Source organism: Flavobacterium sp. SORGH_AS_0622, from assembly GCF_030818825.1.
Classification (GTDB): Bacteria; Bacteroidota; Bacteroidia; order Flavobacteriales; family Flavobacteriaceae; genus Flavobacterium.
The window spans coordinates 288,358-346,028 of record NZ_JAUTAX010000001.1 but is presented as its reverse complement, the minus strand read 5'-3'; the positions used below and the strand labels follow the sequence as shown (position 1 = coordinate 346,028).

General features: G+C 32.4%; 46 protein-coding genes and 1 tRNA gene (2 of these 47 only partly in view). 29 read left to right on the top strand and 18 right to left on the bottom strand.

From position 1 onward, the window contains the following. From QE431_RS01535 to rpe, 10 genes are all read left to right on the top strand, one after another. Positions 1-1,002 carry the 3' end of a polyribonucleotide nucleotidyltransferase gene (locus QE431_RS01535; protein ID WP_307291950.1) on the top strand. Its footprint begins 1,143 nt before the window's first position, so only the last 1,002 of its 2,145 coding nucleotides appear in the window; the start codon falls outside the window, past its left edge; it ends in the stop codon at positions 1,000-1,002. A gap of 181 nt (positions 1,003-1,183) precedes the next feature. Continuing rightward, a complete protein-coding gene (locus tag QE431_RS01530) occupies positions 1,184-1,927 on the top strand; it encodes a hypothetical protein (RefSeq protein ID WP_307291948.1) in 744 nt (247 codons plus the stop codon). Next, on the top strand, positions 1,928-4,714 hold the full coding sequence (locus tag QE431_RS01525; protein WP_307291946.1) for a TonB-dependent receptor domain-containing protein: 2,787 nt from the start codon (positions 1,928-1,930) through the stop codon (positions 4,712-4,714). Between the two features lie 4 nt (positions 4,715-4,718). Continuing rightward, on the top strand, positions 4,719-5,948 hold the full coding sequence (locus QE431_RS01520; protein WP_307291943.1) for a DUF4249 domain-containing protein: 1,230 nt from the start codon (positions 4,719-4,721) through the stop codon (positions 5,946-5,948). 15 nt (positions 5,949-5,963) lie between these two features. Beyond that, positions 5,964-7,754 carry a hypothetical protein gene (locus QE431_RS01515; RefSeq protein WP_307291941.1) on the top strand — a complete coding sequence of 597 codons (1,791 nt, stop codon included), beginning with the start codon at positions 5,964-5,966 and terminating at the stop codon, positions 7,752-7,754. Positions 7,755-7,889: 135 nt separating this feature from the next. Further along, a complete protein-coding gene (locus tag QE431_RS01510) occupies positions 7,890-9,209 on the top strand; it encodes a hypothetical protein (protein WP_307291939.1) in 1,320 nt (439 codons plus the stop codon). A 59-nt stretch (positions 9,210-9,268) separates the two neighbouring features. Then, positions 9,269-9,820, top strand: coding sequence for an RNA polymerase sigma factor (locus tag QE431_RS01505; RefSeq protein WP_057117629.1), 552 nt, complete (start codon positions 9,269-9,271; stop codon positions 9,818-9,820). Next, positions 9,810-11,309 carry a hypothetical protein gene (locus tag QE431_RS01500; RefSeq protein WP_307291937.1) on the top strand — a complete coding sequence of 500 codons (1,500 nt, stop codon included), beginning with the start codon at positions 9,810-9,812 and terminating at the stop codon, positions 11,307-11,309. The genes QE431_RS01505 and QE431_RS01500 overlap by 11 nt, the downstream gene beginning before the upstream one ends. Before the next feature lie 82 nt (positions 11,310-11,391). After that, the gene (locus QE431_RS01495) at positions 11,392-12,255 is read left to right on the top strand and encodes an RNA polymerase sigma factor RpoD/SigA (RefSeq protein ID WP_007804760.1); all 864 of its coding nucleotides are present in this window, start codon (positions 11,392-11,394) and stop codon (positions 12,253-12,255) included. 325 nt (positions 12,256-12,580) lie between these two features. Further along, positions 12,581-13,243 (top strand): ribulose-phosphate 3-epimerase, encoded by a 663-nt coding sequence (gene rpe / locus QE431_RS01490; protein WP_307291873.1) that lies wholly within the window; start codon positions 12,581-12,583, stop codon positions 13,241-13,243. On the opposite strand, the gene QE431_RS01485 is transcribed toward rpe, so the two are convergent. Together QE431_RS01485 and QE431_RS01480 are read right to left on the bottom strand one after the other, a co-directional pair. Next, positions 13,220-14,005, bottom strand: a complete 786-nt coding sequence (locus tag QE431_RS01485; RefSeq protein ID WP_307291870.1) for a DNA/RNA non-specific endonuclease — start codon at positions 14,003-14,005, stop codon at positions 13,220-13,222. The genes rpe and QE431_RS01485 overlap by 24 nt on opposite strands. Before the next feature lie 97 nt (positions 14,006-14,102). Beyond that, positions 14,103-16,286 (bottom strand): carboxy terminal-processing peptidase, encoded by a 2,184-nt coding sequence (locus QE431_RS01480; RefSeq protein ID WP_057117632.1) that lies wholly within the window; start codon positions 16,284-16,286, stop codon positions 14,103-14,105. A 213-nt stretch (positions 16,287-16,499) separates the two neighbouring features. Here QE431_RS01480 and surE point away from each other — a divergent pair, with 213 nt between their 5' ends. From surE to QE431_RS01455, 5 genes are all read left to right on the top strand, one after another. After that, a complete protein-coding gene (gene surE / locus QE431_RS01475; RefSeq protein ID WP_057117633.1) occupies positions 16,500-17,279 on the top strand; it encodes a 5'/3'-nucleotidase SurE in 780 nt (259 codons plus the stop codon). Beyond that, complete coding sequence (locus QE431_RS01470; protein WP_307291869.1) at positions 17,272-17,541, top strand: hypothetical protein; 270 nt, start codon at positions 17,272-17,274, stop codon at positions 17,539-17,541. The genes surE and QE431_RS01470 overlap by 8 nt, the downstream gene beginning before the upstream one ends. 66 nt (positions 17,542-17,607) lie before the next feature. Beyond that, positions 17,608-18,726 (top strand): lipid-A-disaccharide synthase, encoded by a 1,119-nt coding sequence (lpxB, locus tag QE431_RS01465; RefSeq protein WP_307291867.1) that lies wholly within the window; start codon positions 17,608-17,610, stop codon positions 18,724-18,726. A gap of 10 nt (positions 18,727-18,736) precedes the next feature. Next, complete coding sequence (locus QE431_RS01460) at positions 18,737-19,222, top strand: C40 family peptidase (protein WP_307291864.1); 486 nt, start codon at positions 18,737-18,739, stop codon at positions 19,220-19,222. Positions 19,223-19,273: 51 nt separating this feature from the next. Then, positions 19,274-21,307: a ComEC/Rec2 family competence protein gene (locus tag QE431_RS01455; protein ID WP_307291863.1), complete on the top strand. Its 2,034-nt coding sequence runs from the start codon at positions 19,274-19,276 to the stop codon at positions 21,305-21,307. 6 nt (positions 21,308-21,313) lie between these two features. Here the strand turns inward: QE431_RS01455 and QE431_RS01450 are convergent, their stop codons facing one another. The 6 genes from QE431_RS01450 to QE431_RS01425 form a co-directional block, all read right to left on the bottom strand. Continuing rightward, positions 21,314-21,763 carry a thioredoxin family protein gene (locus QE431_RS01450; protein ID WP_307291862.1) on the bottom strand — a complete coding sequence of 150 codons (450 nt, stop codon included), beginning with the start codon at positions 21,761-21,763 and terminating at the stop codon, positions 21,314-21,316. A 256-nt stretch (positions 21,764-22,019) separates the two neighbouring features. After that, positions 22,020-22,472: a thioredoxin family protein gene (locus QE431_RS01445; RefSeq protein ID WP_307291861.1), complete on the bottom strand. Its 453-nt coding sequence runs from the start codon at positions 22,470-22,472 to the stop codon at positions 22,020-22,022. Positions 22,473-22,686: 214 nt separating this feature from the next. Beyond that, a complete protein-coding gene (locus QE431_RS01440; protein ID WP_307291859.1) occupies positions 22,687-23,154 on the bottom strand; it encodes a thioredoxin family protein in 468 nt (155 codons plus the stop codon). Between the two features lie 48 nt (positions 23,155-23,202). Then, positions 23,203-24,687, bottom strand: coding sequence for a peptide MFS transporter (locus QE431_RS01435; protein WP_057117690.1), 1,485 nt, complete (start codon positions 24,685-24,687; stop codon positions 23,203-23,205). A 1-nt stretch (position 24,688) separates the two neighbouring features. Further along, a complete protein-coding gene (locus QE431_RS01430; protein WP_307291857.1) occupies positions 24,689-26,365 on the bottom strand; it encodes a peptide MFS transporter in 1,677 nt (558 codons plus the stop codon). 39 nt (positions 26,366-26,404) lie between these two features. After that, entirely contained in the window at positions 26,405-28,573 is a 2,169-nt protein-coding gene (locus tag QE431_RS01425) for a S9 family peptidase (protein WP_307291855.1), read from the bottom strand. A 182-nt stretch (positions 28,574-28,755) separates the two neighbouring features. On the opposite strand from QE431_RS01425, the gene QE431_RS01420 reads away from it, so the two are divergent. Both QE431_RS01420 and QE431_RS01415 read left to right on the top strand, forming a co-directional pair. Beyond that, complete coding sequence (locus QE431_RS01420) at positions 28,756-30,069, top strand: hydroxymethylglutaryl-CoA reductase, degradative (RefSeq protein WP_307291853.1); 1,314 nt, start codon at positions 28,756-28,758, stop codon at positions 30,067-30,069. A gap of 72 nt (positions 30,070-30,141) precedes the next feature. Then, positions 30,142-31,050, top strand: a complete 909-nt coding sequence (locus QE431_RS01415) for a GYDIA family GHMP kinase (protein WP_307291852.1) — start codon at positions 30,142-30,144, stop codon at positions 31,048-31,050. Between the two features lie 20 nt (positions 31,051-31,070). On the opposite strand, the gene QE431_RS01410 is transcribed toward QE431_RS01415, so the two are convergent. From QE431_RS01410 to QE431_RS01385, 6 genes are all read right to left on the bottom strand, one after another. Then, positions 31,071-31,514, bottom strand: coding sequence for a hypothetical protein (locus QE431_RS01410; protein WP_057117644.1), 444 nt, complete (start codon positions 31,512-31,514; stop codon positions 31,071-31,073). A gap of 280 nt (positions 31,515-31,794) precedes the next feature. Further along, a complete protein-coding gene (locus tag QE431_RS01405) occupies positions 31,795-33,894 on the bottom strand; it encodes a peptidylprolyl isomerase (RefSeq protein WP_281867258.1) in 2,100 nt (699 codons plus the stop codon). Between the two features lie 107 nt (positions 33,895-34,001). Continuing rightward, positions 34,002-35,258 (bottom strand): hemolysin family protein, encoded by a 1,257-nt coding sequence (locus tag QE431_RS01400; protein WP_307291851.1) that lies wholly within the window; start codon positions 35,256-35,258, stop codon positions 34,002-34,004. Between the two features lie 206 nt (positions 35,259-35,464). Beyond that, positions 35,465-36,016, bottom strand: a complete 552-nt coding sequence (gene lptC / locus QE431_RS01395) for an LPS export ABC transporter periplasmic protein LptC (protein WP_057117648.1) — start codon at positions 36,014-36,016, stop codon at positions 35,465-35,467. A 51-nt stretch (positions 36,017-36,067) separates the two neighbouring features. Next, positions 36,068-37,294 carry a hypothetical protein gene (locus QE431_RS01390; protein ID WP_307291845.1) on the bottom strand — a complete coding sequence of 409 codons (1,227 nt, stop codon included), beginning with the start codon at positions 37,292-37,294 and terminating at the stop codon, positions 36,068-36,070. Beyond that, positions 37,287-38,021, bottom strand: coding sequence for a type III pantothenate kinase (locus QE431_RS01385; RefSeq protein ID WP_281867256.1), 735 nt, complete (start codon positions 38,019-38,021; stop codon positions 37,287-37,289). Before QE431_RS01385 ends, QE431_RS01390 begins: the two co-directional genes overlap by 8 nt. Positions 38,022-38,124: 103 nt before the next feature. Between QE431_RS01385 and QE431_RS01380 the strand changes: the two genes are divergently transcribed. The 7 genes from QE431_RS01380 (at position 38,125) to QE431_RS01350 (ending at position 41,718) form a co-directional block, all read left to right on the top strand. Further along, positions 38,125-38,197, top strand: a tRNA-Phe gene (locus QE431_RS01380). Positions 38,198-38,247: 50 nt separating this feature from the next. Next, positions 38,248-38,532, top strand: coding sequence for a GIY-YIG nuclease family protein (locus QE431_RS01375; protein ID WP_134139139.1), 285 nt, complete (start codon positions 38,248-38,250; stop codon positions 38,530-38,532). Positions 38,533-38,628: 96 nt separating this feature from the next. Beyond that, entirely contained in the window at positions 38,629-38,913 is a 285-nt protein-coding gene (locus QE431_RS01370; RefSeq protein WP_134139139.1) for a GIY-YIG nuclease family protein, read from the top strand. A 96-nt stretch (positions 38,914-39,009) separates the two neighbouring features. Continuing rightward, on the top strand, positions 39,010-39,294 hold the full coding sequence (locus tag QE431_RS01365; protein WP_134139139.1) for a GIY-YIG nuclease family protein: 285 nt from the start codon (positions 39,010-39,012) through the stop codon (positions 39,292-39,294). A gap of 96 nt (positions 39,295-39,390) precedes the next feature. Next, on the top strand, positions 39,391-39,675 hold the full coding sequence (locus tag QE431_RS01360) for a GIY-YIG nuclease family protein (RefSeq protein WP_134139137.1): 285 nt from the start codon (positions 39,391-39,393) through the stop codon (positions 39,673-39,675). Between the two features lie 312 nt (positions 39,676-39,987). After that, positions 39,988-41,481: an MFS transporter gene (locus QE431_RS01355; protein ID WP_307291840.1), complete on the top strand. Its 1,494-nt coding sequence runs from the start codon at positions 39,988-39,990 to the stop codon at positions 41,479-41,481. A gap of 12 nt (positions 41,482-41,493) precedes the next feature. Further along, positions 41,494-41,718 (top strand): DUF6814 family protein, encoded by a 225-nt coding sequence (locus QE431_RS01350; protein WP_057115955.1) that lies wholly within the window; start codon positions 41,494-41,496, stop codon positions 41,716-41,718. Positions 41,719-41,823: 105 nt separating this feature from the next. Here the strand turns inward: QE431_RS01350 and QE431_RS01345 are convergent, their stop codons facing one another. The 4 genes from QE431_RS01345 to QE431_RS01330 form a co-directional block, all read right to left on the bottom strand. Further along, complete coding sequence (locus QE431_RS01345) at positions 41,824-44,697, bottom strand: alpha-amylase family glycosyl hydrolase (protein WP_307291838.1); 2,874 nt, start codon at positions 44,695-44,697, stop codon at positions 41,824-41,826. 82 nt (positions 44,698-44,779) lie between these two features. Then, a complete protein-coding gene (locus QE431_RS01340) occupies positions 44,780-45,595 on the bottom strand; it encodes a SusE domain-containing protein (protein ID WP_134139132.1) in 816 nt (271 codons plus the stop codon). A gap of 28 nt (positions 45,596-45,623) precedes the next feature. Continuing rightward, positions 45,624-47,231: a RagB/SusD family nutrient uptake outer membrane protein gene (locus tag QE431_RS01335; protein WP_134139131.1), complete on the bottom strand. Its 1,608-nt coding sequence runs from the start codon at positions 47,229-47,231 to the stop codon at positions 45,624-45,626. 31 nt (positions 47,232-47,262) lie between these two features. Further along, positions 47,263-50,238, bottom strand: a complete 2,976-nt coding sequence (locus QE431_RS01330; protein WP_307291836.1) for a TonB-dependent receptor — start codon at positions 50,236-50,238, stop codon at positions 47,263-47,265. A gap of 236 nt (positions 50,239-50,474) precedes the next feature. On the opposite strand from QE431_RS01330, the gene QE431_RS01325 reads away from it, so the two are divergent. The 5 genes from QE431_RS01325 to QE431_RS01305 all read left to right on the top strand — a co-directional run. Beyond that, complete coding sequence (locus QE431_RS01325; RefSeq protein WP_057115950.1) at positions 50,475-51,506, top strand: LacI family DNA-binding transcriptional regulator; 1,032 nt, start codon at positions 50,475-50,477, stop codon at positions 51,504-51,506. A 178-nt stretch (positions 51,507-51,684) separates the two neighbouring features. Further along, positions 51,685-53,202: an MFS transporter gene (locus QE431_RS01320; protein WP_307291833.1), complete on the top strand. Its 1,518-nt coding sequence runs from the start codon at positions 51,685-51,687 to the stop codon at positions 53,200-53,202. Further along, positions 53,195-53,854, top strand: coding sequence for a beta-phosphoglucomutase (gene pgmB, locus QE431_RS01315; RefSeq protein WP_281867251.1), 660 nt, complete (start codon positions 53,195-53,197; stop codon positions 53,852-53,854). Before QE431_RS01320 ends, pgmB begins: the two co-directional genes overlap by 8 nt. 85 nt (positions 53,855-53,939) lie before the next feature. After that, positions 53,940-56,243 (top strand): glycoside hydrolase family 65 protein, encoded by a 2,304-nt coding sequence (locus QE431_RS01310; protein ID WP_307291832.1) that lies wholly within the window; start codon positions 53,940-53,942, stop codon positions 56,241-56,243. 20 nt (positions 56,244-56,263) lie between these two features. Beyond that, positions 56,264-57,671 carry the 5' portion of a glycoside hydrolase family 97 protein gene (locus QE431_RS01305; RefSeq protein WP_307291830.1) on the top strand. 707 nt of this gene lie beyond the right edge of the window, so the window shows 1,408 of its 2,115 coding nt (coding positions 1-1,408); it begins with the start codon at positions 56,264-56,266; its stop codon lies beyond the right edge, outside the window.

The window sequence follows — 57,671 nt, the reverse complement described above, 5'->3', positions numbered from 1 at the left end:
AAATTCTACTTACACTATAACTTCCCTCCTTTCTCTACTGGTGAAGCAAAACCATTAAGAGGAACTTCAAGAAGAGAAGTTGGTCACGGTAATTTAGCTCAAAGAGCATTAAAAAACATGATTCCTGCAGATTGTCCTTATACAATTCGTATTGTTTCTGAAGTTTTAGAATCTAATGGTTCTTCTTCTATGGCAACAGTTTGTGCTGGAACAATGGCTCTTATGGATGCTGGAGTTCAAATGGTAAAACCAGTTTCTGGAATTGCTATGGGATTGATTACTGATGGTGAGAAATTTGCTGTTTTGTCTGATATTTTAGGTGATGAAGATCACTTAGGAGATATGGACTTTAAAGTAACTGGAACTGCTGATGGTATTACAGCTTGTCAAATGGACATCAAAATTGATGGATTACGTTATGACATTATGGAACAAGCTCTTAACCAAGCTCGTGACGGACGTATGCACATTTTAGGTAAATTAACTGAAACTATTGCAGCTCCAAGAGCTGACGTTAAAGCACATGCGCCAAAAATCATCACAAGAACTATTCCTGGAAACTTTATTGGAGCATTAATTGGACCTGGTGGAAAAGTAATTCAAGAATTACAAAAAGCTACTGGAACAACTATCGTTATTAATGAGGTTGATGAGCAAGGTGTTATCGAAATCTTAGGTACAGATCCTGCTGGTATTGAAACCGTATTAGCAAAAATTGCTTCTATTACTTTCAAACCACAATTAGGAGAAGCTTACGAAGTAAAAGTTATCAAAATGCTTGACTTTGGAGCTGTAGTAGAATATACTGCTGCACCAGGAAACGAAGTATTACTTCACGTATCTGAACTTGCTTGGGAACGCACTGAAAACGTTGCTGACGTAGTTAAAATGGGAGATGTTTTCCAAGTAAAATACTTAGGAGTTGATCCAAAAACTAAAAAAGAAAAAGTGTCTAAAAAAGCACTTGTTCCTAGACCTCCACGCGAGGACAAAAAAGAGTAATCAGATCTTAGTTTACTAAAGGTTTATTCATAGAAAACCCCAATTCATTAACTGAATTGGGGTTTTTCGATTTAATAATATAATGTTTTTATTACATTTTAACACTTTTGCGTGATTTTTATAACATTTTTTTTAATACTTTTGAAGCCAATCATCCAAAAAACAATAAACCACATTTCCTTTGAAAAATTATCAAAAAAAAGCTATTTATCTTTTGATATTTGGCACCTTCTTAAACATTTCGTATTTACATTCACAATCTGTTGAAAAATCATCATTATACGATTATTTCGATGAAGCAGTCGGAAAAGACAACTTAAATATTAATAACGGAATTGTTCATAGTGAGCCCTTTCGCCCATTAGCTGGGAAAAACAGATATTATACAGAAGAGTTTAACCTTGGCGATATTAGTTATGAAGGTCAGATTTACTCAAATGTTAACTTAAAATATGATATTCTGCTGGATCAAGTTATTTACAAGCAGAATGGTTCTTCAGAAAATTTACCTATAAATTTGATCACGCAAAAGGTTGATTATTTCTTTATTAAAAATAAAAAATTTGTCAACTTAAAAGAAGAATCAGTTAAATTCCCTTCACTTATAAAAGGCATTTACGAAGAAACATATGTTGGCGATAATGTTTCTCTTTATACCAAACATTTCAAAGAAAAGGTAAAGTCGCTTCAGGCCGATGTTGTTTACTACAATTACATTTATAAAATCAACTATTTTATTAAATACAAAAACTATTTCTATAAGGTAGAATCCGAAAAAGATTTTAAGAAAATCTTCCCAGATTATAAAAAGGAAATAAATGGTATTTATAAAACAGACAAGAAATTAGAAGATTCCAATAAAAATCAATTTATGGAAAATCTAACGAAACAAATCAATGGTCTTTTAAAAAAAAGTTCTAATTAAATGAAAAAAATTACTCTTATATTATTTTTAATAGCCTTTCAACAAATAATTTATTCTCAAGTAATTAGTGACAAAATAACCGTTGAATTTAAGAATGCCAATATAAAAACTGCTATACAAGATATCGAGAAAGTATCATATTACAAATTCTATTTTGATGAAAAATGGTTTGAAAACGATAGTGTTTCAATAACAAAGCAATATAAAGAAGTTCGAGTTGGTGAAGTTCTGGAAGATGTTTTTCAGAATACAAGCTTTAACTTTTATATTGCTGAAAATAAAATTATCGTAACCAATAACAGTATCATTTATAGTCAATTACCTGACGATTATTTTGGAATTCCTCTTGAAAGAGATGAAAATGGCCAGATGACGACCCCAATATTCTATCAGCAATATGATTCTATAAAGAAAACAAATTCAAGAAACCCTAACAAAAACGTTAGAGACCTTATTCTGATTGGTAAAGAGGTAAAAAATCAGAAAAAGAAAGCAACTTACACTATTACTGGATTTGTAAAAGGTGGAAAAAACAATTCTGGTCTTGCAAACGTTATGGTAAAAGTTCCTAATTCGGAATTTTCTGCTACTACCGATAAAAAAGGGTATTACAGCCTTCAAGTTCCAGGAGGTTTAAATGTTCTTGAAACCGATAGTTTTTCATATAACAAAGTCACTAAAAATATAATGGTTTATAATGACGGATCTTTAAACTTTTCGTTGACAGACAATGTAAACCAATTGGATGAAGTCCTTATTAAAACAAATAAAAGTAAGGCCGCAAAATCTGCCATTACTGGTGTAACAACAATTGATTCTGAAGGAATTAAAAATGTACCTTTGGTTCTTGGTGAACGCGATATTTTGAAAGTTGCTTTAACAATGCCTGGAATAAAAACGGCTGGAGAAGGATCTTCTGGTTTTAATGTTAGAGGTGGTAAAGAAGATCAGAATTTATTCTTACTGGATCATGCAACTCTTTATAATCCCTCACATTTCTTTGGCTTTTTTACAGCGCTAAATCCATACACAACCAAAAAAGTAGATATTTATAAAGGAAGCATTCCTGCTGAATTCGGAGGAAGATTATCATCTGTTTTTGACATTACTTCAAAAAGCGGTAATGTAGACAAATTTCAGGGAGAAGGCGGTATTGGTCCTGTAACCAGCAATTTAATGATTTCTACACCTATTGTAAAAGGAAAATCAAGTTTAGTTGCCGGAGGAAGAGCTACCTATTCTGATTGGATTTTAAAAAGCTTAGATGACGAGAAGTTAAAAAACAGCCAGGCATCATTCTATGATTTCATCTTAAAATACAATCATAAAATAAATACTAACAACGATATCGAATCTACACTTTATTACAGCCATGATAAATTTAGCGTATCTTCAGATTCATTATACAAATACAGCAACAGATTAGCTACATTAAAATGGAATCATACTTTTAACGAGAAAAATAAAGGTTCATTAATCGTAACTAATAGTGAATACAAATTCAACATTGATTATCAATCTGAAGGAGTAGATAATTTTGATTTTGGGTATAAAATTGATGAAACTCAGGCAATGCTAAAAATGACTTATTTATTTAATGATAAGCACAAATTTAGTTACGGTCTTTCAACAAAATTATACTCTGTTGACCCAGGATATTTAAATCCAACAAATCCGCAGTCGACTTTAATTCCAATTGATGTTGAAACAGAACGAGGTTTAGAATCTGCAGCATATATTGCTGACAACTTTAAAATAAGTGATAAGTTTTTGCTTGATTTTGGTTTACGTTACTCGACTTTTGCTGCCTTAGGAAAATCTACTCAAAGAATTTACGAACCGAATGCACCTATTAACGATGCTACAGTAATTGAAACCAAAACATACGGCAACAATGAGGTAATTAAAAGATACGGCGGACTTGAGCCTAGAATTGCAGCAAGATATTTCTTGACGGATGACTTTTCTGTGAGAGCAAGTTATGATAAAATATATCAATATATTCATTTACTGTCTAATAACACAACTCAGTCTCCAACCGATATTTGGAAACTATCTGACTTGAATGTTAAGCCCGAAAGTGCACAGCAAGTTTCTTTAGGTTTATATAAAAATTTAAAAGATGGTGATGTTGAACTTAGTTTAGAAGGATATTACAAAAAATCTAAAAACATCTTAGATTATAAAGTTGGTGCCGAATTGTTACTTAATGAAAACATTGAAACTGAACTTTTACAAGGAGAAGGGAAAGCTTATGGCATAGAAGTTTTAGTAAAGAAACAAGTAGGCAAATTAAACGGATGGCTTGGATATACTTATTCGAGATCTTTAATAAAACTAGACAGTCAGTTTCAGTCAGAAAAAGTAAATAACGGAAAATATTTTGCTTCTAATTTTGATAAACCGCATGACTTTAGCGCTGTTTTAAACTACAGAATTACAAAACGTTACAGTTTTTCTAGTAACTTTATCTATCAAACAGGAAGACCAATTACATATCCTATTGGAAGATATGATTATGGTAATGAACAATACACTGTATATAGTGATCGTAATAAATTTAGAATTCCAGATTATTTCAGACTTGACATTGGTTTGAACATCGAAGGAAATCACAAAATCAAAAAGTTAGCACATAGCTTTTGGAATATATCTGTTTATAATGTATTGGGACGCAACAATCCTTATTCAGTATTCTTTGTTACAAAAGAAGGACAAATTAAAGCTTATAAAACATCTATTTTCTCTATTCCAATTCCAAGTATTACATACAATTTCAAGTTCTAAAATCATGAAAAATTTCATATATAAAATCTCTCTTTTCTTAATTCTGGCGGTTGCTGCCAGCAGTTGTACTGAACAATATGTTTTTCAGAATAATGATTTTGAAAGTGCTCTTGTCGTAGAAGGAACAATTACTAATGAACTAAAAAATCAAACTATAAGACTTTCTCAAGTATATGAGCTTGAAGAAACTGGTCCAAAACTAGAAAAAGGTGCCAATGTTTCTGTTTCTGACGATCAAGGAAATGAGTATCAATTTGAAGAAAAAGATACATTATATGCATCTATTACTCCTTTTAAAGCAGAGCCAGGAAGAAAATATCAATTGAAAATTAGAACAAGTGCTGGAAAAAATTATACTTCTGACGAACAAGTTTTAACAACTGAAACCAAAATTGATAATTTAACTGCAACTGTCGAGAATGTTAAAGGAGAAAGAGGTGTACAAATCAATGTAAACAGTTACGACCCAACGAATACTTCAAAATATTATCGCTATGAATATACCGAGACTTATAAAATTATAGCTCCAATGTGGGATTCTAGAGAAGCGGTTATGGTTCCTTTTCCAGCAACTCCGCCTAATCTTGAAGAAGGCACACCAGAAATACCTGCAGGTGAGAACATTGTTGTAAGACCTAGAAATCGTGAAACAAAAACTTGTTTTTCTACCAAAAACTCAAACGATATAATATTAAACAGTACTAATAACCTTAGTGATGACAGAGTACATTTCCCTGTACGCTTTATCAGCGATCAAAACTATATCATTTCACATCGCTATAGCATTTTTGTAAAACAATATGTTCAAAATTTAGCTGCTTATACCTACTATAAAACTTTAAAAGATTTATCGACATCAGGAAGTGTTCTTTCACCCAAACAACCAGGCTTTTTCTATGGAAATATTAAATGTGTAGAAAATCCTACTGAAAAAGTAATTGGTTTCTTTGAAGTATCAGCCGTTTCATCAGATAGAATCTTCTTTAATTATGTTGATTTATTTCCTAACGAACGTCTTCCTCCTTATTATGAAAGTGACTGTGATATAAGAAATTTTGTAGATTGTGAGGGCGATCCTCCTTGTAGCGGTGTAGCACTACGTTCCATAATTAGAACTCGAGAATTAGTTCTTGTTTCAACTGATTATGTATCATCATACGGAATGGTAAAACCACCATGTGGTGACTGTACAACGTTTTCATCTAATATTGTTCCTCCATTTTGGATAGATTAATACTTTTTAAATTTCATGAAACATCTTTCTATACATAATAAAACTAATATTCTTGACAGAATTAAACAATTGACACTTTTGATCTCTTTGTTAATTCAAGGCACATTTGTATTTTCTCAGAATTCGCAAAACAAAAATGCCGTACCTAGTATCTCAGATCAGGAAACTATTTTTCTGCACTCAAACACTACAACATTTTTGACTGGAGAAACACTTTTCTTCAAATTATACTGTCTGAATCCGTTGAATAATAAAACGAGCCAAATAAGTAAAATTGCTTATGTTGAACTTATTGACAGCGAGAAAAAGTCACTTCAAAAAAATAAAATATATCTGGACAACGGAATCGGAAATGGCGAATATTTCATCCCTACAACCTTAAAAACTGGAAATTATAAAGTTATCGCTTACACCAAATGGATGTTGAATAATGTAAATTCTCAGAAACATGAAATAGATATTTTCATCATAAATCCTTTTCAAACTCAAGAACCAAATGATAATATCACATTTGATATTCCTGATCCAACGAAAAAAACTACTGCAATTCAGACCATAAATTCTAATTTAGGAAATGACAAAAGAATTGATTTTGAGTTTGATAAAGAAAGTTATTACACAAGAGATAAAGTCAATTTAAAATTAAAAACTTTAACTGAAGCAACTGAAAAAGGCAACTATTCTGTTTCAATTCGAAAAATAGACCAAATTCCGGCCATAAAACAGCTTACAGCTTCAGAATTTGCTAAAAAATCAGCCGAAAGCTACGTTAATACGCCAAACACTTTTAATTATATTCCAGAAATTAGGTCTGAGCTAATTACTGGAAGCATTACATCAAATACAAATCGCGATGTAAGCAACAAATCGATTGCTTTATCTCTACCTGGAAAAGAATATGTATTAAAAATTGTTAGAACAAATGCTCAAGGAAAATTTGCTTTCTTATTAGATCAATTTCCGAATTTCCCAAATGCAATATTGCAGGTATTGGATGATAAACAAAATGATTTCGTAATCAATTTAGATGCATTTCCAAAGTTTGATACTTCTTCTTTGCAATTCACATCTAAGCTTAATTTGTCTCCAGACCTGAAAAAAGATATCGAAGAAAGATCTACTGCAAGCCAAATTCAAAATGCTTATTATCAAATTAAAAAAGACAGCTTAGTTACAGAAGCCGTTATGAATCCTTTCTTTAGTACAGTTGAAAAAACATATGTATTAGATGATTATACTAGATTTCCAACTTTAAAAGAAAATATAGTTGAAGTTATTATAGAACTTTATTACAGAAGAAATAATGGCAAATATCAGCTTCACGTTAGAAATCTACAAAAAGATTTAGAAATTTATGGCCCGCCATTGGTTCTTGTTGATGGATTATTGATTCAAGATCCGAGTGATCTTTTTGATTACAATATGGCTAATGTAAATAAAGTAAGCTTAATTACAGAACCTTACGTTTATGGTCCGAATTTGTATGGTGGTTTGGTTAGTTTTGAAACCAAAGACAACGAATTCTCCGTTAACTATGCGAAGAAATATTTAAAGACAATGGAAATTCAGCGTCCAAATCCTGAAAAAGTTTACAATAATCCCGATTATTCGGCTGGACATAAATTACAAAGAATTCCAGATTACAGATATCAATTGTTATGGAAACCAAATATTAAATTAGAAACCAAAGAAGACAATTTATCATTTTACACTTCTGATATAAAAGGAGATTTTGAAGTCGTTTTAGAAGGCTTTACCGAAAGCGGACAGCCGATATATGTTTCAAAAAACATTACAGTAAAATAATATTTCTCTTTTTATATAAACCTATAAAAACCTTAATCAAACTAGTTTTGATCAAGGTTTTTTTTTTATTAATTCTCACGCAACCTTTTTTACTTATTGAGACTATAGTATAAAACCAAGCTAAAAGTCACTACAATGAAAAACTTTAAGGAAAAAACAGCGGTAATTATATTTTCTCTTTTTTTTATTTTTGGATGTTCTGAATTTCAAGATAATCCGCACGAAGCCATTAATTTAGATTCTGGAGAATTTGGAAAATTGATAGAAAAAGATTCTGAATTGTATAACACTTTGCAGAAAACAACATCAAAAAAAACGCTTCAAGAAGGAGAAACACCTCCATGTGTAGAATTTATTTACCCGTTAAGTTTAAAAGTTTACGATAGCAATCAAAATCCGATTGGCATAAAATATATTTTAAGCGATATAGAATTTAGTAAAATTTTGGATAATCTTTCTACAGATCAGTCTTTAAGCATTAGTTATCCTATCTCAACTACTTTAGCAGACAACACGGTTTATTCTGTAAACAATAATACAGAATTAAGCATTGCACTTAAAAACTGTACTAGAGAAGATATTATAGCTTATTGTAACGGATTAATTTCTCCTCCACTAGACCGACCATTAGATTATTACTGGAAAGTAACTTATTCTCAAACTATAGAAAACACTTATTTAAGCGGTAGATTTTTGATAAATTCAGATGGTACTTTAGTTTTTTACTTCAATAATCAAGAATACAACGGAAACTGGTTCTTTTTATTTGTAGATGATAAGCTGCATATCAACATAAAATTAGACGGCCAATCAGAAACGGCAAAATATTGGAGTATTGATGGAGCAGTAGAAATGAACGGCACTAATATTACAATTAAAATAGCAGACAAAAACATAAAATTACAACTCATATACGAAACAAAAAACAACTATAAAATAGGAGATACAGGACCTGCAAAAGGAATTATTTTTTACGACAAAGGTAAATACAGTTTTGGATGGCGCTATATTGAAGTTTCAAAAAATGATTTAAAAGATTCAGAATGGGGATGTGCGGGTTCAGCAATATCGACAGCGAGAAATCCTGAAATAGGGAGCGGCTATTTTAATACTGCACAAATTATAAATTATCATGATCTTCTAGCCAATTATTACACAAATCCAGCGGTCTGCAATAGTATTAATAACGGAAGCCTCCTCGCCAAAGATGTGATATTATTTAATCAAGACATTTATGACGATTGGTTCTTACCATCTTATGGCGAACTAGAATTAATCTATAAAAACTTATATTTAAATAATTTAGGCAATTTTACAGATTCAAATTATTGGAGTTCAACAGAAGCCGATCAAAATTCGGCATTTACAATCAGCTTTAAAACAGGAGAAAAAATTACAACTCCTAAAATTCCAGAAAAAAATAGTACCAAAGCCAGAGCTGTAAGATACTTTTAGAATTCTGAATAAGCGGCTCATCAATTTCATATATTAAAACGATATAACAAGTTTCATTTTTGAATTTAGACCAAATCATAAAAGGCTGCATCAAGCAAAACAGGAAATCACAAGAAGAACTTTATAATTTATATTATAAAACTCTTTTTGCGGTAAGCCTAAAGTATTGCCAGAATGATTCTGAAGCAGAGGACACGCTTCATGATGCTTTTATTGAAATATTTACTAACATCAAAAATTTTAAAGCAACTGGAAGTTTTGAAGGCTGGATGAAAAGGATACTTATAAATAAAGCAATAAGCAGATTTAAAAATTCCTTTTTCCTAACTCCCATCAAAGATGATAATCTAGAGGAAGTAATTATTAATGATAAGGAAATTGATTTCCCAATCGACTTCCTTTTATCATTAATACAAGAACTGCCTCATCAATATCGATTAGTCTTCAATTTATATGAACTCGATGAGTATACACACAAAGAAATTGCTGCAATGTTATCGATAAGTGAAAGTACTTCTAAATCAAACTTACATCGGGCAAAATTAATTCTAAAAGAAAAAATCATTTCAAAAACGTCATTCCATAATTATCAAGCAAACCATGGAAAATAAAAGAGAAATAGGTAAATTATTTAAAGATAAATTGGAATATTTGGACAAAAGTCCAAGTGATAATTTATGGGCTTCAATTGAAAGTGATTTAAACAAAAAAAGAAAAAGAAGAATTTTATTCTGGCTGATTCCAAGTTTAATAATGGTTGGAGTTGCAGGCTCTATATTATTTACAAAACTAAATCCAGATCAAACAAAACCAGTAAGTACACAACAAAGCAAGACTGAAATAAAACCTGCTAAATCAGCAAAACAACAGTCTTCAGATTTTAAAAACAAACAATCAAAAAATGTAATTAATAATTCTATTTTGTTGAGTCAGCCAAATCCACAAAAAACAACAGGGAATTCAAGTGAAACTAAAACAACAATCAAGAAAACTCGAAACGAAAAACTTATAAAACAATCCTCAAAACTTGTTGCTACTACAGATGAATATGAAGAATATGAAGTGGTGAAAAAGTATAAAGTCATAATAAGAAAGAATAAAATGGTAACAACAAATTCTAAAAGACCTGGCTCTGTTTTAAAAAAATCAAATAGTACATCTCCAAAAAAGATTTCAAAAAATAAGAGTAAGAAAACCAAAAAAGGAAAGGCAAATAATTCAAAAAAACAAATTCCTTCTAATGTTTATGAATCAAAGAAACTGATAGAAAAAGGAGAATTAGACGAAATCAACAGTAAAAAAAATGTACCTAAAAGCAGTGAAAATTCAAAAAGTATAGATAGTCTCAACACAATTAAAAAAGACAGTATTCCTCAAAACCAAGAGAAAAAAAATACTGCTAAAAGAGAATATATTAGAAAAGAATATCCAGAACAAGTATCGGAAAATGAACCAGAATATTCTGTTTCTATTTACTATGGCCCAGCTATTTTTGGTTCGTTATCAAATAACTCCACAATAAACGAGTCTTTAAATGATGTTTCAAAAAGCCATCCGATAACATCTCATTACGGATTTTACTTTAAATCTATGTATGGAAAATATGGTTTTAAGGCAGGTATTTCTAAAATCAATCTAAAAATAGCAAACCATTTAAATTCCCAGTCTACAGTAAATTATGACAATATGACTTTGAGAAATACTGATATTTATAGTGTAATGGGAAACGATGAAGACATTCGATTGGTACAAAAAATATCATATTATGAAATTCCTTTAGAATTTAATTATGCTATCAAAAAAGATGAAACTCCATACGGTGTCGAGGCTTTTACAGGATTTAGTGTCTTGTTTTCAGATGCTAATCAGTTATTTCTTTCTTCTAACAATTTAAAAAACGAAGAAATTGGTTCTACTAAAAACTTGAATAAGATGAATTTATCTTTTAATTTAGGACTTGGTTTCAATTATAAATTAACCGAAAAATTCCAATTAGATTTTAATCCAATTTTCAAATATTACCTGACGACGTTTAAAAATGACAAAGAACCTAAACCATATAGTTTGTCTATTCAATCTGGCGTAACTTATAAATTTTAAAAAAAAATATAAATTTTGTAACTTTTTTGTATCTCATTACGTATAACCATTTGTACACTTTAAAAAATAGGGAGACAACAACATGAGACAACTTAAAATCACCAAGCAGGTAACTAATCGTGAAACTGCGTCGTTAGATAAATATCTACAAGAAATTGGAAAAGTTGACCTAATTACCGCTGATGAAGAGGTAGAATTAGCACAAAGAATAAAGGCTGGTGATCAAAGAGCTTTAGAAAAACTTACAAAAGCCAACTTACGTTTCGTAGTATCGGTGGCTAAACAATATCAAAATCAAGGATTAACTCTTCCAGATTTAATTAATGAAGGAAACTTAGGTCTAATTAAAGCGGCTCAACGTTTTGATGAAACTCGTGGTTTTAAATTCATTTCTTATGCCGTATGGTGGATTCGTCAATCGATTCTTCAAGCTTTGGCTGAACAATCTCGTATTGTACGTTTGCCATTAAACAAAATTGGTTCTATCAATAAAATCAACAAAATGTACGCTTTATTAGAGCAATCTAACGAGCGTCCGCCTTCTGCTGAGGAAATTGCTAAAGAACTTGACATGACTGTAAATGACGTAAAAGAGTCTATGAAAAACTCTGGACGTCACCTATCAATGGATGCTCCTCTTGTCGAAGGAGAAGATTCTAACCTTTATGACGTATTACGTTCTGGCGAATCTCCAAATCCAGATAGAGAATTAATTCACGAATCTCTTCGTACTGAAATCGAACGTTCATTAGAAACATTAACTCCAAGAGAAGCTGATGTTGTTCGTTTGTATTTTGGACTTGGCGACCAGCACCCAATGACTTTAGAAGAAATTGGAGAAACTTTCGACTTAACTCGTGAGCGTGTTCGTCAAATTAAAGAAAAAGCAATCCGCAGATTGAAACACACTTCAAGAAGTAAAATCCTTAAAACTTATTTAGGATAAAACAATATTAAATTTCAATATTTTTAAATCCCAAATTACAATTGGCTTGGAATTTGGTTATTTTAAATTGGAATTTTACCACAAACAACAGTTTGATTGACTGTTCGTTTTTTGATTGATGATTGAAACTCCGGCTGATTACCGGAGTTTTTTATTCCTTTTTTTAACGCAAAGTCCGCTAAGCTTTGCAAACTTTGAACTGTTAGTAAATTACTTTATAATTCTTCGCGGACTTTGCGTAAATTCTTCGCGCACTCTGCGGTTAAATTACCACGCACAGCATAAAAATTTTATCTTTGTAAAAAAAACAACACACTACAACAAAATGAAAAATACATTTATTGCTCCTTCAGTTCTTGCGGCAGATTTTGCTAATTTACAGCGTGATATTGAAATGATAAACAACAGTCAGGCTGATTGGTTTCATATTGATATTATGGATGGAGTTTTTGTTCCGAATATTTCTTTCGGAATGCCAGTTTTAGAAGCTATTTCAAAACATGCTAAAAAATATATCGATGTGCATTTAATGATTATCGATCCTGATCGATACATTAAAACTTTTGCAGACTTAGGCGCTAACGGATTAACAGTACACTACGAAGCCTGCACACACTTGCACAGAACGCTTCAGGCGATTAAAGCAGAAGGAATTAAAGCTGGAGTAGCGATGAATCCTCATACTAATATTGATCTCTTAGAAGACGTTATTAACGATATTGACGTAGTTTGTATTATGAGTGTGAATCCTGGTTTTGGAGGACAATCATTTATAGAGAACACTTATGACAAAGTCAAAAAGTTAAAAGCATTAATTACGCGTAAAAATGCTTCAACTCTTATTGAAATTGATGGCGGTGTTACCAACAAAAATGCAAAACAATTAGTAGAAGCCGGAGCCGATGTATTGGTCGCTGGAAGTTTTGTTTTTAAAGCTGAAAATCAAATTGAAACAATTGCCGAGTTAAAAGTCCTTACTACTTTTTAAGTTTTTTAAATTCGGAAAAAAATCAATTTCAGTCATTTTTTCTATTGTCTCGATTGGAACCATAAAATCATAGATAGATTTATCACTTTCTTCGTTTGGAACTAGAAAGGCAATTGCTTTATGTTCTTTTCCAGATTTGGCTAAGATAATTTTATAAAAATATTTAGGAACAGCGACTTTTTCTGTTCCTATTTTTTTGTCTGAATCTTTAAGGATTCCGCCCGTTACTACATAAATATCATTGTATTTTCCTGCCCAATAACGTGTCTTCTGCTCCAGCCTATTCCAGATTCCAGCATTAAATTCTTTTTTCTGAGGAGAAATATTCGAAGTGTAAAAAGTATCATTATAAGCATCCTTATTAAACTCCATATCTCCCGCAGGACAAAGATGCCCTTTATCATAACCTGATTTTTTATAATTCCTCCAATCTGCAGAACCAGTAGTTACTTTTGGATCTTCTATAAAATAAGGTCTTTTATAGTCGTGGTTTTTTAAGTATTCTTTCTTTAGTTCGTACGCCACCCATTCAGCCTGTTCAAACTTTTCATTGTACGAAAGCGTATAATATTGATGTTTTACAATTTGTTTTGTTGTTGATGTGGGCAGATAAGCAAACGTGTATAAAGAATCTGTACTATTTGAGTTTCCTGAAAAAGAAACTATTTCATTATCATTCTTGCTTTCATTAATCTCTATATTGTTTTTTTTACAAGATAATAATGCAAAACTCATCAAAACTAAAACTATACAACTTTTCATAAAAACATTTTTTTTTTAAGGGCTAAACTTACAAAAAAAACGCTCCATAAATTCAACATTTATAGAGCGTTTTTAAACAAATTAAATTCTTCCGAATTTAAGACTTCACTAGTTTATCCTTTTTCATTTTCGGAGAAACATTATTTTTTACTAAACCTTTTCCTTGTAAATCATCCAAAACATTTAATGCTTCTTCTACATAAACATCTTTTGCTAAAGCTTGGTGCCATGCATCTCTTTTTTCTTTTAAAGTAGCATCAGCATTCATTTCAACTTCTTCGTAAGGCAGTGATTTAAAAACCAAATCATTTTTGTAATCTAAAATTGGTTTGTATTTCTTACCTTCATTTTCTACCTGTTCTTGAGTTGCTTTAAAGCTGTTAATGTTTAAGCTATAAGTATTCTCTTTATTCTTAACGTCAATCCATTTTGCATTGTCATCAATTAATTTGAATTGAGCATTTTGAGCGATTCTATTTTTACTATTAATAATAGCTTTATTAAAATTCTCATTAGAAGTCCAAGTACTGTAATCAGCTGGATCAATTTTATCCCATGGCATTGCATTGTCAATATCTCTCTCTCCCATTTTTAGGTAAGCATAACGATCTGGCATAACAACATCACTATGAACACCTTCTAGTTGAGTAGATCCACCATTGATTCTATAGAATTTTTGTCCTGTAATTTTCAAAGCTCCAAGATCTCCATAATTTGCATTACGAACAAATTGATTCAAATCTAATACGTTTTGTACCGTTCCTTTACCGTAAGTTTGTTTACTTCCGATAATTACACCACGTTTGTAATCCTGAATCGCTGCTGCTAAAATCTCAGAAGCCGAAGCAGAAAAACTGTTCACCATGATTACTAACGGACCATCCCATTCGATTTTTTTATCTTTATCGTATAAAACTTCTTTCTTTTTACCAGCAGATTTAACTTGAACAATTGGTCCTTCTTCGATAAATAAACCAGCAATATCAACTACTGTCGAAAGAGATCCACCACCGTCATCACGTACGTCTAAAACAATTCCGTTGACGTTTTCTTTTTTCAATCTCTCTACTTCAAGAGCGATATCTTTTCCAGCATCACGTCCGTCTTTGTTTTCAAAATCGATATAAAACTTAGGCAGGTAAATTACTCCATATTTTAAACCATTTTTCTCTACAATACTAGACTTAGCATAAGTTTCTTCAATTTCAACCACATCTCTGATAATCGAAATTACTTTGATACTTCCGTCCACTTTTTTAACTGTAAGCTTAACTTCAGTTCCTTTGTGGCCTTTAATTTTCTTCACAACATCATCCAAACGCATTCCGACAACATCTACAGGCTCCTCATTTCCTTGAGCAACTTTTAAAATCAAATCACCAGCTTCTAGTTGTTTTCCTTTCCAAGCAGGTCCGCCAGAAATTAATTCATCAATTTGAGTGAAATCATTTTTCTTAGTCAAACGCGCTCCAATACCTTCTAATTTACCACTGATGTTTACATCAAAACGGTCTTTTTCTTCAGGTGCAAAATAACTTGTATGTGGATCAAAGCGAGTCATAATAGAATTCAAATAAACTGAAAACCAGTACTCTCTATTCAAATCTTTAATAACACTAAAATTATCATCCAGAGATTTTAAAGAACTTTCTCGTGTTTCTTTTTCTAAAGTTTCAAAAGATTTTTCTTTATAAGCTGGATCTTTTTTCTTCTTTTCTTCTTCAATTTTTTGTTTAGTAACAAGAGAAGAAAGAGTTGATAATTTAATTTGTTTTCTCCATCTTTCGTTAATCTCAGTTAAGTTTTTCGCATACGGAATGTGCTCATAATCGGCATTAAAAGTTTCATCAACATTATAGTTAAATGGCTGAGCTAAAATCGTTTTGTAACGTTTTTTACTTTCTTCCATACGTTTCATCAACCTTGTGTAAGTTAGGTTGAAAAAAGTAATATCCTTATTCAAAAACTGATCGTCAAGCATTAATTCATACTGCTTAAATTCATCAATATCCGACTGCAGGAAAAATCTTTTTGAAGGGTCTAACGCTTCAATATAGTCTTTAAAAATCCCTTTTGAGAATTCATCATTTATTTCTGCTGGACTATAATGTCCTTTCTCAATAACAAATGCTAATAACTCTAAAAGTGTTTTATCTCTATTCGGATCAGGGTCGATTGTTCTATCGGCATTCATCTTAAATGCAAATAATGTAAGCGATAAGCACAATACGGCTATGAGTATCTTATAATTTCTTTTCATAAACTTTATAATAGCATTCATCAATTTTTTTATCTAAGTTACGTTAAAAACTATGCCACGAGAGCTAACGTCACGATAATTTTTTGTTAAAGATATAAAAATGTTTAATTCGCAAAAAAGTTCTTTAACTTAGTTGACAAATTTTACATTATTTGTGACTTATCCCGATAAATCTGTGGTTACATTTGTTTTTAAAATCTTACAATTGTTAAAATTACACATAATATTCATAAAATGAAAGCCGAAAAACCTTTAATATTGGTCACTAATGATGACGGCATCTTAGCTCCTGGAATACGCACTCTTATAAGTGTTATGGAAACAATCGGCGAAGTAATCGTCGTTGCTCCAGACAAACCCCAAAGTGCAATGGGGCACGCTATAACGATTAACAACACTTTGTTTCTCGATAAAATTTCTAAAGATGATGACACAATTGCAGAATACAGCTGCTCTGGAACCCCTGTAGATTGTGTAAAACTGGCAGTTAATGAAATCTTAAAACGCAAACCAGATTTATGCGTTTCGGGAATTAACCATGGTTCAAATTCTTCCATAAATGTAATTTATTCGGGAACTATGAGTGCTGCGGTTGAAGCTGGAATAGAAGGAATTCAAGCCATTGGTTTCTCACTCTTAGACTTTGATTGGAATGCCGATTTTGAACCTATTAAGTCTTTTGTCAAAAAAATTGCCTTAGAAACACTAGCTAATAAGCTGCCACCGGGCGTAGTTTTAAATGTCAATTTTCCGAAATTGAAAGAAACAGAAATTAAAGGAATTAAGGTTTGTCGTCAAGCGAAAGCATACTACGCCCAAAAATTTGATAAAAGACAAACTCCTTTTGGTAAAGATTATTACTGGCTTGCCGGCAAATTTGTAAACGAAGATCAAGGCGAAGATACAGATGAATGGGCGTTGGAAAACGGATATATTTCTGTAGTTCCCGTACAATTTGACTTGACTGCCCACCACTCTATTCAACAACTTAATACATGGAAATTAAATGATTAAAGAAATACTTGTCGGTTTTATAATCGGAATTTTTACCGCTCTTTTAGGAAGTTATTTGTTCATCACATTCTTTACAAATTTTGATATTTCTTCTGGTATTCATATCATTAAACAACAGGGATATCTTGGAAAAATTATCACTTTAGGAACACTTTTAGACCTAGGCGTTTTTGCAATTCTTTTAAAAAGAAACAAAGAATTATTGGCTCGAGGCGTAATTTTAGCCGTGATTGTATTGGCCATTTCTACATTAGTTATTTAAATCTTATCTTTGCTTTGTTACAATAATTGCTGAATTATAATTTGAGCATTTTTCAAAAAAACCATCATGAAGTATTACATAATAGCAGGTGAAGCCTCTGGAGATTTACACGGATCTAATTTAATGAAAGCTTTGTATGCTGAAGATTCTCAAGCAGACATTAGATTTTGGGGAGGTGACTTAATGCAGAAAGCAGGCGGAACTCTTGTAAAACATTACCGCGATCTAGCTTTTATGGGCTTTATAGAAGTGGTTTTCAACTTAAAAACCATTTTAAACAATATAAAAATCTGTAAAAAAGACATTACTGAGTTTAAACCAGATGTCATTATTTTTATAGATTATCCTGGTTTTAATATGCGAATTGCTAAATGGGCAAAAGAGCTAGGTTATAAAACTCACTATTATATTTCGCCTCAAATTTGGGCTTGGAAAGAAAACCGTATTAAAGCAATCAAACAAGATGTCGATAAGATGTTTGTTATTTTGCCTTTTGAAAAAAGTTTTTACGAAGATAAACATCAGTTTCCAGTCGATTTTGTCGGACATCCTTTAATCGATGCTATTCAGAATCAGCCTGCATTTGATGAAGCTCTGTTTAGGAAAGAAAATAATTTGGGTGAAAAACCAATTATTGCTGTTTTACCTGGAAGCCGTAAACAGGAAATTACCAAAATGCTGAGCGTAATGTTAAGTGTTGTTGATGATTTTCAAGATTACGAATTTGTAATTGCGGGCGCTCCGAGTCAGGAATTCGAATTCTATCAGCAGTTTCTAAAGAACAAAAACATTGCGTTTGTTTCAAACAAGACATACGATTTACTGCGTTCTTCAACAGCTGCTTTGGTAACTTCTGGGACAGCAACTCTTGAAACAGCACTTTTTAAAGTTCCCGAAGTTGTTTGTTATAAAGGAAGTGAAGTTTCCTATCAAATCGCGAAACGTATTATTACCTTAAAGTACATTTCGCTGGTTAATTTAATTATGGATCAAGAAGTTGTAACCGAATTGATTCAAGCTGACTGCAACAAAAAGCGAATTAAAGAAGAATTACAAAAATTACTAGAGCCTGAATATCGCTCTAAGCTGCTTCAAAACTATGATATTTTAGAGCAAAAACTTGGAGGAGTTGGCGCGAGTAAAAAAACTGCCAAACTTATAGTTGCCGATTTAAAAAATAATTAATTACCACGTTTTGAAGAGAATTATAATTTTTCTGTTTTTGAGTGTTGCTTTTACTTCTTGTAAATCGACTTCTACTGCCGTGAGCAAAAATGAATCTAAAAGAGAAAATAGAACTCTGGTTAACAATTTAATTGAAAAAGCAACTGATAATATTGGCGTTCGTTACAAAGCTGGAGGAACTACAAAAAGCGGTTTTGACTGCTCTGGATTAGTTTACACGACATTCGAAAGTGAAAATATAAAACTACCAAGAAGCTCGTACGACCAAGCTAAAATTGGAAAAGTAATTCCGCTGAATGACGCCAAAAAAGGTGATTTAATCTTCTTTAAAACTAATAAAAGCAGACAGATTAATCATGTGGGATTAATTACAGAAGCGAATTCAGATGAAGTTAAATTTGTTCATTCTTCTACTTCAAAAGGTGTAATTATTTCTTCTACCAAAGAACCTTATTATAAAAATTCTTTCGAACAGGTTAATAGAGTACTCCCTTAAAAAAAACATTTTTTTATTATTTTTCTTACAAATATTTAATACTTTTAAAGCATGAAAGTATTAGATTTTCCGTTAGTTAAAATAACAATTGCCTTTATTTTGGGAGTTATTGCTTCCTATTATTCTCATTTTTCTGTTTCAAAGCTGATGATTCCACTTTCATTGTCTTTGATACTATTTTGTTTCAGCTATTTCTGGAATCTAAAACACAACAAGAAATATATCATATTTGGTGTTTCTGTGTATATCTTCTCTTTCGTTATTGGGGCTGTAACACTTTTAAGTCATACCGAGAAACTTCAAAAAAATAATTATACACATTGCAAATCAGCATTCGAAAAACCGCAGTCAATAACTATAATTCTTAGAGAAAAACTCAAAAGTAACGATTACAGCGATCGTTATGTTGGTCATATTAAAAGTATTTCAAATAAAATTTATTCTGGAAAAATTATAATTAACATTCAAAAGGACAGTACTGAAAATCGATTGATAATCGGGAATACTATTAAGGTTCAAACGGCTTTACAGGCAAATAAATCAAATAAAAATCCGAATCAATTTGACTACGGCAGATACTTAGCCGACAAACAAATTTATGCACAGATTTATTGTCAAAAAAAAGAAATACTAGTCAGCAAAACTATTACAAAAGACATTTGGTATTATTGTGCCAAACTGCACTCCAGAATAGTTTTAAACCTCGAAAAAGCAAAATTTAATAAAGCCGAAATGAGTGTCGCTCTTGCATTGATTTTAGGGCAGCAGCAAGAAATTTCACAAGACATTATTCAGGATTATCAATATTCTGGAGCAACGCACATTTTATCTGTTTCAGGTCTACACGTAGGTTTTATAATGCTTTTTATAACCTTTATTTTAAAACCAATTCCAAACACAAAAAAGGGTTCTTTTATTAAACTTACTTCTATTTTAGTTTCACTAGCTGGATTTGCAATAATATCAGGTTTATCTCCATCGGTTTTAAGATCTGTTGTAATGTTTTCATTTGTAGCAATTGCCAATCATTTGCGAAGAACAGGTAATATTTACCACACTTTACTAGTGTCAATTTTATTGATATTACTTTTTGAACCGTATTTTTTATTTGATGTCGGTTTTCAGTTAAGTTATTTGGCTTTGTTTTTTATTCTTTGGCTGCAACCACTATTAAAAAACATTTACAAACCAAAGAATAAATTGATGGTTTATATCTGGGAAGCTTTAACCGTTTCCTTTGCTGCACAAATTGGTACTTTACCTTTGTGCTTGTATTATTTTCACCAATTTCCAGGTTTATTTTTTGTCACTAATATTATAATTCTTCCTGTTCTGTCATTTATAATGATTGCAGGAATTGTGGTAATGATAATTGCAATTTTTACGAGTCCGCCTTACTTTGTAACAATCATTTTTGAAAAAAGCATTTATCTCTTAAATCTAATGATTCATGCCGTTGCCTCTATTGACTCGTTTGTTATAAGAGATATTAGTTTTAACTCTTATTATTTATTCACCTTTTACCTTTTCATTATTTATGTAATTCTATGGTTAAAGAAACCAGATTACACTAAACTCGTACTTGTTTTTAGTTCTACAATTTTAATTCAGCTTGCTTTTATTCTCACTAAATTCAGAACCGAAAGCGAAAAGGAATTGATAGTTTATCATGAAAAAAATAATACACTCATATCAGAACGAATTGGAAAAAACACTGTTCTTTTTACCAGAGATACAACTTTCGAAAAAAATAAAAACAGCAGAAGTGTAAATATGTATCTCGTTGGTAATTCGATTGCTTTAACCAAAACAGAAAAGATTAAAAATTTACTCTACTTTAAAGACACTAAAATTCTAATCATTGACAGCACTGGAATTCTTCCTTCTAATGCAGCGCCAGACATTTTGATTCTTACTCAGAGCCCTAAAATAAATCTAGACAGAGTACTGAAAAACATTCGTCCAAAACTGATAATTGCCGATGGCTCGAATTCAAATACTATCCAGAAATCGTGGAAAAACAGCTGTCTGAAAAAAAATATCCCTTTCCATCCAACGAACGAAAAGGGATATTACAAATTATAAATCTTTTTATTCTGGGTTTAAAATCAAATTAGACTCAGAAATCCAAGCCTTAACGCCTGACGACATATATGAAATGAGACCGAGTTTGTTGAAGTTAGTTTTGCCTTTTCTAACGTTAACTTCTGTAAAACAAACTTGCGGAATTTCTTCAATACCAAAAGCATTTTTTAATCTAAGGTTTTGTTCTTTAGCTGCATCAGGAACCGAAGGATCTGAAAGATCTAGTTTTACTAAAATAACGTTTTTACGAGACCAATCTTCAAAATCGCGAGTAGCAAAAATTTCATTTTGAAGTTGAGGATTTACTCCTTGACCTGTAAAGAAAATCAATAAAGGTTTTCTTTTTTCTGCACTTGTGGCAACAGCATCGTTAATGTCTGTTTTCCAAATTATACTTTGCGCATTGGCAAAAAATGAACCCAAAAAGAGTAGTAGAATAAGTAGTTTTTGAAGCATAAAATTTGGTTTTGGTTATGTATTTAAAACTAAAATAATACAAAAACAGAATCAAAAGAATTATTTAATGAATTAAAAACCAAGTTTTAAGCATAAAAATCAAATTGATAATAAACCGATATTTTTTTAATAAATGTTAAAAAAACACTATCAAAAAAAATTAAATCGTTACAACGTTTTTTGAAATTGAAAAAAATCCCTTCCTGTAAAACAAAAAGGGATTAAAAAATTAAAATAAAAGTTAAATGTAATCGTATTATTCAGCTGGATGTAAAATCGAATTCGATTCTGCAATCCAAGCTTTTGCTCCTCCAGGTTTATAGGCAATTTTGCCTAGAGCGCTAAATGTAGTTTTGTTTTTTCTTATTGATGCCATTGCGAAACATACTTCTGGAAGATCTTCAACACCAAATGCATTTTTCAATTTTACATTTTGTTCACGATCACTATCCGAAGCATTCATGTCTGATAAATCTAATTTTACCAGAATCACATTATCACGTGACCAAACGGCAAAATCAGGAGTTTTAAAGATTTCATTTTGAAGATTTTCTGGTACACCTGAGGCAGTGAATAAAATCAGCATTGGTTTTTTCTGGTCATTACTTATTGCAATAGCATCGGTCATGTTAGTTCTCCATGCTAGATTTTGCGCTTGCATCATAAATGAACCTAAAAAAAACAGTAGGATAAGTAGTTTTTTAGTCATATTAATTGGTTTTGGTTAGATTAGCATGACGAAATTAACATAATATTTTAATTTTCCAATTTTTATTAGCACAAAAAATACATTATATGTTTTTTTATCTATAATAAAATAACAAATACTCAAAATAACGAAAGGCGATTGAAAAATTTTTCTTACTAAACAAAAAAAAGCCCCTTACAATGTAAGGGGCTTTATATTTATTTTAGTTTTAAACTTATGATTTCTTTGGATGAACAATTCCTTCTGCAACAGTCAGCCAAGCCGATGGTCCGCCGGCAACATATCCTGTTTTACCAAGACCTTTAAAATTTACTTTTCCATCTTTAGATTCTGCACTGGTGAAGAAAATTGTTGGAAAACCCTGAATCCCGAAGGCTTGCTGCAATTCATTATTTTGATTCTTAAGCTCTGGAGTTTGAGGAACACCTCTTGGATAATCTAATTCTACCAGAACTACATTACTTAATGCCCATTTTTTAAATTCGTCTGTTTTTAAAACTTCATTCTGTAAACGAATGCACCACCCACACCAATCACTGCCTGTAAAAAACATTAATAAAGGCTTTTGTTCTTTATTACTTACAGTAATCGCTTCTCTAACGTCTGTATACCATTTTAATTCCTGTGCTTGAACATTCGCAGCACCAATTAAAAATAAAGCAATAAGTACTATTTTTTTCATAATGAGAAATTTTTCACAAATTTACACAAAAACAGATTGCAATAAAATCTATTTTACTTCCTGCATCAATTTTTTAATCAATGGCGAAATTGCAATTAAAACAACTCCTGCCACAAGAGAATAAATAGCTAATTGATAATAACCTTCTGTATACGATTGTAGTTTAGAAAGTAATGTATCTCCAGTATTAGATCTTGATATTTCTGCTCCTAACTTTCCTGCTGCCAATTGCCCAAATGCACTTGCCAAAAACCATAATCCCATCATCATTCCAAATAATCTTTTTGGAGACAATTTTGTAATAATAGACATTCCGATTGGTCCTAAACATAGCTCCCCTATTGTTGTTACCAAATAAGCAAAAGTAAAAACATTTAAAGATGCAATTCCTTTAGCATTAGCAAAAAATCTAGTCAAATAAAAAATATAAAATGAAGCTGCTAAAAACAAGAATCCAATTCCGAATTTAATCAATGTATTAGGCTCAATTTTTCTTTTACCCATCCAGATCCACAACAAACCAATCAGCGGGCTTAAAACAACCACAAAGAAAGTATTAGAACTGTTGTTTATAATATTCGGATCAATGCTGAAAAACAAAAGTTTGTCATCTAGATTATCTTTAGCAAAAAGCGACAATGATCCTCCGCTCTGTTCGTAAATCGCATTAAATAAAAGATAGAAAAACACAAACAAAAATGCTGCAAACAGCTTTTTCTGCAGTTTAATATCTCCCAATTTCATTAATTCGTAAGCAAAATACAATACGGCAATTATTCCAATTGTATACATGAAATAATCTGTATAATCAGTATTCTTTACCATTATAAAAATAAATGGAATACTTAAAAGCGATAGTACGTAAACTGCAATTTCACGAATTCTCCTTGCAGATGGTTTTAAATTCAATAATGGAGAATCTCCAATTGGACCTAAATATTTTTTAGTGAATAAAAATGTCATCAACCCTAAAAACATTACTAAAGCCGCCGATAAAAAACACAACTGCCAAGAATAATATTTTCCTAAATAAACACAAAGAGCACCTCCAAAAAGACCTCCAACATTTATCCCAGCATAAAACATTCCGTAACCTGCATCTCTTCTGCCGTCATCTTCTTTGTACAATTCACCAACCATTGACGAAACATTTGGCTTAAAAAAACCTGTTCCAATAATTGAGAAAGCAATTCCGTAATAGAATAAATCGTGAGGCGACACCGCAATTAAAAGATTCCCTAGAATCATTACGATTGCACCAAAGAAAAGCGATTTTTTAAATCCTAATATTTTATCGGCAAAAATACCTCCGACAAATGTAAAAGCATAAACAAAAGCCTGAATGGCTCCGTATTGTAAACTGGCATGATCTTCTTTTAAGAAAAGCTGATCAACCATAAAAATTGTAAGTACGCCCCGCATTCCGTAAAAACAGAAACGCTCCCACATTTCAACAAAAAACAAGTACCACAATTGCTTTGGGTACTTGCCTTCAAAATTTTGAATTTCTTCTAGTGTAATGTTTTTTTCCATTTTATCTAACACCGTGCATTAATTTTTTCAATAATGGCGTTAAAGCAAATAATAAAATCGCTGCAATTCCTGTTAGAACCACAAAAACCATAAAGAATTCATATAAGTTATGAATTTCAAATCCTGCAAAAACTGGATTATAAGCACTAATTTGGTGCTGATCTAACAATGCTAACTGATCTGCTGTTGGAATTAATTTTTTATCTAAAACTGCTTGAAGATCGATTCCTAATTCTTTTGCTTTTGCAAATTTATCTCCAGTTGCAGGTAAAATAGAACCTAAAGTTCCTCCTAATGCATAACCTGATGCATTAGACAAGAAAAATACTCCGTAAAGCAAAGAAGCAAAACGTTTTGGAGACAATTTACCTACCAATGATAATCCAATTGGAGATAGACATAACTCTGCACAAGTATTTAAGAAATATAATAAAATCAACCATTTAACCAATAATAATCCAGAAGTTCCGATATAAGAAACTTGAGTTGCAATCATTAAGAAACTGATAGAAATTACCACTAAACCAACAGCTAATTTTACTGGAGAAATTGGTTCTTTGCCTTTAGCTCTTAAAGTATCCCACAAAATACTAAATGGAACTGCTAAAACTACAACGAACAATCCGTTAAAAATCTGAACCATCGAAGGCGGCATTAACCAGCCAAAGAAATGTCTGTCTGTTTGGTTATCAGCGATAAAAGTCAGAGATGAACCTGCCTGCTCAAAAGCTGCCCAGAAGAAAATAATAAAAAATGATACGATATAAATTACAATAATTCTATCTCTCTCTACTTTAGTCAAAGAAGTATCAGATATAATTAATCCCGCCAATGCCAATCCACTTGAATAAATCAAAGTGTAAATTAAATTTTGACCTACAGCATAATGGAAAAAGAATCCTAAAGCAACAAATGCAACTCCAGCCATCAATAAAGCTTTATTCGAAAAATTAGCTTTTTGTGCCTCTCCTTCTTCAAAATCTGAAGCATCATTTTTAGAAGGTAATCCTCCTAATGGTTTTCCTTCTGGAGAAACTACATATTTATTTTTTAAGAAGTAAAAAAGAATTGTTCCTAACAACATCGCAACAGAAGCTGCCATGAATCCCCATCTAAAAGCGTGAATATCTCTAATTCCTCCTGCATCTTTAACATCTCCTAATAAAGGACAAATGGACTGGCCTAAAAAAGCACCAATGTTAATTCCCATATAGAAAATAGTAAAAGCACTATCTAATTTTGTTTTTTCCTGCTTAGGGTATAAACTTCCCACCATACTTGAAATATTTGGTTTGAAGAATCCATTACCAAATACGATAACTCCAAGTGCAGAATACATTACAATTTTTGCTAAGCTCAAATTAGATTCAAAAATACTTCCACTTGTAAATAAAAGCATTTGTCCAATTGCCATCAGCAATCCTCCTAATAGGATACAGTTTCTGTTTCCTAAAAAACGATCGGCTACGAAACCACCAAGCATTGGTGTTAAATAACAAAGTCCAAGAAAACCTCCATAAATTAATGAGGCTTCTTCTTCTTTCATTAATAATGAATTTACAAGAAATAAAGTCAATAAAGCCCGCATTCCATAAAAATTGAACCGCTCCCACATCTCCGTTCCAAACAATACCCAAAGTCCTTTTGGATGCGCAGTTTTTACTTGATTTTCTCCCATATTATATTCGCTTATTTAATTAAGTTTAAAAGATTTAGATTATAAATTTTCTTTGATAAAATTAGTCATTTTATTATAAAGCTGAACTCTAGTTTTTCCGCCGTAAATACCATGATTTTTATCTGGATAGATTTGAGAATCAAATTGTTTGTTAGCTTGAATTAAAGCTTCCATCATTTGCATTGAATTCTGAACATGAACATTATCATCTCCAGAACCGTGAATCAATAAAAATTTACCTTTTAATTTGTCAACGTGATTAATTGGCGAGTTTTGATCGTATCCGCTTGCATTTTCCTGAGGAGTCTGCATATATCTTTCTGTGTAAACACTGTCATAAAATCTCCAGTTTGTTACAGGAGCAACAGCGATTGCCATTTTGAAAACATCATTTCCTTGGAAAATACAGTTAGAAGCCATAAAGCCTCCGTAACTCCATCCGAAAATTCCAATTCTAGCAGGATCAACATAAGGATAAGAACCGATTACTTTAGCTGCATCGATTTGATCTTCTACTTCATATTTTCCTAATTCTTTCTGAGTAACTTTTTTGAAATCAGCTCCTTTAAAACCTGTCCCTCTTCCGTCAACACAAGCTACGATATAACCTTGCTGTGTTAATGATAAAAACCAATAATCATCAGAATTATTCCAGTCATTATTTACTTGTTGTGATCCTGGACCAGAATATTGGTACATAAAAACAGGATATTTTTTTGAAGGATCAAAATCTTTTGGTTTTAAAATCCAAGCGTTCAATTCATTTCCTTTAGCTGTTTTTAAAACGAAGAATTCTTTCGCAGGCAGATTATAAGATTTTAATTTATCTGAAAGAGCTTGGTTGTTTTCGATAACCTGAATTTCTTTTCCAGTTTTTGACTCATTCAAAGTATAAGTCGTAGGTTGTAAATTACTAGAGAAAGTAGTAATAAAATATTGGAAGTTTGGACTGAAAGTTGCTGCGCTTGTTCCAGTTTTTTTAGATAAACGCAATTTATTTTTTCCGTCTAATCCAATTCTGTAAAGATCTCTATTAATTGAGCCATTTTCTGTAGATTGGTAGAAAATAGTTTTTGTTTTTTCATCAAAACCGTAGTAAGAAGTTACTTCCCAGTTTCCTTTTGTAACTTGATTTTTAAGTTTTCCTGTTTTATCATATAAATAAATATGGTTAAAACCGTCTTTTTCGCTTGTCCAGATAAAACTATTATCTTTTAAGAAAGTCAAATTATCTGTTACATCTACATAAGCTTTATCTTTTTCATTCAAGACAACTTTTGCAGCAGCGGTAGTTCCGTCAACAAATAACAAATCAAGATTGTCTTGGTGACGATTTAAAACTTGAGCAGAAAGTACATTTGCATCGTTTGTCCATTGTAATCTTGCAATGTAAAAATCATTGTAATTTCCTAAATCCACCTTTTTAGTTGCTCCAGCAGCTACATCGTATATATGTAATGAAACTTCTGAGTTTTTCTCTCCAGCTTTTGGATATTTAAATGTTTCAATTGTAGGATATAAATCTTTGTGAAACATTGACATTGAAAACTCAGGAACCTGGCTTTCGTCAAAACGAATATAAGCTACTTTTTTACTGTCTTTGCTCCAGTCAAAAGCACGGACAAAAGCAAATTCTTCTTCATAAACCCAATCCGTAATACCATTAATTACAGCATTCTTTTTACCGTCTGTTGTAATTGGAGTCGATTTTTTAGAATTAACATCGTATACATATAAGTTATTTTCTTTTGCATAAGCGATTTTAGTTCCGTCTGGAGAAAAAGTTGGTTCTTGTACTTGATCAAAAAGTTTTGTCAATGTTTTTGAAGCTATATCATATAAGTAGAAATCAGCTGTAAACGAGTGGCGAAAGATTTGATTGGTATTAGACGCAATTAAAATCTTTTTTTCTGAAGCATCAAAAGTATAGCTGTCAATTCCGTTTGCCAATTCTTTATGATCTTTAGTATCAATTAAATTCGATACTTTTTTCAAAGTTCCAAAATCATAAAGACCAATCTGCATACTTCTGCTTCCTTGATCTACATCTAAAACAGTATATTGATCTGTATTTTTTAGCGATTGCAATTCAGCCATTCCTTTTGCTCGAAATGCTCCGCCGTAAATATTTTCGATAGTGATTTTTTGTTGGCCAAAAACAGTCGCAACTAGAAATAAAAGTATTACAGTAATTTTACTTGTACTCATTACAATTAATTTAAATATAAAAAAGAGCCCAATTTTAGTAAAAAAAATAAACATAATACACATTTTAAGTGTTAAATGTTAAAAAAAATAACGATTGCGTACTTTCCATTTTTAAAATACATTTTAAACAAATCTCTTAAAATGGTATATTTGCCGCAACATTATTATTTAATATACTGAGAATGAACAACGCGGTTGCTGGATTTTCTAAATTATCCAAAAAAGAAAAAATTGACTGGATTGCAAATGAATATTTTTCGAACCCTGAAGAGGTGCAAAATATTATAAGAAATTACTGGAATTCAGACGAAAAGCTTCAGCAGCTTCATGATGAATTTATCGAAAACACCATTACAAACCTTTATATCCCACTTGGAGTTGCTCCAAACTTTTTAATCAACGGAAAATACAAAACCATCCCAATGGCTATTGAAGAGAGTTCCGTTGTTGCAGCAGCCTCTAAAGCAGCAAAATATTGGTCTACAAGAGGCGGCTTCAAAGCAACTATAATTAATACAGAAAAAATTGGCCAGGTTCATTTTACTTTTAATGGTGATGCAGAAAAACTAAATAGCTTTTTTGACCAAATAAAACCGAAATTCTTCTCAGAAACCCAAGCCATTACTAAGAATATGCAGCAACGTGGCGGCGGTATTTTAGATATTAAACTAAAAGATAAAAGAAGTCTCCTAGAAAACTACTATCAGCTTCACGCTACTTTTGAAACCAAAGACAGCATGGGCGCGAATTTTATCAATTCTTGTTTAGAACAATTTGCATCAACTTTAAAAGAAGAAGCACAAAATAGCGACTTATGCGAAAATGGCGAAATATTAGAAGTCATTATGAGTATCTTGTCTAATTATGTTCCAAACTGCTTGGTTAGGGCTGAAGTTGCTTGTCCGATTGAAGAATTAGCAGAAAAGCATATTACAAACCCAAAAGAATTTGCTAAGCGTTTTGTGCAAGCTGTTCAAATTGCAGAAGTTGAACCTTTTAGAGCAGTGACTCATAATAAAGGTATAATGAATGGTGTCGATGCGGTAATTCTAGCAACTGGAAATGATTTTAGAGCTGTAGAAGCCGGCGTACACGCTTATGCCTCTAAAAATGGACAATATGCTAGTTTATCTCATGCAAAAATCGAAAACGGAATTTTTACTTTCTGGCTCGAAATTCCACTTGCAGTAGGTACAGTTGGCGGATTAACTTCTTTACATCCTTTAGTAAAGTTATGTTTAGAGATATTAGAAAATCCTTCTGCTCAGGAATTAATGGAAATTGTTGCTGTTGCTGGTTTGGCACAAAATTTCGCAGCTCTTCGGTCTTTAACAACTACTGGAATTCAAGAGGGTCACATGAAAATGCACTTAAATAATATTATAAATCAATTTGAAGCTACCGATGAAGAACGCCGTCTAATTAAGGCGCATTTTAAAAAAACAGCCGTTACTCATAGCGCTGTGGTAGATTTTATTGAAAACTTGAGAAAATAATTCAAAAGCTGTCAATTTCTCTTCGCCTTTGCTCAAAATGCGAAGTGAGATATGACAGCTAAAAAATATAGAATGAAAAAAACATTTTACAGTAACGGAAAACTTTTAATTGCTGGAGAATATCTAGTATTAGACGGAGCGGAAGCTTTTGCGCTGCCTGCAAAATTCGGTCAAAATCTGGTAATTGAAAGCGGCGAAAATAAAGAAATTGAATGGAAAAGTTATGACTATGATGAACATTTATGGTTTGAAGAAACAATTTCATTTGACGAAATCATAAATCGCCCAGAAGCAAAAATCGAAACTGTAAAATCTACTTTGATTGATATTCTTCACGAAGCTTATGCTTTAAATCCAAAATTTATAGATTCAGCGGAAGGTTTCAAAGTGAGTACTCATCTATCGTTTCCCAGAAACTGGGGATTAGGAACTTCTTCAACTCTCATAAATAATATTGCGCAATGGGCAAATATTAATGCATTTACATTATTAAATAATAGTTTTGGCGGAAGTGGCTATGATATTGCCTGCGCTCAGAATAATACACCTGTTATATATCGTGTAAAAGATAACTTTGTTGAACAAGTTGAGTTTAACCCTGACTATAAAGAAAATATCTTTTTTGTTTATTTGAATAAAAAACAAAATAGTAAGTCTGCAATATATGCATACAACAATAATAAGAATCATCATTTAGCGCAAAGTGTTGCCGAAAACAATAAAATCACGCACGCTATTCTGAATGCTAAAACACTAAAAGAATTTGCTTCAGCAGTTCAAAAACATGAGATTCACCTAAGTAATATTTTAGAGATGCAGACTATAAAAGAAGCTCTTTTTCCAGATTTTAAGGGTGTAATAAAGAGTCTTGGAGCTTGGGGTGGTGATTTTGTTATGGTAGTTTCAAAAGAGAACCCTAAAGAATACTTCTCCAATAAAGGATACGAAACTATTTTAACTTACGAAGAAATGATTTTGTAGAATGTTTTTCTACAAAGTCATCAATAGTTAACTTTCTTGTTTTTAACGTCTTTTGTCTCTAAACGACGAACTGACTGGCTTTCTTGTTCGTTTGATTCAATAAGTCTGTTGTGCAAACGCTCAGCCATTTTTTCGATACTGTTTGTAATAGAATCATAAACAAGTTCCATTCTGCGGTGTTTTTCTTCTTTTACTGCCTTTAAAACATCTTCAACAAAGATCTTATCATATTTTTCGGCTACAGAATCATGTGTATTAGTCAATCTTATTACATAATCGTTACTCAAGATTGTAACTTTAAAATGCTGTTCTTCGTTACTCAAATAATACTTTCCACCCAATTCATCAACATTGATGTCGGTACTGCTAACTTTTAAAAGCTCGGTAATAATCCCAAAGATATGACTCTCAATTTTGGTATATACTCTTGGCTTCTTTTTAAAAATTTTTAAAGTAAAAAACATTAAATGTTTATTTAGTAAAATATTTGATTTTTGTTTTAATTGTCTTTCTAACAGTAATTTAAACGCTAAAAATATGTTAAATTTTAAATTCTGGACAAATTAACTGTAATAATTTGAATATCACAAATTTTTTAAATTAAATTTCGATTATTCCTATATACTATAAGATAATTAACAAAAAAATATTACAAAATAGAATTATTTAGTTTTCAATAAAAAAAAAGAAAACCCGAAACATCTTAATGACATTTCGGGTTTTTATGGTATTAGTTACTATTTACTAGTAATTGAATTGTAATCTGTTATCTTCAATTTTTGCATTGTTTTTCAACGCTGGTAATACTCTGCTTGCATCATTTGCGCTTTGAGCTTTTACTTTCTCTACATACGCAGCGTGATTAGCAATTGCAGGAGCTTTTACTGTTTTGATATTTTTTACAACATATACTCCAGTGTTTCCTTCAATTGGAGCAGAAATTTTATTTGCAGTTAAAGCAAATGCATTTCCAACAACTCTTGGCTCTTGTCCAACTCCACCAGGTAATACTGGATTATCTAAAGTTACATCAGTTGCTTGTTGAACAGCAACTCCAGCTGCTTTAGCGATAGCTTCAATACTTGAACCTGTCATTTTTGCTTTTAATAATTCAGCTTTTTTCTTGTTTTTCAAGATTGGCTCTACGTAAGGTCTTGCCATTGTAACTGAAACTAAACCTGATTTGTTTTCACCTTTATATTGAGCGATAACGTGTCCGATATTTGCAATTTCAAAACGTTTTACGTCTCCTTTGCTTGTTTCTTTATCAAAAGCCCATCTTACAATGTTACGTTGGTTTCCTAATGGTCCAAACGCTTCATCCATAGCTTTAGCATTTACAGGCTGAGCAACTTTTAAACCTAATTCTTTTGCTGCAGCATTGAAATCTTTGTCAGCAGCATCCATTTCGAATTTAGTTGCCAAAGTAAATACTTTATCAGATGTAGCTTCAGAAGGCTCAATTTTTTGAGCAATTGTAGCTAAACGAATTCCGTCTTGTTTGTCTGTAATTTTGATAATGTGAAATCCGAAAGGAGTTTCTACTAAACCAACTTTACCAATTCCGTTATTGAATACAAAATCATTGAACGGTTTTACCATTTGGTTTTGACCAAAATATCCTAAATCACCACCTTGTTGTGCAGATGAATCATCAGAACTTGTAAAAGCCAACATCATAAAACTATCTGGATTAGCTTGAACTTGAGCTAAAATTTCTTCAGCTTTAGCTTTTGCTTCTTCTTTAGTTCTTTTTTCTTTTGGTGATGGTGTTTGAGAACCTTCGTATGCAATTAAAATATGACTAGCTTTTGCGTTAACTCCAGCTTTAAATCCTTGAGATTTAGAAATTGCATAGTATCTTCCGTAAACATAAGGTCCGTAAATTGCTCCAGCTGGTAAGCTGAATAATTTATCAGCATCTACAGCTGGTAAAGCATTTTTAGGAACATACGTAGAATCGTAAGGAACATCAGAATTTGCGTTTACAAATTCAGCGATATTTGTTGCAGTTCTAAAACCTGGCAATGTATCATTTTTACCTGTTTTAGCGTTGTAAACTACACTTCCTGACAATAATGCATTTAATTTTGATTTAATTTCAGCTTCATCTTCTTTAGAAGCTTTATCCTCTACTAAAACATATTGAATTTCACGAGTTGCATCCGCTTTGAATTTCTTCTCGTTTTTCTTCATATAATCTACAATTTCTGAATCAGAAATTTTTACTTCACTATCTTTAATAGAAGAGTAAGGAGCTGCAGCGTAAGCAAAGCTTACTTTATTCGCTTCCATTTCATACTTTAACTTTCCTTCACTAGCAGTTGTGTAAAGTCCTGATTTAACTAAAGTATTATAGATTTGAAACTTTGCGTTCAATTCTGCATCTTTCTCTTTTTGAGCGATGTATTGTGCTGCTTCTGGATTTGATTTGAAGTAATCTTTAAATTTAACTACATCAAAAATTCCTGCTGCATTTAAGAACATTGGGTTTTTACCAATGTTTGGATCTGATTTTAAAACTTCTAATAAGTGTTTTTCACCTACTCTCAATCCTAATTTATCAAATTGTGATGACAATAAAGCGATTGAAACTTCTTGATCCCAAACTCTGTTTGCAGCTTCAGTGGAAGTAATACCTTGCCCACTTTTTTCAACATTACTAACTTTAACTCTAAAGTCTTCAAATGAAATATCTTTTCCGTCGATGCTTCCTACATCTTTTGAACTTTGACCAAATGTTCCTCTTGTAAATAGATCTTGTATTATAAATGCAAATAATGCAAGTGCAATAACTCCTATCAATAAAGCGGAACGCTGTCTAATTTTTGCTAAAACTGCCATTTTATTATCGTTAATTTTATATTCAGTTTGCGAAAATACAATTATCTAGTTAATAACAATACAACTAGCGTTTTATTTTACACATTTTTTTTTAATAATTTAAAAAATCAATCTTTAATTGTCAATTTGACTAGTTCTATTTTCTTATTTGACGCCTCTTTTATAAAAAAATGGTACTTATCTATTACAATTTTATCTCCTTTTTGCGGGATTTCTTTTGTATGATTTACAATAAAACCTCCTAAAGTTCCATAAGAATCTTCCTCAGGAATCATCAATTTATAGGTTTCATTTAAATATTCAACATCTAATCTTGTCGAAAACAAATACTTGCCTTCTCCTATTTCTTCTTCGATTAATTCCTCATCTAAATCATGTTCATCTTCAATTTCACCAAAAAGTTCTTCGACAATATCTTCAATTGTAATTATTCCAGAAGTTCCGCCATATTCATCTAAAACAACTGCGACATTTTTACGCTTTTTAATCAATAAAGTCAAGACATCTTTTATTAAAATTGTTTCAGGAACAAACTCAACTGTCATCAAAACCGATTTTATTGTCGCTGGTTTCTTGAATAAATCAAACGAATGCACATAACCCACTATGTCGTCTAAAGAATTCTGGCTAATGATAATTTTAGAATATCCTGTTTCGATAAATAACGCTTTAAGGTCATCAACTGTATCAAACAAATCTATATCTACAATTTCCGTTCGAGGCGTCATTATATCACGTGCCTTTACTCCTGAAAACTCCAACGCATTTTGAAAAATCTGAATTTCAGAATCTACTTCTTCATCCTCTTCAACCGTGCTCATTTGTTCTGTAATATAATTTCCAAGTTCAATCCTGCTAAATAATTGAATCTGATTTCCTTCTGTTTTAAAAAATTTACTCAGCACAAAATCTGCAATCCAAATAAAGAAAGTTGAAATGTAATAAAATAATCGGTAAAATAAATAGGCCGGAAGAGCGAGAATCTTAATTAAAGAATTCGCATAAATCTGAAAAAATACTTTAGGAAAAAATTCTGAAGTTAACAGAACCACAAATGTGGCAAGCAGAGTTTGAACAAGTACATTCCACCAATCCGAAAAAACAAGACCAAAATGTGCCATCCAATTCAAAATCAGATCGCCCATAAAAAAGCCATAAACAACCAAAGCGACATTGTTGCCAATAAGCATGGCCGCAATAAATTTGGATGGATTTTCAGTAAGTTTAGTTAAGATTCGAGACAAGAAATCGTCTTGTTTCTTTTCTATTTCGAGGTAAATTTTGTTGGAGGAAATAAACGCGATTTCCATTCCAGAGAAAAAGGCTGCTAGTATTAAACATATTATTATAATACTAATTTCCATTTTTATTGTTTTTTGTTACGGTTATCGTATTTATTAAGAAACCTTCTTCTAAAGAAAAACATAAAAACAGCCATTCCTGCGATTACAAAGTAGAAGGGATAACTTTCATCTCCTTCGTTTAGTTTCACTATACCATCATAAGCAAAAAAAAGTGCAAATACGATATAGATAAATTGTGTATATTTTAAATAACCCATGATATATTTTTATTCTTCAGATTCAATTTCGCCGCTTATTCGCTGCGAATTAATCACTTTAAAATCTTTACTAAAATCTATTCCCTGACCGTGAGAAACTCCTTTTTTATCGGTAAGTTTAAATTTTCTTTCGGTATAAAACCATTCATTTTTCTGATCAAAGTACAATTGCTCAGTTTCCAAAACCTGTCCAGCTTCAGAGGTGATTTTTACTTTTCCAATTAAATCAATAATCCCTGTATTTTTATACGAAACCGCATAATTTCCTCTTATAAAGGTACGCTTTTGCTTTTTGTCGTATAAAGTAACATCTAATCCTTTAGGAAATTCTGTGAAAGGAAAATCAAGATTTGAATAATCCAGCATTTTAGGACTTATTAAAATACCTGAAATACGTCCAGAATCTGTATATTTTATATTAACTGTATCTGCATCACTTGCCGGAACAAACTCTGAGAAGTTAATTTTCTGAACATCTTTAAAATTACTTTCGCACCCAAAAAATAGTGTCACAGCAAAAACTGTGACAACTAGCAGACTATATCTCTTTGGTAAATTCATTCGCCAAATGTAATAAATTGTAATGAGCTTAGAAAAGATAAAATATTATGTTTATTGGAATTTACTCTTCACGAACCATTTGTCGTTGAAAGAGAAACTTAAACTAAAATTCACGTAATTTTCTTGAACTAAATTAGAAGAAACTGTACCTCTTTTACCAAATTCAATTCCGAAATTCAAATTTGAATAAGATCCTGGAATCGGAATTCCAGCTCCTAATGTCATTCCGACATCTTTAATTGATTCGTTATTTACAATCAAACCAATTTTTTCATATTTCAAACCAGCTCTATAGGTAATTCTACTCATATAACTTGTAAACGAATTATAATTAGGAAGATAATATCCTCCTAGAGCATATTTAGAATAACTTTCATAGCTCACATTTTGAGCTGAATTGTAATAATTTGCTAACTGTCCATCTCCTTGAAAAGTCATATTTGCACCTACAAGCCATTTTCTTGCTTCACCAATTCCTAAACCAATGCTTAATTTATTTGGAAGTTTTAATTTTGTTGAAGTTGCAGGATATATATAAGGATCAGGGTCACCTTGTACTGAAATTACTCTTGTATTATCTGAGCTTAGATTACTGGCAAATGAATAACTCAAACTAGAAAATATACTAACCTTTTTGTACACTTTTCTTTGATACATCGTTCCTAAGCTAAAAGCCATACCTGATAACTCAGATGTATTTACTTCTGCTGTTCCATTTTGCACACCAGAAATACCTTCTACACTTGTTGTTGTAATTTTTCCAAAATTGTATTGGGCATCTATACCAATATTCCAATTTTGGATAATTTTATATCCTAATCCGAAATAAACTTTGTTTACCCCGCCTTTTCCGTCAAGCTGTGAATTAACATCTCCTTCTGTCGCAGAACTATTCAAAATTTTATATCCTACCGAAGTTACTGGGATCAAACCAAAAGAAGCACCAAATTTTCCCATAGGAATTCCTAATGCTAAATAATCAAAAGTACTACGTTGTGCTTTTTCAGATTGCGTACTTGTTTTTAAATTAGAAGTCGCAAAAGTTCCCCCAACGGTAAACGTAGTTTGTATTAAACTGGCATAACTTGCAGGATTATCTAAATTTAAGTGAATCGTATCTTGCTCCACTGCAACTCCAGCCATAGATCTATTCTCAAGAGTTCCCTTGAATCTTACATCTCCTATTCCGAAAAAAGAATAAGGTGAAGCAGTACCTTGTTGAGCAAATGAAACGAACGATATAAGCAAACAAGCGCTTATTAATACTTTTTTAATCATTGTCGATTTTATATTGATATGTTTGGTTCAAACTCTCCAGAAGGAAATTTGAATTGGCAAATATGGTATTTTTTAATCGTTTAGCCAAAAAATCTGCATCACCTCCCGTTAAAATTATGATAAAATTTGAAAACTCTCTGCGATAATCATCGATAAAACCGTCAATCTCATAGACGAAACCATTAACAACACCAGAATGTATGGCTTGTGCCGTTGAGTTTCCTATATATGATTCAGGGTTTTCTAATGTAAGTAACGGCAGTCTGGCCGTAAAATTATGCAGTGATTCATAACGCAGGCGAAGACCCGGAGAAATGGCTCCTCCTAAATAATTATCATTTTCGTCGATAAAATCGTAGGTTATGCATGTTCCCGCATCAATAACCAATCTATTTTGTTTGGGGAATTTTAAAGTTGCTCCCGCAGCCAAAATCATTCGATCTATTCCTAATGTTTTTGGTGTTGCGTATTTATTATGAAAAGGAAATACATCTTCGTGTGTAAAAAAATGAACTTTTAATTGATTTTCGAAAGTTAAAAAGGATTGTTTTTTGATACTTCCTACTGATGCAACAACCAAATCGGAGCAGTTTGGAAATTTTTTTAAAATTTTTTCAATTTTTTCTTCCAGTTCATTTTTCTCAAAAATAAAATTCTCCAGAGCAGTATTTCCCTCAAATACAGATGCTTTAATTCTGGTGTTTCCGACATCAACAGTTAAAATCATTTTTACTTTTTGTTTCTGCGAAGATACGAATTGATTTTTTTTTTAAAATGTTTTGGATAAACGGAAAATGATTCTATCTTTGCACCCGCATTAACCGCACAACGGTACCTTAGCTCAGATGGTAGAGCAATGGACTGAAAATCCATGTGTCCCTGGTTCGATCCCTGGAGGTACCACAAAACCCGAATAGAAATATTCGGGTTTTTGTTTTTTAATACTCATTCAAATGCATTATCTCTATATTCTCTATTCAAAATCATCTCAAAAATTTTACATCGGCGAAACCAATAACATAAACGAAAGAGTAATAAAACACAATAATCACTCTTATTCAAATTCCTTTACCAAGATTGCCAATGACTGGGAAATCGTTTTGACTTTTAATTGTAATGACAGAGACGAAGCTCTTTACTTGGAACGCTTTATTAAAAGAATGAAAAGCAAAACCTTTAATGATAAAATAATTAATGATCCGTCAATATTAAAAGATATTTTATCCAAAAGAAACTAAATATGTGTCCCTGGTTCTCCCGAAGCCTCGGGACTGGAGGTACCACAAAACCCGAATAGAAATATTCGGGTTTTTTGTTTTTTAATACTCATTCAAATGCATTATCTCTATATTCTCTATTCAAAATCATCTCAAAAATTTTACATCGGCGAAACCAATAACATAAACGAAAGAGTAATAAAACACAATAATCACTCTTATTCAAATTCCTTTACCAAGATTGCCAATGACTGGGAAATCGTTTTGACTTTTAATTGTAATGACAGAGACGAAGCTCTTTACTTGGAACGCTTTATTAAAAGAATGAAAAGCAAAACCTTTAATGATAAAATAATTAATGATCCGTCAATATTAAAAGATATTTTATCCAAAAGAAACTAAATATGTGTCCCTGGTTCTCCCGAAGCCTCGGGACTGGAGGTACCACAAAACCCGAATAGAAATATTCGGGTTTTTTGTTTTTTAATACTCATTCAAATGCATTATCTCTATATTCTCTATTCAAAATCATCTCAAAAATTTTACATCGGCGAAACCAATAACATAAACGAAAGAGTAATAAAACACAATAATCACTCTTATTCAAATTCCTTTACCAAGATTGCCAATGACTGGGAAATCGTTTTGACTTTTAATTGTAATGACAGAGACGAAGCTCTTTACTTGGAACGCTTTATTAAAAGAATGAAAAGCAAAACCTTTAATGATAAAATAATTAATGATCCGTCAATTTTAAAAGATATTTTATCCAAAAGAAACTAAATATGTGTCCCTGGTTCTCCCGAAGCCTCGGGACTGGAGGTACCACAAAACCCGAATAGCAATATTCGGGTTTTGTGTTTTTTAATACTCATTCAAATGCATTATCTCTATATTCTCTATTCAAAATCATCTCAAAAATTTTACATCGGCGAAACCAATAACATAAACGAAAGAGTAATAAAACACAATAATCACTCTTATTCAAATTCCTTTACCAAGATTGCCAATGACTGGGAAATCGTTTTGACTTTTAATTGTACTGACAGAGACGAAGCTCTTTACTTGGAACGCTTTATTAAAAGAATGAAAAGCAAAACCTTTAATGATAAAATAATTAATGATCCGTCAATTTTAAAAGATATTTTATCCAAAAGAAACTAAATATGTGTCCCTGGTTCTCCCGAAGCCTCGGGACTGGAGGTACCACAAAACCCGAATAGAAATATTCGGGTTTTTTGTTTTTCTACACTTTTCTGTTTTTTTTTCCGCAAAGAACGCAAAGGTTCGCAAAGTTTAATTTTAAAAACTTTGCGAACCTTTGCGTTTTTTCTTTCTAAACTTACGGTTAATCCAATAAGTCAACAAATTAATAGTTTTTGTTAAAAAAGTATTGACTGAATAAAAAAATAACTTCTATATTCGTAAAGCTATATTTTTAACATTCATTTACTAATAAGATCTCAAAGCAGTTTTATGAGCGAAACTTCTACTAAGGGCATTTGGAAAGTAATTTCAGCCTCTTCTATGGGCACCATGATTGAATGGTATGACTTCTATATTTTCGGTAGTTTAGCCGTTGTTATTTCAACCAAGTTCTTTCCCAGTGATAATCCGACCGCAGCATTTTTATCTACTTTAGCCACTTTTGCAGCCGGATTTGTAGTCCGTCCTTTTGGTGCTTTATTTTTTGGAAGACTGGGAGATATTATTGGTCGGAAATATACTTTTATGGCGACCTTATTATTAATGGGCGGATCTACTTTTTTAATAGGATGTATTCCGAGTTACGAAACTATTGGTTTTTTCGCACCATTATTAGTTCTAATTCTGAGATTATTACAAGGATTAGCTCTTGGAGGTGAATATGGCGGAGCAGCAACTTATGTAGCAGAACATGCTCCAGCTGGTCAAAAAGGTTATTGGACTTCTTGGATTCAGACCACTGCGACTGTCGGTTTATTTATTTCTTTAATGGTTATTTTAGCAACCAAGAGTATTCTTTCTCCAGAAGATTTCGATTTATGGGGATGGCGTGTTCCTTTCTGGGTTTCTATTGCTATGGTTGGCGTTTCGTATCTCATCAGAAAAAATATGGATGAATCGCCTGTTTTTGCGAAAGCTAAAAAAGAAGGAACGACTAGTACAAATCCGTTAAAAGAAAGTTTTGGAAACAGATATAATATGAAGTTCGTTTTACTGGCTTTGTTTGGAGCAACAATGGGACAAGGCGTTGTTTGGTACACAGGACAATTTTATGCCATGAGTTTTATGAAAACGGTTATGAATGTTGACTCTTCGCAAGTAGATGAATTATTAGGTATTGCACTCTTAATTGGAACTCCTTTTTTTATTATTTTTGGATGGCTGAGCGATAAGATTGGGCGTAAATATATTATGATGTTCGGAATGCTGATTGCCATATTGTCTTATAGACCTATTTATAAGATGATGTACGATACAACAGATATAAACCAAAAAACCGAAATTGTAGAAAACCCGACAGAAACTACTGAAACAAAAGATAACGGAAGTTCTATTGTCACAATAGAAAAAAAATACACAGATGGCACAACCGTATTGGAGAAAAAAACGTACATGGAGAAAAAAGATGTACAAACTAGTGTTTCAATAACAATTAATTCAAGCGATAAATGGACTTTAATTTTCTTGGTTTTTATTCAAGTATTATTTGTAACAATGGTTTATGGTCCAATTGCCGCATTTTTAGTCGAAATGTTTCCAACTAAAATCAGATATACATCTATGTCGCTTCCTTACCATGTTGGAAACGGAATATTTGGAGGATTACTCCCTGCTATTTCTACTTATTTTGTAACTCACGCCAAATCGGCCGGAAAACCAGATTATTATCTAGACGGATTATGGTATCCTATTGTAATTGCAGGAATCTGCTTTGTAATTGGAATGATATATATTGACAACAAAAACAAAACTACTCACCTTTAAAATTTAAAAAAAATGAATGCGATTAAACAAGTTTTAGGGGCTTTATGGATTGCTTTAGCAGCTGCAGCAGCTTATTTCTGTGTTTTTGAATTTGGTTTACCTAAACTGCTTTCAGACCAGCAAGACGATTTAGTATTTGGTGTAATTATCTTATTTATATTGACACCGCTGATTGTCATGGGCTTGGGTACATTTGGTTATTATTCTCTGATCGGAGAATATAATAAGAAGAAATAAACATACACATCAAAAATAGAAAAGGGCTGTCTACATTATGTAGAACAGCCCTTTTTCCTCACTAACCTAACCAAAGTTTTAATCTGTAAAATATATTTTCAACGTTTATTTTTTAATAAACTTCATTACTTTAGTTTTATGATTTTCATCAGAAGCTTTTACGAGATATAATCCTGTTTGTAATTCGCTTACGCTAAATTGAAAATCAGCATTATTATTTGAAGTAAAGCTTTTAACTAATTGTCCTGAAACGGAATAAACCTGAACTTTTTTAAAAGCACTATTTAAAGTGAAATAATCTGAAACTGGATTAGGATATAGACTCACCATATTTCCTTTTTCAAAATCATCAATCGCTAAGTTTGCTGTTTTGTTACCATAAATTCGATAGTCTCCTGGAGGCAGATTGATTGGCGCATTTACATCGGTTACATTAATAGTTGTATTATCCATTAAATTATACCAAGTTCCCGGATACGGAAAACCTGTTGCAACATTTTGTGCCGTGGTATCGAAATTGGCCAAAATCAAAACATTTTTTAATTGCGCTGCAGTCAAAGCTGAATTTTCAATTTTGATATTAATCAACAAAGAGTTCGCATTTGTCATTGTGGGAGTACCTAAAAAAACAGGTTCTACGGTTTTAAGCGTAATCATTTTAGCCCAATCGTTATAAATTTTATTACGATTAGAATCTCCGATCCAATTTTCTGTCCATTGAGGCTGTGGTTTTGTATCTAATTTACAATCACCGGGAATTGCTCCTGAATCATCATTTACGGTTCCGTTATTGCAGCTGAAAATAGAATCATCCATTCCTAATTCTCCAAAATGCCAAATCATTTTTGGCCCTGGAACTAATAATGAAACTGCTCCAATCGCAGACATTCTTGACAATGCTGTATTTAATGTTTTTACGTTATAAGTTCCATTAACAGCTCCATATTGTACATTTTTATACATTAGACGTTCTTCATCATGACTTTCAGCATAACCCATTAAACGATTCGAATTAAAACCACGGCTCGCGCTAGTCATTCTTGAAATATTACTATCTGAAGCGTAACCCATTGACAATTGATTATAAGGATTAGTCATTTTTCCCCACATCATAACTCCTTTGCTTGGCGTTTCAGTAATTTTATAATTTGCCCATTCTCTTTCTTCAATATCACTTCCTAAATGTTCAAAAATGGTATAATGTGTTGGATCTAAACTCCATGAATAATCTGCATATTTTTTTAGAATATCTACTCTATCCTGTTGATAAGCGTTTGTACAACTTTCATCTGCTGCCGTACAAGCTTGGGTAAATCCTTTAGTTAAGTCCCAGCGGAAACCGTCAATTTTGTATTCTTCAATCCATTGTTTAATAACACGATTGACATAATTTTGGGTTTTAAGAGATTGATGATTAAAATCTTCTCCCACACTATAGCTATGCTTTGCAACAGTATTAAAATATGGATTTTCGGCAGTTGGCGAACCAAAACCATCCCCGTCTGGGTCATTCATCCACATTCTTACCATCGGATTTCTTCCAAAAGCGTGGTTTAGCGCCACATCTAAAATTACAGCAATTCCGTTTTGATGGCATAAATCGATAAACTCTTTTAATTTGTCTGATGTTCCATAGAATTTATCTAAAGCCATGTGAAATGAAGTATTATAACCCCAGCTTTCGTTGCCTTCAAATTCCATTACCGGCATTAATTCAATAGCATTAACTTTTAGATTTTTAAAATAATCTATTCGATCTATTAAACTCTGATAACTTCTGTTCGCATCAAAATCACGCACTAAAACTTCATAAACCACTAATTTTTCTTTTTCTGGTTTTACAAAATTAGTAACCTGCCAATTATAAGGAGTCTGACCCGTTTTTAAAACTGTAACCTCAAAATTTTGTCCCGCAGGATAAACTGGCATATTTGGGTATTTTGCCACAGGAATTGATGGATCATCATAAGGTGACAAAACCAAAGTAGAATAAGGGTCTGCCGTTTTAACCATTGCTGGCGAATTTGCAAGCGGCGTTGCATCTACAACCCAATATTGATAGGTATTATTTACACCAGAAACTAATCCAGTTAATTCAAGCCAAAATTTACCTGAACTTGGATCTTTTTTCATTGCATAAGCTGATGTTGGCTGCCAATTGTTGAAACTTCCAGCGACGTAAACAAAGTCCTTCAATGGTGCATCTAAAACTAAAGTGGCTTTTGTTGCATCAAAAACATTATAATTGATTCCGTCTACTAACCCAGCAGGCATAGCTTGCGAAACAGTATTTGGATTGACAACTACTGAGAATTTCTTTGAAATTGTAGTAGTCCCTTGAACAGCAATCAATTCGTAGCTTTGATTACTTGTAATATTGGTGTGCGAATAAGAATAACTCGATGTACTTGTATTGGTATTGATCGTTACTCCGTTTGATTTCAAAGTATAACTTGCATTCCCGTTTGTGTTTGTTGCGGTAATAGTAAAGTTAGATCCCGAATTAATAATTGTAGTACTATTTTCTATTGGTGAAGACAGAGAAACTTGAAAAGAGCCAACCTCGACAACAATATCTTGAGACTGTTTCGTGCCGCTTCCATCTTTTGCTTTAATTAAAAAACCAATTCTTCCGATTCCGTTTCTATTAAAATATACAGATGGGGTAAATGTTTTGGTATAAGTATCGGTTCCTGCATTATACGTAAATTTAGCTGCTTCATTCGAAGATGTCCAAGATCCGTTAGACGGAGAATCCATTTGGTTGGTATCGTTCACATCATACGACCATGACCAAAGGTAAAGCGCATTTCCTGTAACTGCCCAAGTAGATTCATTAATACTGCTCCCGTTAATTGTAATCGTAATAGGTGTAGTATCTTCAAAAGTTGAAGGAGTTATAGAGTAAGTTGCTGTCTGTATCTGTGCAAATGAAAATGCAGTCAGCAATAAAAAAAATAATAGTAGAATTCTTTTCATAATTATATTGGTTTGCCGGTTAGATAGTTTGATTAAAAAAGGGCTATCTCGAGATAGCCCTTTTTGTGAATCACATTAAAAACTAGTCTAATGTTATTTTTTTCGCACCATTGTCAATAGTTAAAACTCTTGATCCAGTTGGTCCAGTATATTTAAAGTTACTGTCACCATCTCCTGCATTTACTAATTCATCATCAATAGTATAACCTAAACCTGAATAGTAAGTATAGTTATGACTTGCATCCCAGTTTCCATCACTTGTAAAGTTGTTTCCTAAGAATTCTCTAAAAGCTTCTCCGCTTTTAAGAACGATAGTTACTTTGTAAACATTTGTTGTACCTACTACTAATGGGAATTCTGTTTCAGCATCACCTGCCCATGTCCATCCTCCTGGAGTTGCAGCTCCAACTAACCAGTGAGAACTAGCTAATGGCACGTGGTATGGAGTAGCTGTAATAGTGTAAAAATTTGAATATTGTGGAATACCTGAAGCACCTACAACAGATTTAATACGAATATCAATTTTGTTTTCTTCTTTCTCAACAAATCCTCCATTTACTAATGCTGAATTTAACTCCGAAACTGTAAGTGTTTTAAACCTTTCAGTCGTATTAGAAACTACTACAGGAGTAGCAAAACTTGTTCCTGCTTTTGCAACTTCAATGGTATAATTTACAACCGTTTGAGACCCGTTATATTGTGCATCATTCCAAACTACTGTTGTAGCCACTTGATTTTCTGTGTCTTTAGAAAGAACAATACTAAAATCAGATTTTGGTGTTAATAAAACTGGAGCTGTTGATGCTTCAATTACTGGTCTGTTTTCTACGTCGTCTGCGTTACAAGAAACTGCTAATACACCAACGAATGCGATTAATACTTTATATAGATTTTTCATTTTGTTTATTTTTAGTTATAAGGTTAATTTAGTATCCTGGATTTTGTTTTAATGTTGGATTTGCCTGAATGTTTCTTGCAGGAATAGGCATTAAATCTCTGTATGAATCAGTTGCACTTCCATTAATAGAACCACCTTTCCATTGCCAGATTTTAGAACCTCCAGTAAATTTTCCAAAACGAATTAAGTCTGTTCTTCTGTGACATTCCCAGAACAACTCTCTTCCTCTTTCATCTAAAATAAAATCAAGAGTTAATTGAGGTGCTGTTATAGCTTGAGCCCCAGCTCTACTTCTAATTTGATTGATATATACTAAAGCAGTCGCAGCATTTCCTGTTGTAGCTCCTCTTAAAGTTGCTTCAGCATACATTAAATAAGCGTCAGTCAATCTGAACATTGGAAAATCAATATCTGGAATATCATTTCTTTGTGCTGCAGATCCATCAGCTTTTTTGTTGATATACTTCGTTACAGCATAACCATCTGTAAAAGTTCCAACATTTTTAATGTCTTTTGATTGTCCATTCGTGTAGAATGTTCCTCTTTTATCTCCAGTTGCAGTTTCGTCTGGGAAAAGGTTCACAAACTCTCTACGAGTTCTGATACCTTGCCATCCTCCATCCATACCTCTAGAAGCAGCATCCATACTACCTCCAATTGAAGCGTGCATGATAAAACTCATTCCACCTCCAGTAGCTCTAATTGCATTACCATCACCTACAATTGGGAAAATAACTTCGTTTTGAGCACCATTTGTGTTGTTATCTGCAGAAAACAAATATCCGTAAGGAATATTTGCAAATGTGTAACCAGAACTAGTAATGATTTCGTTGCATAATGTAGCAGCTTCATCATTTCTAGCAGTTCCTGTGTATACTTTAGCATTTAAATAAATTTGAGCCAATAAAAATTTAGCTGCAGTTTTATCAACTCTTCCGTATTCATTTGTTTTAGAAGCTGCTAAACTGCTATCTAAATCTTTCAACTCTGACTCAACAAATGCAAAAACTTCTGCTCTCGTTTTTTGTACTGGATAAAAGAATCCAACAGGATCATTTTCTGTAGTGATTGGCACATTTCCGAATAAATCCATTAAGTTGTAATAAGAGAACGCTCTTAAAAAACGAGCTTCTGCTCTAAAAGTAGCGATTTCAGCTTTTAACCCAGCGTCAACACCTCTAGCTGTTAATTTCTCATCAGTAGTTTGTCTTAAAAACTCATTTGCTACACTAATATGATAGAAAGCTCTTGAAAAAGTTCCTTCTAAAAACTCGTTAGACGGAGACCATGTTTGAGAGTTTAATGTTGGTAACGTTCCATCTGCCCAAGCAATAATTGCCTCATCTGTCGTAAATTCCTGAGTTACAAAAAGTAACCTTAAGTAACTACTAAAATCTCCACCAAGTCCAGCAATATCTGCAGAACCATCTCCATCATTACCTCCTACATATAATCCAGCATATAATTTTGCTAATACTTGTTTGTATGATGCTGGATCTTGAAAAAATGTCTCTGATAAAAATTCATCATCATCTCCTGGCGTAACATTTAAGTCGTCAGTACATGAGGTAAGCGTCATACTTAATCCTAACATAAGTAGGAAAAAATAAGATATATATTTAAATGATATTTTCATTTTATTAATTTTTTAAATTATGATTTTCCTATTAGAAGCTTGCATTCACACCAAACAAGAATGTTCTTGCTCTCGGATAAACATTATTATCAATTCCATTGAATTTCTCAGGATCTAAACCATTATACTTTGTAAGGATAAAAACATTCTGCACACCAGCAGTGAATCTTAATGAAGCTGCTTTTATAATTGTTTTATCAAAAGTATATCCAAGCGTAACATTATCAAGTTTAATAAAAGAAGCGTCTTTTATAAAATAGTCTGATAAATAACGTTGTGTACCATTATCTTCAAATGTAAAACCAGTGTTATAGTAATCTGAACTTACATTCGATAAATCTGTTTGTCTTCTTAAACCAGCATCAGAATATCCTAAGTTAGAACTTACGTTATCAAAAATACGGTTCCCTAAACTCGCTCTCCAGTTCATTGTAAAATCAAACTTTTTGTAGTTTAAAGTAGAAAACAATCCGAAAGTATAATCTGGTGCTGTTTTATGAAATCTATAACGATCTCCAGTATCAATTTTCCCATCTCCATTTCTATCTACATACGCACCAGCAATTGGTCGTTTATTTGCATCGTATAATTGTTCGTAAACAAAGAATGAGTTTGGAGCATATCCAACAGAATTTATTTGAATTTTGTTTCCATTACCGCCAGCGATATTATCTCCAGTTAAGTAACCTTGGAAACCTGGAACTGTAATTCCTAAGTTAGCAATTTCTTGATGAATATAAGTAGTATTGAAAGCTACATTCCAAGTCAAATTATCTGTTTTAATAATGTCAGAAGCAATACTGAACTCGATACCTTTTGTATCAACGCTTCCAATATTAAAGAAACCTTGATTTCTAATGTTTGCTCCATCTGGAACTGCAATTTCAGCTAATAAATCTGTTGATTTTTTATTGAAATAATTTATCGATCCAGTAATTCTGTCGTTGAAGAATCCGTAATCAATACCAATATTAGTCTCAGCTAATTCTTCCCATTTAATATTTTCATTATATCCTTCTGGTCTTGCAGTTGCATAAATTGTGTTACCAAAAATATACTGAGAGTTGATTGTTCCAAGAGTTACTCTTCTTAAATAATCATACTGTGCAGATATATCTTGTTGACCAGTTGTACCGTAACCAACTCTTAATTTTAAAGTAGAAACAGTAGCATTATCTTTTAAGAAAGCTTCCTCAGATAAATTCCAAGCAAAAGCAGCTCCTCCAAAATTACCCCATCTATTAGCTTCTGAAAAACGAGATGTTCCGTCTCTTCTGTAGTTAAGAGTTAGCAAATATCTACTGTCATAACCTAAATTCAAACGACCGAAATAAGACTGAAGATTGATATCTGGATCAGTAATTACATCCTCATTTGGATTTGGCTGTCTAGTTTCTCCTGATTGGTATTTTTCTTTTTGAAACAACTGATAGTTATAACCCGCAGTTGCATCAATTTTAAATTTCCCTAAATCTTTAGTATAATTAAAATAAGCATTTAAGTTTTTATTTTGAAGTGCATCAGTATAACTGCTGTAGTTTCCTAGATTCACATAATCTGGACCATTAAAAGGTTTTGGCTGATATCCTAAAGCACTTTGAGTACTTACTTCTGTATATCCGCTGCTATCAAATCTATCGATACCTGCTTCAACAACAGCTCTTAAATCTTCGAAGAAATGGAATTTGTAGTCTAATCTAACATTTCCCCATTTTCTTGTAGAAGTTGCTCTTCTATCATCTTGATTTAATCTAGCAACAGGGTTTCTTGCTGGTAATAATGGTAAGTTTCCAGTTGGCTCTAACCATTCGAAATAACCTCCATAACGAGATCCAGCTTGGTATACTGGCTGCGTTGGATCAAATCCGATTGCACTTCCAATAACAGCTCCTTCGTCTTGAAATTGATTTTTCCCGAAAGATAAGTTTCCGCTAATATCAATTTTTAAATGATTATCAAATAAAACTGGATTTAACGATATCGATGTCGTAGTTCTTTCAAAAGAAGTGTTTCTTAGGATTCCAGGATTATCAACATTTCCAACAGATAAACGTACAGGCAATTTATTAAATAAAGACCCGCTTACAGAGATATTGTTGTTTGTTGTAAGTGCTGTATGAAAAATTTCATTTTGCCAATTTGTATTAGCATTTCCTAATAAAGCTTGTTGAGCAGGAGTTCCTTTTGTATTTACTAATTCGCGGAATTGATCTGCACTCATTACATCAACAGTATTCGCTACTGTATTAATACCAACTTGAGAACTGAAATTTACTTTAACAGCTCCTTTTGATCCTTTTTTGGTAGTAATAACAATTACACCATTTGCAGCACGAGAACCGTAAATTGCAGCAGCAGAAGCATCTTTCAACACTGTAAATGATTCAATATCATTTGGATCAATTGTAGATAAAATACTTGTTGCTCCACTTGGAACTGCATTGCTTAACGGAAGTCCATCTAAAACGATTAATGGTTCATTTGATGCATTTAAAGAAGATCCTCCACGAATTCTAATATCTGCTTTTGCACCTGGCGCCCCTCCTCCTGTGACATTTACACCCGAAATACGACCGCTAATTAAGCTTTCAGGAGTTACGTTAATTCCTTTATTAAAATCTTTTGCAGCAATTTGAGAAACAGAACCTGTTGCATCTTTTTTCTTAACAGTTCCGTAACCTACCTGTACTACAACTTCTTTAAGTTGATTTGTATCTTCTTCTAGAGATACAGCTAAGTTTTTTTGACCATTAAACACAATAGTCGATGTTTTGTATCCAATAAATGAAACTATAATTTTGTCCCCATTTTTTAGATTCGGTAATTGAAATTTACCATCAAAATCTGTAGAAGTACCTCCTGCGGCACCTTGTACATTCACATTTACTCCTGGTATTGGCTGACCCGTGGCAAGATCAGTTACTGTTCCTGTTAATGTGCTTTGAGCTAACACAGTAAACGGAAGCAGAAGGAATAAAAATAACAACTTTTTGTAAATTGTTTTCATACTTTTTGTTTAAATTAGTTTTGAGTTTTTGACTGTTAGTTAAGTTTTTAATTTTACTTCGAATTTCAAAATTATGAATTTATTAACATGCTCAACTAGAGACAACTTTTATTGAGTTACGAAAACGTGGTAGTGTTGAAAACTTTCTATATTTTGTAATCTTTTCAGTCAAAAATTGTCAATTATAAAATTTTCAGATACCTTTATTATTAATTAGATTTTTTTCACTTTACGCCATGAAACGCAAAATAACCCTAAAACAGATTGCAAAGGAACTTGACGTATCCATTTCAACTGTCTCAAAATCACTTAGAAACAGTCTTGAAATTGGTGAAGAAACGCGCTTAAAAGTGCAGGCTTTTGCAAAGTTTTACAACTATAAACCCAACAATATTGCTCTTAGTTTGAAGAACCGAAAAACCAAAAGTATTGGCATCATTATACCCGAAATTGTACACTACTTTTTCTCTACTGTGATTAATGGAATTGAGCAGGTTGCGAACGAAAATGGTTATAGTGTTGTTATTTGTTTATCTGATGATTCTTTTGATAAGGAGGTTTTAAATATGGAAATGTTAGCCAACGGAAGTATCGACGGTTTCATCATGTCTCTTTCTAAAGAAACACAATATAAAGGTGATTTTCATCACATTACAGAAGTCATTAACCAAGGAATGCCGGTTGTAATGTTCGACCGCGTTACTAATGATATTTTATGCGATAAAGTAATTATTGATGATAAAGCGGCGGCTTATGAAGCTGTTCAGAGTTTAATTGATAACGGACGAAAAAAAATAGCCTTAGTAACAACTGTTGACTATGTAAGTGTCGGAAAACTAAGAACTGATGGTTACGAAAAAGCACTTTTAGATAATGGAATTCCTTTTAACGAAGATCTAATTATAAAAATTGAAGATGTAGATACTTGCGAAATTACGATTAGCCAGCTTTTGCACGATAGAGCTTTTGATGCTGTTTTTGCTGTAAATGAACTTTTTGCAGTAACGATTATCAAAACTGCATCAAAAATGGGATTAAAAGTTCCGGAAGATTTAGCTGTAATTGCTTTTACTGACGGAATTATCTCCAAATATTCCACTCCAAGCATTACAACCGTAAGTCAGAGTGGGGAAAAAATGGGAAATAAAGCCGCAAAAATGCTTATTGAAAGACTTGAAGCTGAACATGATGATGACGAAGAAGAAAACGAAAACTATACAACAGAAGTTATAGAAACACATTTAATAAAAAGAGAATCTACTGACTAATTTTCTTAAAATCAACATATTCTAAAGCCATAAAAAATATTTATGGCTTTTTTATTAGCGTAAATTAAAAAATAATTAATACTTTTACGCCCGTCAAGGCTTTTACTTTTACTTCGAAAAAAACAGTAAGTTTTGATAAGCAAAGCGCTTATCGTATAATTTTTCACAAATTACGATAATGGAAAAGCGTAAATTAAGTTTCTGGGAAATTTGGAACATGAGTTTCGGTTTCTTGGGAATACAGTTTGGTTTTGCACTGCAAAACGCAAATACTTCTAGAATTTTTGAAACCCTTGGTGCTAAAATAGATGAAATCCCAATTTTGTGGATTGCTGCGCCTGTTTCAGGTTTAATTATTCAGCCCGTTATTGGTTATTTCAGTGATAGAACCTGGACTCGTTTAGGAAGACGCCGCCCCTATTTTTTAATTGGAGCCATTTTGTCTTCAATCGCATTATTCATTATGCCCAACTCTCCTACTTTATGGATCGCAGCGGGAACTTTATGGATAATGGATGCTTCGATAAATGTTTCAATGGAACCTTTTCGCGCTTTTGTCGGCGATAATTTACCAGACCATCAACGTGCATTAGGTTTTGTAATGCAGAGTTTTTTTATTGGAACAGGTGCTGTTGTAGGTTCTGTTTTACCCTATCTTTTTACAAATGTTTTTGATGTCAGCAATGTTGCCCCTAAAGGAATTATCCCAGATGCTGTAAAATGGTCTTTCTACATTGGCGGAATTGTTTTTCTGCTTTCTGTTCTATGGACTGTTTTTAAAACAACTGAATACACGCCTGAAGAACTTCATGCATTTGAAGCTAATAGTAAAAAAGATTCTCAAAATCTTTCTAATCCAGAAGCAGAATTAGGTGTTACTACCAAAAAACAATTACTACTAGGATTATTATTTGCCGGTATTGGCGGATTAATTTCATTTCTAATTTTTGAAAACAGCCTGGCAAAAGAATTGTATATTTTATTTATCGGACTAATTTTTATGGGGGTTTTATTTGTAATTGCATCACAATTACGAACTAAAAAAGTTCAAAATGGCTTTACCATAATCATGACCGATTTACTGAATATGCCAAAAACAATGCAAAAATTAGCCTGGGTACAATTTTTCTCTTGGTTTGCGCTTTTCTCTATGTGGATTTACACAACACAAGCTGTTACACAACACATTTTTGGTACGACAGACACGACTTCAAAAGTTTACAACGATGCTGCTGACTGGGTTTCTGTTTTATTTACAGTTTATAACGGTATTGCTGCTGCAGTAGCTTTCTTATTACCAATCATTGCAAAAAAAGTAGGCGTTAGAGCAACACATTTATTGGCATTATGCGCAGGAGGTGTTGGTTTAATTTCAATTTATTTTATTGGTGATAAGCAAATGCTGATCCTACCCATGTTAGGAGTTGGAATTGCATGGGCAAGTATTTTATCAATGCCTTATGCAATGTTATCTGGTGCTTTACCAGCAGCAAAAATGGGTTATTACATGGGAGTTTTTAACTTTTTTGTAGTAATACCGCAAATTGTAGCCGCTACCATATTAGGATTTGTAATCAAACAATTCTTTCATAACGAACCTATTTACGCCTTAATAATTGGAGGTGTATCTATGATTTTTGCCGGATTACTTACACTTAGAGTAAATAGCAGAACTAAAATTGAAATTCATGAATAATAATAAAAAAGCCTTCATATTCGATCTTGACGGAGTGATCGTTGATACCGCTAAATACCATTTTTTAGCATGGCAGAAAATTGCCCAATCATTAAATATAAATTTTACACATGAAGACAACGAACTTTTAAAAGGCGTGAGCCGCGTTCGTTCGTTAGACATTATACTTGGATTAGGTAATGTTCAGGCTTCTCAGGAAGACAAAGACAAATGGTTAATTCAAAAAAACGAAGATTATTTATCTTATTTAGTTGACATGGACGAAAGCGAGATTCTTCCAGGAGTTGCTAAAATTCTAAAACTATTAAAAGATAAAAACCAAGGAATTGCATTGGGTTCTGCGAGTAAAAATGCCCGACCAATTCTTGAAAAAACTGGAATTCTTTCGTATTTCGATGTTATTGTTGACGGTAACGATGTTACCAATGCAAAACCAGATCCGGAAGTTTTCTTAAAAGCGGCTCAATTGTTAAATATTGATCCAAAAGATTCAATTGTATTTGAAGATTCTGTTGCCGGAATTCAGGCAGCAAACATAGGCGAAATGGTAAGCGTGGGAATTGGTGAGGAAACAATTTTACATGAAGCTGACTATATTTTTAAAGATTTTACCCAAATCGAAACAAGCTTTATAGAAAAATTAATCAATTAGAAAATGTGCCAATTTGATAGTTAGATAATTTCTACAAAATGAATTATCTAATTGTCTAATTAACGAATTATCAAATTAAGAAAAAATGAACCAAGATTATATAAAACCAGATAATTGGTCAATTATAGAAGAAGGATTTGATGCCGAAAGAGTAAAATCGTCTGAAAGTCTTTTTAGTATCGGAAACGGTGCTATGGGGCAGCGTGCCAATTTTGAAGAAACATATTCTGCTGAAACTTTTCAGGGAAGTTATATTGCAGGAATTTATTATCCGGATAAAACAAAAGTGGGCTGGTGGAAAAACGGTTACCCGAAATATTTTGCCAAAGTACTAAACGCTCCAAACTGGATTGGAATTGACGTTGAAATCAACGAAGAAAATCTAGATTTAAATAATTGTACTGAAGTTAGAAACTTCCGCAGAGAATTGAATATGAAAGAAGGATGGTACAATCGTTCTTTTGAAGCTGTTCTAAAAAACGGAACTGAAATTGCCGTAAATGTTCGTCGTTTTCTTTCATTAGATTTAGATGAAGCGGGAATTATAAAATATGAAATCACGCCTTTAAACAAAGATGCAAAAATTGTTTACAAACCTTACGTTGATGCTGGTGTAACAAATGAAGATGCCAACTGGGAAGAAAAATTCTGGGAACCGCTTGAAGTTAAAAAAGGCACAAACGAAGCTTTTGTAACGGCTCAGACTTTCAAAACGCATTTTAAAGTAACAACTTTCATGCACAATACGATTTTGGCAAATAATGAAGATATTCACGTTTCGCCTTCTACAATCGATTCAACTGCAGACAAAGTTCAATATACTTACGGAACCATTATTGCAAAAGGACAAACCTCAGCAATTCAAAAAATCGGAGGTTATACCGTTTCTTTGAACCACGAAAATACTTTGGCTGCAGCCGAAAAAATAATAAAAACTGCTGTTAATTCAGGATACGATGCTTTACTTCAAAATCAAATTGAGGCTTGGGCAAAAATCTGGGAAATGTCAGATATTACGATTGAAGGCGATGTAAAAGCACAGCAGGGAATTCGTTTCAATATCTTTCAATTAAACCAAACTTATTCAGGAAAAGATTCTCGATTGAATATTGGTCCAAAAGGTTTCACCGGAGAAAAATACGGTGGATCAACTTATTGGGACACTGAAGCTTATTGTATTCCGTTTTACATGGCTACAAAAGATCAGCAGGTGGCAAGAAACTTATTGACGTACCGTTACAACCAACTAGACAAAGCAATTGAAAATGCTAAGGATAATTTAGGTTTCAAAAACGGTGCTGCATTGTACCCAATGGTTACCATGAATGGTGAAGAATGCCACAACGAATGGGAAATCACACACGAGGAAATCCATAGAAATGGTGCGATTGCTTTTGCGATTTACAACTATTATCGTTATACCGGAGATTACTCTTATATTCCAGAAAAAGGTTTAGAAGTTTTAATCGGGATTGCGCGTTTCTGGCACCAGAGAGCTTCTTTCTCAAAAGAGAAAAATCAATATGTGATTTTGGGAGTTACCGGACCAAACGAATACGAAAACAACATCAACAATAATTTCTACACCAATTATATTGCAAAATGGTGTATTGATTTTGCTGCAGAACAAATTCAAAAAGTGGGTTCTGAATATCCTGCAGATCACAAACGAATTATTGAAAAAGTAAGCCTTTCGGCAGAAGAAATTCAGGAATGGAAAAAAGTGGCCGATGATATGTATTTCCCAATTTCACAAGAACTTGGAATTTATTTACAGCAAGACGGTTTCTTAGACAAAGATTTAGTTCCTGTAAAAGATTTAGATCGTTCACAACGACCTATTAACCAAAAATGGTCTTGGGATCGTGTTTTACGTTCACCATATATTAAACAAGCCGATGTTTTACAAGGTTTCTATTTCTTCGAAGATCATTTCTCTAAAGAAGAATTAAAACGCAACTTCGAATTCTACGAATCATTTACGGTTCACGAAAGTTCGCTTTCCCCTTGTGTTCACTCGATTCAGGCTGCAGCTTTAGATAAAATGGATATGGCATATACGTTTTATTTAAGAACTTCTCGTTTGGATTTGGATGATTATAATAAAGAAGTCGAAGAAGGCTGTCACATCACGTCGATGGCTGGAACATGGATGAGCATCGTGGAAGGTTTTGGCGGCATGAGAGTGAAAAACGATCAATTGCATTTCTCTCCAAAAATTCCAAAAGAATGGAAAGGGTATTCTTTTAAAATTAATTTCAGAAATCAAATTTTAAAAGTAGCTGTAAATCATAACGAAACAACATTTACTGTAGATGGCGATCAAGATTTAACAATTGTGGTTAACGGAAATCCTATAATTGCAAGTAAATTTGTACAAATAAATTAAATTACATAAAACTAAAAAACATGAAAAACTTATTTTTCGCAAGTTTAATTTTGTTTGCGTTTAGCTCAATTGCAAAAGCGCAGCAGTTAAAATCACCCGAAGGCAAGTTCGTAATGGAATTTTCTCTTCAAAACGACGGAACTCCAACGTACAATTTAAAATACAAAAACAAAGAAGTTGTAAAAACCAGTAAATTGGGTCTTGAACTTAAAGATGATAAAAAATCTTTATTAAACGATTTTACTGTAGTTGATACTAAAACTGCAACTTTTGATGAGACTTGGAAACCAGTTTGGGGAGAAGTAGATCACATCAGAAATCATTATAACGAATTGGCTGTTACTTTAAATCAAAAAGGAACAGACAGACAAATCGTAATTCGTTTCCGTTTATTCGATGACGGTTTAGGATTTAGATATGAATTCCCAGCGCAAAAGAATCTTACTTATTTCGTAATTAAAGAAGAAAGATCTCAATTTGCCATGACTGGAGATCATACTGCTTTCTGGATTCCAGGAGATTACGATACTCAGGAATACGATTATACAAAATCGAAATTATCTGAAATTAGAGGTTTATCTCAAAAAGCATATACAGCAAACGTTTCTCAAAAGAACTTTTCTCCAACTGGAGTTCAGACTTCTTTGATGTTAAAAACGAATGACGGAATTTACATCAACTTGCACGAAGCGGCTTTGATTGACTATTCTTGTATGCACTTGAATTTAGATGATAAAAACATGACTTTCACATCTTGGTTAACTCCAGATGCAAAAGGCGATAAAGGTCATATGCAAGCGCCAAATCATTCACCATGGAGAACGATTATCGTAAGCGATGACGCTAGAGAAATCTTAGCTTCAAAAATGACGTATAACTTAAACGATCCATCAAAAATTGAGAATACTTCTTGGATCAAACCCGTAAAATATATCGGTGTTTGGTGGGAAATGATTACAGGAAAAAGTTCTTGGTCATACACAAATGATTATCCAACAGTACAATTGGGCGTTACTGATTTTGCAAAAGCAAAACCAAACGGAACACACGGGGCAAACAACGCTAACGTAAAAAAATACATTGATTTTGCTGCTGCAAATGGTTTCGATGCTGTTTTGGTTGAAGGTTGGAACGAAGGCTGGGAAGACTGGTTTGGTCACTCTAAAGATTATGTTTTTGATTTCTTAACACCTTACCCAGATTTTGATGTAAAAGGTTTACACGAATATGCAAAATCTAAAGGTGTAAAAATTATCATGCACCATGAAACTTCTGGGTCTGTTCGTAACTACGAGCGCCATATGGATGCGGCTTACAAATTCATGAACGATAACGGATACGATGCTGTAAAAAGCGGTTACGTTGGAGATATTTTACCTCGCGGTGAAAACCACTACAGCCAATGGATTGTAAACCATTATCAATATG

Excerpts from the sequence above, each read along its gene's own strand:
- QE431_RS01525 (WP_307291946.1), top strand. The coding sequence starts at position 1,928 with ATGAAAAAAATTACTCTTATATTATTTTTAATAGCCTTTCAACAAATA.
- QE431_RS01520 (WP_307291943.1), top strand. The coding sequence starts at position 4,719 with ATGAAAAATTTCATATATAAAATCTCTCTTTTCTTAATTCTGGCGGTT.
- QE431_RS01515 (WP_307291941.1), top strand. The coding sequence starts at position 5,964 with ATGAAACATCTTTCTATACATAATAAAACTAATATTCTTGACAGAATT.
- QE431_RS01510 (WP_307291939.1), top strand. The coding sequence starts at position 7,890 with ATGAAAAACTTTAAGGAAAAAACAGCGGTAATTATATTTTCTCTTTTT.
- QE431_RS01500 (WP_307291937.1), top strand. The coding sequence starts at position 9,810 with ATGGAAAATAAAAGAGAAATAGGTAAATTATTTAAAGATAAATTGGAA.
- QE431_RS01495 (WP_007804760.1), top strand. The coding sequence starts at position 11,392 with ATGAGACAACTTAAAATCACCAAGCAGGTAACTAATCGTGAAACTGCG.
- rpe (WP_307291873.1), top strand. The coding sequence starts at position 12,581 with ATGAAAAATACATTTATTGCTCCTTCAGTTCTTGCGGCAGATTTTGCT.
- QE431_RS01485 (WP_307291870.1), bottom strand. The coding sequence starts at position 14,005 with ATGAAAAGTTGTATAGTTTTAGTTTTGATGAGTTTTGCATTATTATCT.
- QE431_RS01480 (WP_057117632.1), bottom strand. The coding sequence starts at position 16,286 with ATGAATGCTATTATAAAGTTTATGAAAAGAAATTATAAGATACTCATA.
- surE (WP_057117633.1), top strand. The coding sequence starts at position 16,500 with ATGAAAGCCGAAAAACCTTTAATATTGGTCACTAATGATGACGGCATC.
- QE431_RS01470 (WP_307291869.1), top strand. The coding sequence starts at position 17,272 with ATGATTAAAGAAATACTTGTCGGTTTTATAATCGGAATTTTTACCGCT.
- lpxB (WP_307291867.1), top strand. The coding sequence starts at position 17,608 with ATGAAGTATTACATAATAGCAGGTGAAGCCTCTGGAGATTTACACGGA.
- QE431_RS01455 (WP_307291863.1), top strand. The coding sequence starts at position 19,274 with ATGAAAGTATTAGATTTTCCGTTAGTTAAAATAACAATTGCCTTTATT.
- QE431_RS01450 (WP_307291862.1), bottom strand. The coding sequence starts at position 21,763 with ATGCTTCAAAAACTACTTATTCTACTACTCTTTTTGGGTTCATTTTTT.
- QE431_RS01445 (WP_307291861.1), bottom strand. The coding sequence starts at position 22,472 with ATGACTAAAAAACTACTTATCCTACTGTTTTTTTTAGGTTCATTTATG.
- QE431_RS01440 (WP_307291859.1), bottom strand. The coding sequence starts at position 23,154 with ATGAAAAAAATAGTACTTATTGCTTTATTTTTAATTGGTGCTGCGAAT.
- QE431_RS01435 (WP_057117690.1), bottom strand. The coding sequence starts at position 24,687 with ATGGAAAAAAACATTACACTAGAAGAAATTCAAAATTTTGAAGGCAAG.
- QE431_RS01430 (WP_307291857.1), bottom strand. The coding sequence starts at position 26,365 with ATGGGAGAAAATCAAGTAAAAACTGCGCATCCAAAAGGACTTTGGGTA.
- QE431_RS01425 (WP_307291855.1), bottom strand. The coding sequence starts at position 28,573 with ATGAGTACAAGTAAAATTACTGTAATACTTTTATTTCTAGTTGCGACT.
- QE431_RS01420 (WP_307291853.1), top strand. The coding sequence starts at position 28,756 with ATGAACAACGCGGTTGCTGGATTTTCTAAATTATCCAAAAAAGAAAAA.
- QE431_RS01415 (WP_307291852.1), top strand. The coding sequence starts at position 30,142 with ATGAAAAAAACATTTTACAGTAACGGAAAACTTTTAATTGCTGGAGAA.
- QE431_RS01410 (WP_057117644.1), bottom strand. The coding sequence starts at position 31,514 with ATGTTTTTTACTTTAAAAATTTTTAAAAAGAAGCCAAGAGTATATACC.
- QE431_RS01405 (WP_281867258.1), bottom strand. The coding sequence starts at position 33,894 with ATGGCAGTTTTAGCAAAAATTAGACAGCGTTCCGCTTTATTGATAGGA.
- QE431_RS01400 (WP_307291851.1), bottom strand. The coding sequence starts at position 35,258 with ATGGAAATTAGTATTATAATAATATGTTTAATACTAGCAGCCTTTTTC.
- lptC (WP_057117648.1), bottom strand. The coding sequence starts at position 36,016 with ATGAATTTACCAAAGAGATATAGTCTGCTAGTTGTCACAGTTTTTGCT.
- QE431_RS01390 (WP_307291845.1), bottom strand. The coding sequence starts at position 37,294 with ATGATTAAAAAAGTATTAATAAGCGCTTGTTTGCTTATATCGTTCGTT.
- QE431_RS01385 (WP_281867256.1), bottom strand. The coding sequence starts at position 38,021 with ATGATTTTAACTGTTGATGTCGGAAACACCAGAATTAAAGCATCTGTA.
- QE431_RS01375 (WP_134139139.1), top strand. The coding sequence starts at position 38,248 with ATGCATTATCTCTATATTCTCTATTCAAAATCATCTCAAAAATTTTAC.
- QE431_RS01370 (WP_134139139.1), top strand. The coding sequence starts at position 38,629 with ATGCATTATCTCTATATTCTCTATTCAAAATCATCTCAAAAATTTTAC.
- QE431_RS01365 (WP_134139139.1), top strand. The coding sequence starts at position 39,010 with ATGCATTATCTCTATATTCTCTATTCAAAATCATCTCAAAAATTTTAC.
- QE431_RS01360 (WP_134139137.1), top strand. The coding sequence starts at position 39,391 with ATGCATTATCTCTATATTCTCTATTCAAAATCATCTCAAAAATTTTAC.
- QE431_RS01355 (WP_307291840.1), top strand. The coding sequence starts at position 39,988 with ATGAGCGAAACTTCTACTAAGGGCATTTGGAAAGTAATTTCAGCCTCT.
- QE431_RS01350 (WP_057115955.1), top strand. The coding sequence starts at position 41,494 with ATGAATGCGATTAAACAAGTTTTAGGGGCTTTATGGATTGCTTTAGCA.
- QE431_RS01345 (WP_307291838.1), bottom strand. The coding sequence starts at position 44,697 with ATGAAAAGAATTCTACTATTATTTTTTTTATTGCTGACTGCATTTTCA.
- QE431_RS01340 (WP_134139132.1), bottom strand. The coding sequence starts at position 45,595 with ATGAAAAATCTATATAAAGTATTAATCGCATTCGTTGGTGTATTAGCA.
- QE431_RS01335 (WP_134139131.1), bottom strand. The coding sequence starts at position 47,231 with ATGAAAATATCATTTAAATATATATCTTATTTTTTCCTACTTATGTTA.
- QE431_RS01330 (WP_307291836.1), bottom strand. The coding sequence starts at position 50,238 with ATGAAAACAATTTACAAAAAGTTGTTATTTTTATTCCTTCTGCTTCCG.
- QE431_RS01325 (WP_057115950.1), top strand. The coding sequence starts at position 50,475 with ATGAAACGCAAAATAACCCTAAAACAGATTGCAAAGGAACTTGACGTA.
- QE431_RS01320 (WP_307291833.1), top strand. The coding sequence starts at position 51,685 with ATGGAAAAGCGTAAATTAAGTTTCTGGGAAATTTGGAACATGAGTTTC.
- pgmB (WP_281867251.1), top strand. The coding sequence starts at position 53,195 with ATGAATAATAATAAAAAAGCCTTCATATTCGATCTTGACGGAGTGATC.
- QE431_RS01310 (WP_307291832.1), top strand. The coding sequence starts at position 53,940 with ATGAACCAAGATTATATAAAACCAGATAATTGGTCAATTATAGAAGAA.